Annotated in this window: 45 protein-coding genes and 2 pseudogenes (2 of these 47 cut by a window edge); 32 read left to right on the top strand and 15 right to left on the bottom strand. The window is 57.7% G+C overall.

What is annotated here, in order from left to right:
- A pseudogene (locus tag ACLI1L_RS00305) lies at window positions 1–102 on the top strand (IS6 family transposase) (it extends 580 nt beyond the left edge of the window).
- Between the two features lie 197 nt (window positions 103–299).
- Here the strand turns inward: ACLI1L_RS00305 and ACLI1L_RS00310 are convergent.
- The 4 genes from ACLI1L_RS00310 to ACLI1L_RS00325 all read right to left on the bottom strand — a co-directional run bounded on the left by ACLI1L_RS00310 (window position 300) and on the right by ACLI1L_RS00325 (window position 3,430).
- Window positions 300–878 (bottom strand): LURP-one-related/scramblase family protein, encoded by a 579-nt coding sequence (locus ACLI1L_RS00310; RefSeq protein WP_411707737.1) that lies wholly within the window; start codon window positions 876–878, stop codon window positions 300–302.
- A 28-nt stretch (window positions 879–906) separates the two neighbouring features.
- Window positions 907–2,103 carry an HNH endonuclease signature motif containing protein gene (locus ACLI1L_RS00315; protein WP_411707738.1) on the bottom strand — a complete coding sequence of 399 codons (1,197 nt, stop codon included), beginning with the start codon at window positions 2,101–2,103 and terminating at the stop codon, window positions 907–909.
- Between the two features lie 95 nt (window positions 2,104–2,198).
- A complete protein-coding gene (locus ACLI1L_RS00320; RefSeq protein ID WP_411707739.1) occupies window positions 2,199–2,999 on the bottom strand; it encodes a PrsW family intramembrane metalloprotease in 801 nt (266 codons plus the stop codon).
- Window positions 2,996–3,430, bottom strand: a complete 435-nt coding sequence (locus ACLI1L_RS00325) for a hypothetical protein (protein WP_411707740.1) — start codon at window positions 3,428–3,430, stop codon at window positions 2,996–2,998. Before ACLI1L_RS00325 ends, ACLI1L_RS00320 begins: the two co-directional genes overlap by 4 nt.
- 118 nt (window positions 3,431–3,548) lie before the next feature.
- On the opposite strand from ACLI1L_RS00325, the gene ACLI1L_RS00330 reads away from it, so the two are divergent.
- From ACLI1L_RS00330 to ACLI1L_RS00340, 3 genes are read left to right on the top strand one after another with little or no spacing between them, the layout of a single operon-like run.
- Window positions 3,549–3,914 (top strand): heme transporter, encoded by a 366-nt coding sequence (locus ACLI1L_RS00330; RefSeq protein WP_411707741.1) that lies wholly within the window; start codon window positions 3,549–3,551, stop codon window positions 3,912–3,914.
- On the top strand, window positions 3,914–4,753 hold the full coding sequence (locus ACLI1L_RS00335) for a hypothetical protein (RefSeq protein WP_411707742.1): 840 nt from the start codon (window positions 3,914–3,916) through the stop codon (window positions 4,751–4,753). Before ACLI1L_RS00330 ends, ACLI1L_RS00335 begins: the two co-directional genes overlap by 1 nt.
- A complete protein-coding gene (locus tag ACLI1L_RS00340; RefSeq protein WP_411707743.1) occupies window positions 4,731–5,036 on the top strand; it encodes a CHY zinc finger protein in 306 nt (101 codons plus the stop codon). Before ACLI1L_RS00335 ends, ACLI1L_RS00340 begins: the two co-directional genes overlap by 23 nt.
- A gap of 30 nt (window positions 5,037–5,066) precedes the next feature.
- Here the strand turns inward: ACLI1L_RS00340 and ACLI1L_RS00345 are convergent, their stop codons facing one another.
- Complete coding sequence (locus ACLI1L_RS00345) at window positions 5,067–5,639, bottom strand: hypothetical protein (RefSeq protein WP_411707744.1); 573 nt, start codon at window positions 5,637–5,639, stop codon at window positions 5,067–5,069.
- A 22-nt stretch (window positions 5,640–5,661) separates the two neighbouring features.
- Entirely contained in the window at window positions 5,662–6,972 is a 1,311-nt protein-coding gene (locus ACLI1L_RS00350; RefSeq protein WP_411707745.1) for a M20/M25/M40 family metallo-hydrolase, read from the bottom strand.
- A 77-nt stretch (window positions 6,973–7,049) separates the two neighbouring features.
- On the opposite strand from ACLI1L_RS00350, the gene bioB reads away from it, so the two are divergent.
- Genes bioB through ACLI1L_RS00365 form a run of 3 tightly spaced genes read left to right on the top strand, consistent with a single transcriptional unit; the run spans window position 7,050 to window position 9,236 of the window.
- Window positions 7,050–8,030, top strand: coding sequence for a biotin synthase BioB (bioB, locus tag ACLI1L_RS00355; RefSeq protein WP_034655643.1), 981 nt, complete (start codon window positions 7,050–7,052; stop codon window positions 8,028–8,030).
- The gene (locus ACLI1L_RS00360; RefSeq protein ID WP_049361336.1) at window positions 8,030–8,302 is read left to right on the top strand and encodes a hypothetical protein; all 273 of its coding nucleotides are present in this window, start codon (window positions 8,030–8,032) and stop codon (window positions 8,300–8,302) included. The genes bioB and ACLI1L_RS00360 overlap by 1 nt, the downstream gene beginning before the upstream one ends.
- A gap of 10 nt (window positions 8,303–8,312) precedes the next feature.
- Window positions 8,313–9,236 carry a Sir2 family NAD-dependent protein deacetylase gene (locus ACLI1L_RS00365; RefSeq protein ID WP_411707746.1) on the top strand — a complete coding sequence of 308 codons (924 nt, stop codon included), beginning with the start codon at window positions 8,313–8,315 and terminating at the stop codon, window positions 9,234–9,236.
- On the opposite strand, the gene ACLI1L_RS00370 is transcribed toward ACLI1L_RS00365, so the two are convergent.
- A complete protein-coding gene (locus tag ACLI1L_RS00370; RefSeq protein WP_411707747.1) occupies window positions 9,237–10,226 on the bottom strand; it encodes a lipase family alpha/beta hydrolase in 990 nt (329 codons plus the stop codon).
- Window positions 10,227–10,761: 535 nt separating this feature from the next.
- On the opposite strand from ACLI1L_RS00370, the gene kdpF reads away from it, so the two are divergent.
- From kdpF to ACLI1L_RS00440, 14 genes are all read left to right on the top strand, one after another.
- On the top strand, window positions 10,762–10,857 hold the full coding sequence (kdpF, locus tag ACLI1L_RS00375; protein WP_086589010.1) for a K(+)-transporting ATPase subunit F: 96 nt from the start codon (window positions 10,762–10,764) through the stop codon (window positions 10,855–10,857).
- Window positions 10,854–12,569 (top strand): potassium-transporting ATPase subunit KdpA, encoded by a 1,716-nt coding sequence (gene kdpA / locus ACLI1L_RS00380; RefSeq protein WP_394287008.1) that lies wholly within the window; start codon window positions 10,854–10,856, stop codon window positions 12,567–12,569. The genes kdpF and kdpA overlap by 4 nt, the downstream gene beginning before the upstream one ends.
- Window positions 12,566–14,629 carry a potassium-transporting ATPase subunit KdpB gene (gene kdpB / locus ACLI1L_RS00385; RefSeq protein WP_411707748.1) on the top strand — a complete coding sequence of 688 codons (2,064 nt, stop codon included), beginning with the start codon at window positions 12,566–12,568 and terminating at the stop codon, window positions 14,627–14,629. Before kdpA ends, kdpB begins: the two co-directional genes overlap by 4 nt.
- Before the next feature lie 17 nt (window positions 14,630–14,646).
- Window positions 14,647–15,198, top strand: a complete 552-nt coding sequence (locus tag ACLI1L_RS00390; RefSeq protein ID WP_411707749.1) for a potassium-transporting ATPase subunit C — start codon at window positions 14,647–14,649, stop codon at window positions 15,196–15,198.
- A 12-nt stretch (window positions 15,199–15,210) separates the two neighbouring features.
- On the top strand, window positions 15,211–17,805 hold the full coding sequence (locus tag ACLI1L_RS00395; RefSeq protein WP_411707750.1) for an ATP-binding protein: 2,595 nt from the start codon (window positions 15,211–15,213) through the stop codon (window positions 17,803–17,805).
- The gene (locus tag ACLI1L_RS00400) at window positions 17,798–18,511 is read left to right on the top strand and encodes a response regulator (RefSeq protein ID WP_005328258.1); all 714 of its coding nucleotides are present in this window, start codon (window positions 17,798–17,800) and stop codon (window positions 18,509–18,511) included. The genes ACLI1L_RS00395 and ACLI1L_RS00400 overlap by 8 nt, the downstream gene beginning before the upstream one ends.
- A 586-nt stretch (window positions 18,512–19,097) precedes the next feature.
- Window positions 19,098–19,403 (top strand): ArsR/SmtB family transcription factor, encoded by a 306-nt coding sequence (locus ACLI1L_RS00405; protein ID WP_005326349.1) that lies wholly within the window; start codon window positions 19,098–19,100, stop codon window positions 19,401–19,403.
- Complete coding sequence (locus ACLI1L_RS00410; RefSeq protein WP_250409662.1) at window positions 19,396–20,544, top strand: MFS transporter; 1,149 nt, start codon at window positions 19,396–19,398, stop codon at window positions 20,542–20,544. The genes ACLI1L_RS00405 and ACLI1L_RS00410 overlap by 8 nt, the downstream gene beginning before the upstream one ends.
- 233 nt (window positions 20,545–20,777) lie before the next feature.
- Entirely contained in the window at window positions 20,778–22,181 is a 1,404-nt protein-coding gene (gene amn, locus ACLI1L_RS00415) for an AMP nucleosidase (RefSeq protein ID WP_411707751.1), read from the top strand.
- Between the two features lie 73 nt (window positions 22,182–22,254).
- On the top strand, window positions 22,255–22,767 hold the full coding sequence (locus ACLI1L_RS00420; protein WP_005326355.1) for a phosphoribosyltransferase: 513 nt from the start codon (window positions 22,255–22,257) through the stop codon (window positions 22,765–22,767).
- A 21-nt stretch (window positions 22,768–22,788) separates the two neighbouring features.
- Window positions 22,789–24,270, top strand: a complete 1,482-nt coding sequence (locus ACLI1L_RS00425) for a SulP family inorganic anion transporter (RefSeq protein ID WP_394287013.1) — start codon at window positions 22,789–22,791, stop codon at window positions 24,268–24,270.
- 303 nt (window positions 24,271–24,573) lie between these two features.
- Window positions 24,574–25,074: a ferritin gene (locus ACLI1L_RS00430; RefSeq protein WP_394287014.1), complete on the top strand. Its 501-nt coding sequence runs from the start codon at window positions 24,574–24,576 to the stop codon at window positions 25,072–25,074.
- A gap of 82 nt (window positions 25,075–25,156) precedes the next feature.
- Window positions 25,157–25,510 carry a hypothetical protein gene (locus tag ACLI1L_RS00435; protein WP_200288422.1) on the top strand — a complete coding sequence of 118 codons (354 nt, stop codon included), beginning with the start codon at window positions 25,157–25,159 and terminating at the stop codon, window positions 25,508–25,510.
- Window positions 25,511–25,523: 13 nt separating this feature from the next.
- Window positions 25,524–26,120 (top strand): HAD-IA family hydrolase, encoded by a 597-nt coding sequence (locus ACLI1L_RS00440; RefSeq protein WP_023020292.1) that lies wholly within the window; start codon window positions 25,524–25,526, stop codon window positions 26,118–26,120.
- Here ACLI1L_RS00440 and ACLI1L_RS00445 read toward each other — a convergent pair.
- Window positions 26,103–27,236, bottom strand: a complete 1,134-nt coding sequence (locus tag ACLI1L_RS00445; protein ID WP_411707752.1) for an ROK family transcriptional regulator — start codon at window positions 27,234–27,236, stop codon at window positions 26,103–26,105. The genes ACLI1L_RS00440 and ACLI1L_RS00445 overlap by 18 nt on opposite strands.
- 108 nt (window positions 27,237–27,344) lie before the next feature.
- Between ACLI1L_RS00445 and ACLI1L_RS00450 the strand changes: the two genes are divergently transcribed.
- Entirely contained in the window at window positions 27,345–27,914 is a 570-nt protein-coding gene (locus ACLI1L_RS00450) for a TIGR00730 family Rossman fold protein (protein WP_411707753.1), read from the top strand.
- A 69-nt stretch (window positions 27,915–27,983) separates the two neighbouring features.
- On the top strand, window positions 27,984–29,654 hold the full coding sequence (locus ACLI1L_RS00455; protein WP_411707754.1) for a DUF885 domain-containing protein: 1,671 nt from the start codon (window positions 27,984–27,986) through the stop codon (window positions 29,652–29,654).
- Here ACLI1L_RS00455 and ACLI1L_RS00460 read toward each other — a convergent pair.
- On the bottom strand, window positions 29,651–30,742 hold the full coding sequence (locus tag ACLI1L_RS00460) for an AbrB family transcriptional regulator (protein WP_411707755.1): 1,092 nt from the start codon (window positions 30,740–30,742) through the stop codon (window positions 29,651–29,653). The two genes, ACLI1L_RS00455 and ACLI1L_RS00460, sit on opposite strands and share 4 nt — an antisense overlap.
- A gap of 109 nt (window positions 30,743–30,851) precedes the next feature.
- Between ACLI1L_RS00460 and ACLI1L_RS00465 the strand changes: the two genes are divergently transcribed.
- A complete protein-coding gene (locus tag ACLI1L_RS00465; RefSeq protein WP_411707756.1) occupies window positions 30,852–31,622 on the top strand; it encodes a TSUP family transporter in 771 nt (256 codons plus the stop codon).
- Here the strand turns inward: ACLI1L_RS00465 and ACLI1L_RS00470 are convergent, their stop codons facing one another.
- The 3 genes from ACLI1L_RS00470 to ACLI1L_RS00480 form a co-directional block, all read right to left on the bottom strand.
- On the bottom strand, window positions 31,623–33,890 hold the full coding sequence (locus tag ACLI1L_RS00470) for an ATP-dependent RNA helicase (protein WP_411707757.1): 2,268 nt from the start codon (window positions 33,888–33,890) through the stop codon (window positions 31,623–31,625).
- Window positions 33,891–34,556: a sugar O-acetyltransferase gene (locus ACLI1L_RS00475; RefSeq protein WP_411707758.1), complete on the bottom strand. Its 666-nt coding sequence runs from the start codon at window positions 34,554–34,556 to the stop codon at window positions 33,891–33,893.
- Between the two features lie 1,674 nt (window positions 34,557–36,230).
- A complete protein-coding gene (locus tag ACLI1L_RS00480) occupies window positions 36,231–36,545 on the bottom strand; it encodes a hypothetical protein (RefSeq protein WP_411707759.1) in 315 nt (104 codons plus the stop codon).
- Between the two features lie 619 nt (window positions 36,546–37,164).
- Here ACLI1L_RS00480 and ACLI1L_RS00485 point away from each other — a divergent pair.
- From ACLI1L_RS00485 to ACLI1L_RS00495, 3 genes and pseudogenes are all read left to right on the top strand, one after another.
- Window positions 37,165–45,372 carry a VaFE repeat-containing surface-anchored protein gene (locus ACLI1L_RS00485; protein ID WP_411707760.1) on the top strand — a complete coding sequence of 2,736 codons (8,208 nt, stop codon included), beginning with the start codon at window positions 37,165–37,167 and terminating at the stop codon, window positions 45,370–45,372.
- A 224-nt stretch (window positions 45,373–45,596) separates the two neighbouring features.
- A pseudogene (locus ACLI1L_RS00490) lies at window positions 45,597–46,288 on the top strand (alpha-ketoglutarate-dependent dioxygenase AlkB).
- A gap of 38 nt (window positions 46,289–46,326) precedes the next feature.
- Entirely contained in the window at window positions 46,327–46,872 is a 546-nt protein-coding gene (locus tag ACLI1L_RS00495) for an NADPH-dependent FMN reductase (RefSeq protein WP_411707761.1), read from the top strand.
- A 138-nt stretch (window positions 46,873–47,010) separates the two neighbouring features.
- Here the strand turns inward: ACLI1L_RS00495 and ACLI1L_RS00500 are convergent, their stop codons facing one another.
- A complete protein-coding gene (locus ACLI1L_RS00500; RefSeq protein WP_411707762.1) occupies window positions 47,011–48,588 on the bottom strand; it encodes an aldehyde dehydrogenase family protein in 1,578 nt (525 codons plus the stop codon).
- Window positions 48,589–48,633: 45 nt separating this feature from the next.
- Window positions 48,634–50,883: a choline BCCT transporter BetT gene (gene betT, locus ACLI1L_RS00505; protein ID WP_411707763.1), complete on the bottom strand. Its 2,250-nt coding sequence runs from the start codon at window positions 50,881–50,883 to the stop codon at window positions 48,634–48,636.
- A 333-nt stretch (window positions 50,884–51,216) separates the two neighbouring features.
- On the opposite strand from betT, the gene betA reads away from it, so the two are divergent.
- The 5 genes from betA (at window position 51,217) to ACLI1L_RS00530 (ending at window position 56,119) form a co-directional block, all read left to right on the top strand.
- Window positions 51,217–52,992: a choline dehydrogenase gene (betA, locus tag ACLI1L_RS00510; RefSeq protein WP_259824800.1), complete on the top strand. Its 1,776-nt coding sequence runs from the start codon at window positions 51,217–51,219 to the stop codon at window positions 52,990–52,992.
- 179 nt (window positions 52,993–53,171) lie between these two features.
- Complete coding sequence (locus ACLI1L_RS00515) at window positions 53,172–53,291, top strand: chemotaxis protein (protein WP_086588586.1); 120 nt, start codon at window positions 53,172–53,174, stop codon at window positions 53,289–53,291.
- 253 nt (window positions 53,292–53,544) lie between these two features.
- Window positions 53,545–53,817 carry a hypothetical protein gene (locus ACLI1L_RS00520; RefSeq protein ID WP_244169546.1) on the top strand — a complete coding sequence of 91 codons (273 nt, stop codon included), beginning with the start codon at window positions 53,545–53,547 and terminating at the stop codon, window positions 53,815–53,817.
- Window positions 53,818–53,870: 53 nt separating this feature from the next.
- Complete coding sequence (gene cmtR, locus ACLI1L_RS00525; protein WP_411707764.1) at window positions 53,871–54,230, top strand: Cd(II)/Pb(II)-sensing metalloregulatory transcriptional regulator CmtR; 360 nt, start codon at window positions 53,871–53,873, stop codon at window positions 54,228–54,230.
- The gene (locus tag ACLI1L_RS00530) at window positions 54,227–56,119 is read left to right on the top strand and encodes a heavy metal translocating P-type ATPase (RefSeq protein ID WP_411707765.1); all 1,893 of its coding nucleotides are present in this window, start codon (window positions 54,227–54,229) and stop codon (window positions 56,117–56,119) included. The genes cmtR and ACLI1L_RS00530 overlap by 4 nt, the downstream gene beginning before the upstream one ends.
- 915 nt (window positions 56,120–57,034) lie before the next feature.
- Here ACLI1L_RS00530 and ACLI1L_RS00535 read toward each other — a convergent pair.
- Window positions 57,035–57,671, bottom strand: partial view of a TIGR02391 family protein gene (locus tag ACLI1L_RS00535; RefSeq protein ID WP_086588590.1) — the 3' portion only. 89 nt of this gene lie beyond the right edge of the window; the window shows 637 of its 726 coding nt (coding positions 90–726); its start codon lies off the right edge, out of view — the gene reads right to left on this strand; the stop codon is at window positions 57,035–57,037.

Consider the following 57,671-nt stretch of genomic DNA (forward strand, 5'->3'; position numbering starts at 1 on the left):
ACATCTGCATATCGGACGTTGAAAGGGCAAGGCGCGATGTTTGCCTACGGGCAACCGAACCCGGACGCGGTGATCGTCAACCAGGTCTTCGAGACGGCCTAACAACGCCATACGCAGCGGCCGTCAGGGAATGAGAAACTGAGTCTTCGCTGCTCTCCGCCCAACTTAGCAACAACACCATTTCATATCCGCAGCTCGGGAGACACTTTCTGAAAAGCCATGCTGAGCTGCCATCGTGAACATCACACCATCGAAATCCGGAGTTGGAAACACTTTCCACTCCGGTTCTTTTTTATGTCCTAATCGCTATTCTTTTCCTTCGTCCGCAGCATATCCATGCTCATCACGGCGCCGATGATGGCAGCGTGCTGTTGCTCGTTGAGGCCTGGCGTGATGGCCAGGCAATAGGTGTTTTTACCCATGAAGTAGTTGCCTACGCCGGTCCACTCGTTGGTGACGTTGGCAAGCCGGCGGCCCTGGGAAGTGATGGAAAGGTTCCAATCCCAGAAGTCGCCGTGAATTTCGACGTCGGCAAAGCCCTCCATGGTCAAGTCCAACTTTGTCTTGAGCATGGAGAAACGCTTGGTAATGACGGCCATGGGCGCTTCGATTCCCGGCAAGTGCACCTCATAGGTATCCCGCAGAAAATTCGGCGGATCCGAAATCGTCATGACCGTCTGTAGAGGGTTTCCTTCAGCATCCGTGAGTGCGACCTCCAAGCTGCGAGAGGATTTAAACACCATATCTTTAAGACTGGTGGATTGCAGGATCGTGCCCACAGGGGTGCCGTCGATATCGGTGATCATGAACTGATCAGTGAGGAAGGACTTGGTCTGGGTAATTACGAGCTCATCCAGTGTGAATAAATTTTGCGTCATGCCAGCCACTGTAGGGCAGCTGGTGGATTTATTCCTCCTCCCTAGGGGTGGTTTTCTGCTGGCGCATGAGTTCTTGGGCCTCTTCATATGCTCGGGCGCGGTGGGCGGTCATGGTTTGAGCAAAGGTCTGCACCCAATTCTTGTTCTTAGGCGCTAGTGGTCCGGAGGGCTCCGTGGCGGTCCAGGTTCCATCCTCAAAAAGCCAGATGATGTCGCGTGTATGTGGGTCTATGACATAAAAAGCGCGACCATCGGTTTTCACATTGTGGTGGTGCTGGCATAAGCAGGCCAGGTTAGCCGGTGTGGTCGGACCGCCGTCCGCATGATTGATGCGGTGATCTTTCTGGCAGGCCGTGGCCGGGCGATTGCAGCCGGGGTAGCGGCAGGTACCGTCAAATCCTTCTAAGTACGCAGCCATGGCCGCCGGGGTGACGTAACCTTTGACCTTGTGGTTTGGGTCCATCTCCCGGATTTTGGTGTAGGGCAGCGCATTCGAGCGCGCTGGGTCGAGCCAGCCCACGGATTCAATAAACGCCGGAGAATTGGGCACGTCGGTTGCTTTATAGGCGTTGAGAATGATCTCGGGGGCTTGGGTGCGGCCGGTGAGGAGTGCAACGGCGGCGTCGGCAAGCGAGCAATCTAGCTCTAGCGCGGTCTGCCGGATGCACTTATCGACGCTCGCGATAACCGCCGGGTCCGCACTCAAAGTCACCGCCGAGGTGTTATCGCCCCAGTTTTCCATGGTGTAGCGCGGCTGGGTGGGGCCCTGGGTGACGGCCAATGTGTCATCGGCGAGGTTGATGAGCTCGTTGAGTTTGCGCTTGATCTGTGCCTGCGTACGCATGGTCTGGTTCGGCCGGGTAGGGGTGAGGTAGGCGGTGAGCTGCTCATCGATGCGCGCCACTACCTCCGGTGTGGGGTTGCCCAAGCGGTTGAGGGACTTATTGATGGCAATAATCCGGTCGAGGTCTAAGTGATAGAGGCGGTGCTGTAGCGCTTGGAGCTTGGGCAGCTCCTCCAAGCGGTGCAGTGCCATGAGGATATGGCCAATCCGGCCTTCATTGACGCCGGTGGTGCGGTAGAGGGAGTTGGTGACTAATTCGAAATCAGAATCGAGTTCTGGGACTTGGTTCACCCAGAACTCGTATTCCGCCTTTCGCATCTCAAAGGCTAAGCGTGTGGTGGGGTCGGTGGTGTTGGTCGTGGAAAAGTAGGGTTCTTCCATGGCGAATCGTACCTAAATTATCGTGTGAACTTGTGTACGATTCACACCTTATAACACCCCTCGGACACGAGCCCTTTCCTTCGTATTTACGCAGCTCAAGAACTATATTCTGGATCCTTGGTAGGCAGAGGAATTTCGCTTCTTTGTGCCGCATATTTCCTATCCTGTTTGCGTATGAAACGCAGGCCCCAGATAATCAGTGCCCACGTAATGATGGCGATAAGGAGAATGGTCACCGGCCAGTTACCTACAATGATCGCCGAGGCATTGAATAGGGTATGCAGGGCGATACCGGCCAGCCAGAATCCGGCCACCTGCCAGTATCCGTGGCGTGCCCCCGCATAGAGCTTGCCGACGCCCCACGCCGCAACCCCCGTATACAGCGCATGGCTAAAGGCGCCAGTGAAGAATCGTCCGATACCGGTAATGATGACGCCCCAGAGGTCGCCGTCCAAGTTATCGATGGCCGCGTTGAGGATGAACGGCACATTTTCCATGGCGTCAAAACCAAGGCCTACCGCCATGCCGATCGCGGCGGCTTGGTAGGGATGCTTCACGTTTCCAAAAGCCGCAATAATAATAACGACGCCGAGGAGCTTGATGGTTTCTTCCGGAAGCGGCGAGTAGAAGGCCGCGTCTAGGTGGGTGAGCCCCAGCTTGTTTGAGATCCCCACCATTTGGTCGTTGAGGTTAACCACCACCGGCTGGGCGAGCGCACCCCATAGGATGCCCTGCCACATCGGCCGCGGCCTAAACCACCAGAATCCCAGTCCAAGCGTCAAGCCAGCGCAGATGAGCGCACCGATGAGCCCAACCTCGGTAAACCGGCGATCAACAAAGAAAAAGCCGGAAACTACCAGGCCGAAAGCGATAGATAGCCAGTACAGGTTCTTCATGCCTTTTCTACCTCCTGGGCAAGTTCTGCAGCGCGCGGTCCGTGCAAGGAGAGGAACGTGGTGGGGCCATCGCCCTCAATGCTGATGGCTACGAGGCCGCCATCGCTAAGCGTGCGCTTATCCCCGTCGCGGTCGATGTCTCCTTCCGGCATGGCCGTACCTTCCCTCATTGCCCGGAGGTACCGGCGGGTGGCTTGGTCTTTGTCCTGTACGCCGACTTCTTTAGCGCGGATCTGGGTGCCGTCACAGTCCCAGCGTGGTTCACTGCTGGTGGAGCCATCTTCTTCCGTGCAGGATAATCCGGGGATGCGCGCCTGGCCGGCCTGCACCTCAGAGGTGGGGTTGTCGTATATATCTGGCAGGAGTGCATTGGTGCCGTAGATGGCACCAAATATCACGCCCGCCGCGAGGATGAGTGGTGTGCTTTTCATGTACTCAACGCTAGGTATGCCCTGCTCAGCGCGGTATCCTCCGCGGGGAGGATTAAGCCGGACATAGGGAGGATTTCTCCCCCATAAGTTCTGCCAAGCCCTGTGATAGGTTGGGTGCGTGTTTGAGGAGCTAGAAGAAGAAGCGGAAACGAAAGACGAGCCCAGCCGCGTCTGGTGGCAATGGTGGGCACCCATCGCCATCGCTGCTGTTTTCATCGTTATTCCGCCCGCTGTCTACCACCTTGTTTCCGGCCTTGCCCTGCTCATCCTCATGGCCGTGCTGACGGTGATCATTGCTCTTGTCGACGGCGCCACTTTCCGCGCCTCCTGGACCATCTTCAGTGTGGCAGGGCTGGCTTATTTTACCGCCATGTCCCTGTATTTCAATGAGGGAACGTGGATTTACCTCCCAGTGTTTGTTTTCCTGGCATGGGCCGCGAGCAAGCTGGGTGCCGTGGTGGGCTCCAAGGCAGGGAAGAGCTAATGGAGACCTGGCGCCTAGAGCACCCCGAGGTGGGCACTATCGAGGTGCAGCGCGGCTACGATGCCGAATTCGCTGGGCTAGGTGAGTGGCCGAAGAAGGCGAAGGACTATACCCCGGTTCCAGGCGATGCCTCCCTCCCCGAACGGCTCCGGTTGTGGCGGAAGAATCCCAGCCCGCGCCTGCAGATTGTGGTCAACGGTCAGGTACGCAGCCGCCACGATCGGCCTCGTGCGGGCCGGTATTCGCTTAAGAAGAAGATAGAAAAAGACCTCACCCTTTTTGAGAACTCCGCCTCGCGCAGCAAACCTTATCTGGATATCCAAGCCTCTCCCTTGGGCGAGCTTTTAGACGTCTACTACCGCAATGGTGAGGAGGCAGTTGCCCTCGATCCACCGGCCGGCTCACTAGGAGAAAAGCGCCGCACGGCCATGGAGGAAAGCTCCTTTAAGCGGGTGTTGTATCCGCTCCTGGGCGGCTTGGGAAAGTCCGGCTGGGCCATTGGCGTGATCGTGCTTGGTCCGATCATTAGCCGCATCTTGTCTCGGTTATTGCCGGATTGGGAGCTGCCGGATATCGACCTGCCGGATATCGCGCTCCCGGTGCCGGAGTTTCCGCAGATTGAGCTTCCCGTGCCGAATATCGACTTCAACATCGACATCGATCCGCCCGACTGGCTCGTATTCTTGATGGACTACAGCAAGGTGTGGGTGCCGATCATCATTGCCATTGTGGTGGGCATTCAGGCAGTGCGCAATGCCAAGAAGTCGGAAGAAAAGAAGCAACAGTGGCAACAGGGCGGCGCGTATGCTGACGGCCATGAAGATTCACGGCGCGATTGATGCGGAGGGCCGGTGCCAGCATTGGCATTCCCCGCTGGACGTGGTGGCCAATAAGTGCGCCACCTGCGGGAAGTATTTTGCTTGCGCGCTGTGCCACGCCGAGCTCACTGACCATGAGTTTGGGCCCATGCTTGCCGACGCCCCCTCAGTCCTCTGCGGCGCCTGCCGCACCGAAATGAACTACCACGTCTATTCCGCCGCGCCTGCCTGTCCCCACTGCGGGCATAAATTTAATCCCGGCTGCAGCGCGCATGCCGGGATCTATTTTCAGCTAGACCGCTAAGCGGTCCGGCCAAGTCAGTGTCTTAGTGTCTTAGAAAGAAGACAGCTGCTGTAGCTGCTGGATTTGCGGAATCTGCGGCAGCTGGAACTGGGATACAGCGTTCTGGGCAATCTTGGCCGCATCCGGGATGCGGAAGGTCTGGCCCAGGAATGGGACGTCGACAGTCGGCTGGCCCGGGATGGTGCCCAGCTCGATGACCTTGGCATTCTTGGCTGGCGCAGGTGCCGGTGCCGGTGCCGGGGCCGGAGCCGGCTTTGGCGCGGGAGCATTGCCGCGCTGGCCGCTAGTGTTGACCGGCTTGCCCTGGCCAGTGGTGCCGTTTAGGCCGCAGCGGGCAATAGCCTCGTCCATGCGGCCGATGGCGTCGCGAACCTCGTTGCCGCGTGGGTGAACGGTGGCAACGGCGAGGGCCTGGGACTTCTTCTGGTTGTAATCAGCGGAGTTGGTCCAGTACTGCTTGGCCTGGGAGCAGGAAATCTGGCCGGCAGGCATCTTGTCGAGGAGGTTATCAACGGCGTCGGCATGGGCAGCGGCAGGGGCGGCGAGGGTTACGGTCAGGGCGGTAGCTGCAGATAGCAGCGCGGACTTACGTGCAAAGCTCATGCCAGACATCTTGCCACACTTGTTATGCCTGTGACAGGCCAAGGAAGCGATTGACCAGGCTGCGGTAGGCGCGCACGGTGAGCTCGAGGTCCTCCAAGTAGAGGTGCTCGTCGTGGCTGTGCAGCTGCGAATTGGCGCTGGCCATATCGCGGCCCTCGGCGTGCATGGCAAAGCCATAGGCGTTGCCACCCTTGCGCCGAGCAAAGCGTAGATCCGAACCGCCGGTGGCGTGAACTGGGACGACGGCCTTATCGGGGAAGAATTCCTTGGAGGTGGCCTCAATGGCGCGCCACAGCTCGGTATCGGTGGAGGATTGCGTGGCATCTTCAGTAATGAGGTGTTCGATTTCTACCTCATCGGCCATGTCTCCAAGCGCGCTGCGCAGGAAGTCATCCAGATCCTCCTGGGTCTGGCCGGGGAAGGGGCGCACATCCATTTCCAGGTAGGCATGTGAAGGCAGCACGTTAATGGCGCCGCCGGCGCGCAGGACGGTCTCGGCGATGGTGGTGTGGCTAAAGGCATGCGCGTAGGCGTCGAGGTTGCCGAACTTGGAGTAGTCACCGGTGCCGTCGATAAGCTCCTGCTCCGTCTGGGGGTCAAACTTGAAGGTGCGCACAAATCCCTCCCAGATCTCATTGGAGGCTGTGGGCGGCTCAGCGGCGGCGATGCGGCGAGCCACCTCACCGATCTTTACGATGGCAAAGTCCTTGCCATAAGGGGTAGAGCCATGGCCGGCATCGCCGTGCACATGCAGGCGGCGCTGGCCGGCGCCCTTTTCGCCCACGTTGAAGCCCACCGCGCCGGGCAGGTGGCTGCCGCCGGTTTCAGATAAGCAGTTCTTCCAGGAAAAGGCATCGGGGTGGTTCTCGGACATAAAGCGCACGCCGAGACCGCCGCGGGCCTCCTCATCGGCCATGCCGACGAAGGCAAGGGTGCCGCCCGTATTGCCGGTGTGGGCGACCTCGCGCGTGACGGCGGCCATGGTGGCGGTAATAAATAGCATGTCTACGGAACCGCGGCCGTAGAGCTTGCCGTCCTCGATGAGCGCCTTGAAGGGAGGCTTAGTCCACTTAGGCTCGTCCACGGGGACGACGTCCGTATGACCCATGAGGGTCAGCGGTTCTTTGTCCGGATCGCCGGGGACGGTCACGACAATGGAAACTCGGCCCGGGTGGGACTCGAAGCGCTCAATCTGCACGTCTTCGCCCGCGAAGAATTTTTCTAAACTATCCGCATTGCGAACCTCGTGACCGGAGTCCGGCGTGAGGTCGTTTACGCAGGCATTGCGGATAAGTTCTTGGAGGAGGGAGAGGGTGTCATCATAAAGCGTCATGCTATCGAGCCTAACGCTGGGAAAAAGTTTATGTGATTTTAACCAAAGCTGAACGCTGTTCAAGTATGGTTCACACCATGAGCATTATTGATATCGCCCGTGAAAAAGCGCTGGAGCAAGGCAAAGGCCTCAACCAGGAAGAACTACTGCAAGTACTACAGGTCCCGGATTCCCAGTTGGAGGAAATCGCCGATATCGCCCACCAGACCCGCCTGAAGTGGTGTGGTCCAGACGTATCGGTGGAAGGCATTATCTCCATTAAAACTGGCGGCTGCCCAGAAGATTGCCACTTCTGTTCTCAGTCCGGCCTCTTCGAGTCCCCAGTGCGCGCCGTGCGCCTCAACATCCCGGAGTTGGTGGAGGCAGCGCAGAAGACCGCCAAGACCGGTGCTACTGAGTTCTGCATCGTCGCCGCGGTGAAGTCCCCGGATGATCGCTTGCTGGACCAGGTAGGCGAGGCCATTGCCGCGATTAATGATGCCGTCGATATTGAGATTTCCTGCTCCCTGGGCACCCTGACCCGCGAACAGGCGCAGCGCCTGAAGGACATGGGCGCGCAGCGTTATAACCACAACCTGGAGACGTCCCGTTCCTTCTTCCCCAATGTGGTCACCACCCACACTTGGGAGGAGCGCAAGCAGACCCTCGACTATGTGCGCGAGGTAGGTATGGAGGTCTGCTGTGGCGGCATCATCGGCATGGGCGAGTCCTTGGAGCAGCGCGCCGAGTTCGCCGCGCAGCTGGCAGAGATTGATCCCTGCGAGGTGCCGATGAACTTCCTGGATCCGCGCCCGGGCACCCCCTTTGCGGATCGCCCGCTGGTTCCGCTGGGTGAAGGCCTGCGCGCCGTGGCGGCATTCCGCTTGGCTATGCCGTCTACCACCTTGCGCTTTGCTGGTGGCCGCGAGCTTTCGCTTGGCGACGACGGCACGGAGCGCGGCCTGCTCGGCGGCATCAACGCCATCATTGCCGGCAACTACCTGACCACCCTGGGCCAGCAGATTGAAAAGGATGTGGACATGTTGAACCGCATCGATCTGCCGATTAAGGCCCTGTAGTGTCTGGTTTATCCGAGCCGACTTCCGAATTGGCCGCTGCCGTCCTAGCTGGGGACGAGCCGATTTTCCATCCGAATACCGGCAAGCCGATTGAGGAGGTCTTTACGCTGCACCCCGCTGCTGCCGCTGGCCTCGATGTGCCGCGCTACTGCCAAATTTGTGGCCGGCGCATGGTGGCCCAGGTACGCCCCGATGGCTGGCATACCAAGTGCTCGCGCCACGGGGAGCTGGATTCGGAGTGGCTATACGTAGAGCACTTGCCCGAAAGCTAGCATCGGGAGCATGGATGCAGCCGTCTCCCTTGCTCACCAGTCCGCGCTGCGCTCGATCGCCCGAGTGGTAGAGGAATCGGCGCCGCATACGGAGCCAGGGCGGGCTTTGGGGGACGTCGTCAAGCAGCTGCGCGAGGGTCCGGTAATGGTGCTAACGGGGGCCGGAGTGTCGACGGAGTCGGGCGTGCCCGATTACCGGGGACCGCGTGGCTCGCTGAGCAGGCACCGGCCGATGACCTACCAGGAATTTCGCCACGACCCGGCCGCGAGCCATAGGTATTGGGCCCGCAGCTTTGTGGGGTGGCGGGTCATGGATTCTGCGGCGCCGAATCGCACGCACTACGCGCTCGTGGAACTGGAGCGCGCCGGGCTGATTAATGGCGTGGTTACCCAAAACGTTGATGGACTGCATAAACAGGCAGGGACCGCGAACTTGGTGGCGCTGCATGGCGATATGGAAACCGTTGTGTGCTTGATGTGTGGGTATCGGGAGGCGCGGCCGCATTTCGATGCGCGCTTGGCCGCTGCGAACCCGGGGTACTTGGAGCGCCTTGTGGTGGAGGCAGACCAAGTGAATCCGGATGGTGACGTGACCCTGGATGAATCCGACGTGGCGGCGTTTCGCATGGCCGGATGCGAGCGGTGTGGATCGGAATTATTGAAACCAGACGTCGTCTACTTTGGCGAGCCCGTGCCGGCTGAGCGCCGCGATGCCGCCTTTGCCATGCTGGGACAGGCGCGCTCGCTGCTGGTTGCTGGATCCTCTCTTGCGGTGATGAGTGGGTATCGCTTTGTGCTGGAGGCAAAGAAGCAGGGCAAGCGCGTGGCCGTCATCAATGGCGGGCCCGGCCGGGGTGATCAGAAGGTGGATACGCTGTGGCGTACACAGGTGGGCCCAGCCTTTGACGCGGTTCTTGATGAGCTGGAGCTCTAACTAGCGGGGGATAGTCTCTACTAATTCCAAGATGGTGCGCACGATGGCGTGGACGCGCTTATCTATGGGCATATCCTCGTGCATGACCACTGCTCGGCGGTCGAAGTCTTGGACATAAATATTTCGCACGGTGCCCTCTGCGACGCCGCGGGGGTCGAGGAAGCAGGTTTCGGGTGGGACCACGACGGCATCAGACCGCGTGGCAATGCAGGTATAGCTCACCCCTGCTTCCAAGTCGCCATCGCGATTGGCCTCGCGTAACGCTTCGCTGCCGACAATTTGGTCCATTCCCGCCGGCCCAAACCAACCATCGATGACGGAGCGCATAACCGCCTCTTGGCGCGGGGTGCGAATGAGGCGGCTGACGATGCCTCCGTAAGTAGTTCCGTGGTTTGGCGCGCTGATGCACATCAGATGGAGGACATGCTCGGCGCCGCCAATCATGCGCATCCAATAGCGGGCGAGGAGCCCGCCCTGCGAGTGGCCGATGAGGATGACCTTGTCCGCGCCGGTGACCATGCGCACGGTGCGGATATAAGCATCGAGTTGCTCGGCGGATTCTGCAAGGGGCTGGGTGGCGCGACGGCCGTAGTCAGGGGCGAAGACCGCCCAGCCGTCTTGGCGCAGCTCATTGCCGAGGATTTGCCATACGCCCTTGGTATCGCAGGTGCCGTGAATGAGGATGACCGGCCAGGGGCGCTGTGCGGTAGGACGTGCGCCCCAGTCATCTTCGAAGATCCCACGTGGCTTCATGCGTGCGCCTAGCGGGAGGGTAGCGGCGGCATCGGCGTCGAGGGCGGTATCGCCGGGGCTGGTCTTTACCTTCTGCGCTTTGATGAGGTCCGCAATCTCGGCCGCGACCTCCTCGCGCAGTGCCGTGGCTTCGGCAGGGGAGGCGATGCCGCGACGCGGGGAATCGGTCAATTCCTTCTCGCTGGCACGCCAGAATTTGCGGAGTTGTTCGGAAATAGTGGATTTCAACTCAGCCATGGTTCCGGATTGTACTCGTTATTGCAGGTTAACTGTGTTTTTGGCAGGAGTTAAGAAATTTATGGGCAAACCCTTGACCATCCTACGAAAGGTTTATAAACTTAGGCTTGCCTAATCACGGGCGGTGCTTGCAGGAGGGTGCGCTCCACTCCCTCCTTGGGTACCGAGAGATTAGTCATGGGGAGAAGGCCCGCCGATGTGCTGTCGGCGGGCCTTCGTTGTGGATAAAGGGCGGTTCTTGGCCTGAAGAAAAGGTGGCGCAAAAGGGGTGTAAAGAAGATATAAAAATTGCGAGCGAGAGGCGTAAAGATAGCGCAAAGATTGCCTAGGGCAGCGGGGGTGTGGTCCTAACGTTTGTGCGTAGCAGGTGCTGCCTTGGTACCGGCACCTGGCAGGCATACCTGTCAGGCACAGGAAAGTTTCACTCGCACAAGGGGGTTTCCCACATGTTAGACATCGTGGCAATCCTGATAGCCATCCTGACGGTTGGCTGTCCCTCCGTCCTCAACGAGCTTCTGGACGGTGACGCATAACCATGAACACCATTACAGCGGTCATTGGCCTCATCATTGTTGTGGCGTTGGTGACCTACCTCATCATTTCCTTAGTTGATCCGGAGCGTTTCGCATGATCGCCGGCATTGGGGCGGTGTTACCGCAGTTCCTCGCCCTCGTCGTCTTGCTCGCGGCGGCATATGTTCCTTTGGGCAACTGGATCGCACGCAGCTACACCTCTGACAAGGACTGGGCGATAGAGCGTGCGGTGTATAAGGTCCTGCGCGTTGACCCAAACCGCGGGCATAACAGCAAGAATTACAGCCGTGCATTGCTTGGTTTCAGCTTGGCATCCGTACTCGTGCTTTACGCGGTGCAGCGCCTACAAACCGTTTTGCCTAGCTTTGGCAATTCCCGCTCCGAAGCGGTGGAACCGTGGATGGCGTTCAATACGGCGGCGTCATTCGTGTCCAATACCAACTGGCAGTCCTATTCGGGCGAAGAAACCCTGAGCAATGGTGCGCAGATGCTTGGCCTGACCGTCCAGAACTTTGCCTCCGCGGCTGTCGGCATGTGTGTGGCGGTTGCGCTCATTCGCGGTATCGGTCACTTGGGATATAGCCGTGACAAGCTGGGCTCTGAGAGCGGACAGCACCTCATCGGAAATTTCTGGGTTGACCTCACCCGCGGTTTGGTGCGCATTCTTTTGCCGCTTTCTCTATTGATTTCCTTCGTCCTCATCTTGGGCGGAACCATGCAAACCTTCGGGTCCAACCTGGTGAGCTCCGCGGGCGTGGATATTCCGCGCGCTCCGGTAGCTAGCCAGGAGGCAATTAAACTGCTGGGAACCAATGGTGGTGGCATCTTCGGCGCCAACTCGGCGCACCCTTTTGAGAACCCCACTGGTTTTACCAACCTCGTGGAAATATTTTCTTTGCTGGTTATCTCTTTCTGCTTTATCCGTGCCTACGGAGTAATGCTGAAATCGCAAAAACATGCCTGGACCCTGCTTGGCGTCATCGGCGGCATTTGGACCGTTATGGTTGCCTTGGTGGTATGGGCACAGCACACTACCACCGGTGCGGCAGCACAGGCAGCTGGCGGCAACTTGGAGGGCATCGAACAGCGCCTAGGTATTGACGCTTCGGCACTCTTTGCGGTGTCTACCACGGGCACTTCTACCGGTGCGGTCGATTCGATGCACGATAGCTACTCACCATTGGGTGGCGGCTTGTTGATCCTCAATATGCTCCTGGGCGAAATTGCACCAGGCGGCGTGGGCACGGGTCTCTACGGTCTGCTGATGGTGGCAATCCTCGCCGTATTTATCGGCGGCCTGCTCGTTGGGCGCACACCGGAGTTCATGGGCAATAAGGTCGGCCGCAAGGAAATCTCCGCGGTGAGCCTGTACATCCTCACCATGCCGGTCCTCGTCCTGGTAGGCGTGGGCGCATCGGTGGCTCAGCGCAAGCTGGTGGAGCTTTCGGCGACCAACTACGGCGCTCCTGGAACCCCGGATAACGCGCACGGTCTCTCCGAGGTGCTTTATGCCTTTACCTCGGCGTCGAATAATAACGGCTCGGCCTTCGCGGGCCTGACGGTAACCGAGCCCTGGTGGCAAGTCACCCTCGGTATCGCCATGCTGCTGGGCCGCTTCCTCCCCATCGTTTTCACCCTGTACTTGGCGGGCAGCCTAGCCGGTCAACGCCGGCAGGCCACTACCGCCGGCAGCTTGCCGACGTCCGGTGTGACCTTCGCGCTGCTTACCATCGGCGTCATTGTGTTGGTCGCCGCCCTTACCTTCTTCCCCGTTCTTACCTTGGGTCCCATTTCGGAGGCACTCTCATGACAACACCAACTATGACCACTGAGCAACGCACTCCCCAGCGCTCTGCCACCAAAAACAGTGGGTTGGCTGCGGCAGCGTTGAAATCGTTGCCGCACAAGATGTCCCCGCTCGCCCAAGCCCGCAACCCCGTCATGTTCGTGGTGTGGGTAGGCGCCGCGCTGACTACCCTGTGGTCCATCTTTAGCCCCAGCGTTTATGGCTGGGTGGTGACCGTATGGTTATGGTTTACCATTGCGTTCGCCGCGTTCGCTGAGGCATATGCCGAAGGCCGCGGTAAAGCCCAAGCGGATAGCTTGCGCGCCGTGCGCGATGACGCCACCGCGAACCTAGTCACCGATGGCGGCATCGAGGTTATTGCCGCTTCTGAGCTCACCAAGGGCGCTATCGTGCGCGTGGAGGCCGGAGAGACTATCCCGGGCGACGGCGACGTCATTGAAGGCGCGGCAACCGTCGATGAATCTGCCATTACCGGCGAGTCTGCTCCCGTGGTTCGCGAGGCCGGTGGAGATCGCTGTGCTGTGACCGGCGGTACCGTGGTCTTGTCTGATTCCATCCTGGTACAGATCACCTCGGAGCCGGGATCGACCTTCGTCGATACGATGATTGCCTTGGTGGAGGGAGCGGAGCGCCGCAAGACCCCGAATGAGATCGCGCTGAGCATCCTCCTGTCTACCCTGACTATTCTCTTCCTCATTGCGGTTACCGCACTGGCCCCAATGGGGCTGTTTACCGGCGCGGAGCTCTCCCCGCTCTCGCTGGTGGCCCTGTTGGTCTGCCTCATCCCAACCACCATCGCTGCCCTGCTATCCGCGGTGGGAATCGCGGGAATGAACCGCCTCGTGCACCACAATGTTCTGGCTACGTCCGGACGAGCGGTGGAGGCGGCGGGCGACGTAGCGACCCTACTCATGGATAAAACCGGCACCATCACCTATGGCAACCGGCAGGCCACCGGGCTTATCGTTGCGCGCGGTGTCGATGAGCAGGAAGCTGCGGAGATAGCCCGCGTTGCTTCGGTTGCCGATGAGACCCCGGAAGGCCGCTCCATCGTGTCGTGGTTGACCGAAAATTACCACCTTTCTGCCGCAGCAGGAGAGGAAGAAAAGACCGCCGAGGTCATTCCATTTAGCGCTTCTACCCGCATGTCCGGGCTTGACCTCAGAGGCCGAAAGCTGCGCAAAGGTGCCGGTGATGCTGTGCGCCGGTGGGTAACCGAGGCGGGTGGCGACTGGCCGCAAGAAATTGAAGACTCCGTGACCCAGATTGCAGAAGGTGGTGGAACCCCGCTGCCCGTTGCTGTGGAAGAATCCGATGGCACCCGCAGGGTTATTGCGGTGGTGCAGCTCAGTGACGTCGTCAAGCCGGGCATGGCGGAGCGCTTCGCCGAATTGCGCCAGATGGGCATCAAAACCATCATGGTGACCGGCGATAACCCGTTGACGGCAGCGGCCATTGCGAAAGAGGCAGGCGTCGATGATTACATCGCGGAGGCCACCCCGGAAGATAAGCTGGCCAGGATCCGCGAGGAACAGGCGCACGGCCGCATGGTTGCTATGACCGGTGACGGTACTAACGATGCGCCGGCGCTGGCGCAGGCGGACGTGGGTGTGGCCATGAACACGGGCACCTCTGCAGCGAAGGAAGCCGCCAATATGGTGGACTTGGATTCTGATCCGACCAAGCTTATCGATGTCGTGCGCATTGGCAAGCAGTTGCTCATCACCCGTGGGGCGCTTACCACCTTCTCTTTGGCCAATGACTTAGCGAAGTACTTCGCCATCTTGCCGGCCCTGTTTTCTACCCAGCTTCCGCACCTCGAGCGCCTCAACGTGATGCACCTGCACTCGCCGCAATCCGCCATTGTGTCTGCAGTGGTATTCAATGCGCTCATCATCGTTGCTCTTATTCCATTGGCGCTCAAGGGCGTGGCTTATAAGCCGGCCTCTGCTTCGTCCCTGCTCCGCCGTAACCTGGGCATCTGGGGCCTGGGCGGCGTGATCACCCCATTCCTAGGCATCTGGCTCATTGACCAGGTAGTCAACCTGCTTCCAGGTATGTAGAAAAAGAAGGACCAAAAATGCGTGTCTATTTTCGTAACCTCGCCGCTGGATTCGTAGCCGTACTATTGTGCGTTATCGCACTAGGAATGATCTATCCTGCTGCCGTGTGGGGAATCTCCCGCATCAAGCCGGACTCCGCCGAGGGCAACCTCCTTTACCAAGGTGAGTGCCTAGCTGGCTCGACCCAGCTTCAAGATGGCCAGACCGAAGGCCCGTACTTCTTCCCCCGTTCCGAAGGCATGAGCAATTACGGCGCTAGTAGCTCCGAGCTAGAAAAAGCCGTGCAGCAACGGCGCGGGGACATCGCCAAGCGCGAAGGCGCCGCTCCAGAAGATGTTCCCACCGATGCGGTAACCGGTTCCGGCTCTGGTGTCGACTCTGGCATTAGCCCTGCGTACGCTGAACTACAGGCTCCGCGTGTCGCACGAGAGCAGGGGATGAGCACCGAAGAAGTGCGAAGCCTCATCGAGGACAACACGGAGCATGCCAGCCTCGGGTTCCTGGGCGAAGACGCAGTCAACGTCACTACTCTCAACCGAGCGCTGCCCAATCCACCGTCCTGCTCATAAGATGAGTGCTATATGAACGACAAGAAAGTTCCGGCGCGCACCAAGCGTGGCGCTTTGAAGATCTACCTCGGCGCGGCGCCTGGGTCTGGTAAGACCTGTGCAATGCTCAACGAGGCGCACGGCCTTGTGCTGGCCGGCCGCGATGTGGTCATTGGCATCGTGGAAGATCATGGGCGCGAATTCACTCGGGCGCTGTGTGATGGCCTTGAGACCATCCCGCGGCGCTACGCCGCCGGACTATCCACCGGAGAACTCGATACTGCAGCCATCATCTCGCGCCAGCCGGAAACCGTTCTGGTCGATGAATTTGCCCATTCCAATCCGCGCGGTGAGGAACACGCTAAGCGCTGGGAGGACGTAGAGGAACTCCTAGCCGCAGGAATCGACGTGATTTCTACCCTGAACATCCAGCACCTTGAAAGCCTCAATGACGTAATAAACCAGATCACCGGTATTTCCCCGCAGGAGACGGTGCCAGACGAGGTGGTGCGTGCGGCGAACGAGATCGAGTTGGTGGATGTATCCCCGCAGCTCTTGCGCACCCGCTTGAGTGATGGCCAAATCTATAAAGAAGCGCGCATTGCCCCAGCGTTGAATAATTATTTTCGGGTGGGCAATCTGACTGCACTGCGGGAGCTTGCCCTGTTGTGGTTGGCGGACCAGGTTGATGAGGCTCTCGCGTCCTACCGTTCTGAGCAGGACATTACCGATACCTGGGAGGCGCGGGAGCGGGTGGTCGTGGCCATTCAGAACGTCGCGCACGCAGAACTGCTCATTCGCCGCGGGCGCCGCATCGCATCCAAATCCTCAGCCGAGCTACATGTAGTCCACGTAATTTTTGGGGACTCCTTTTCTTCCGGTGAATCTTCCGTTGCAGGTTCCGCTCAACAACTGGCCAAATTACAATCCTTGGCTCAGGACGTGGGTGCCCGTTTGCATCAGGTCACCGGTGACTCGGTGCCAGAAGCGCTGCTTAATTTTGCCCGCAGCGTCAACGCCACCCAGCTGGTCCTGGGGGTTTCACCACGGCGTCGCTTAGGCCTGCACTGGCGCGGCACCGTTGCTGAGGCCGTGTTGCGGGATTCAGGCAAGATTGATTGTCACATTGTTAATCTTCCGTCCGATAAACCCTCGCCTCTTTCACCACTGCTGCGACCATTGCATTCCCTCCCGCGCCGGGCGGTGTCTTGGGTAGGCGCAGCTGTCGCTTTCATCGCCTTGACCGCACTGTTGCAAGACATCGACGGCTCGGCATTGGGAACAGGCACGTGTTCTGCTTTTTACTTTGCGCTGATCCTCCTCGTGAGCATGCTCGCTGGCCTGTGGCCGGCGGTAATTATTGCGTTTGCCTCGGGCTTGGCGGTCAATTGGTTTTTTACCGAGCCCCTGTACACGTTCGATATTGCTGAGCCAGCTAACGCTGTCATCCTCGTGGTCATGGTAGCTATTGCCCTGGCCGTGGGTTTACAAGTGCGGCGCACCAAAATAGAGCACCATAATGCGGCTATTGCCACGCGCGATGCTGAGCTCTTGACGGTCTTTTCCCGCGCAGCCCTCAACCGCCGTGCGGACGTATCTCCCATCGACGCAGTGCTTCGCAAGGTAGGAGAGACTTTCGGCTGCCATAAGGCCGTGCTTCTTGACGCCTCCGGGGACATACTCTCTACCTGGCACGCTTCGGCGGCCTCGCCCCGGCAGAGTAAACACCTGCATATCCCCGCTAAGACTCATAAACGCGAGGTAGAAACGTTGGTTTCCAGCGAGGACACTACGGTCCAGATTGTGATGGAGGGTCCAGCGTTATCCGCCCGCGACCGTGCTTTGGTGGCGGTTGTGGCAGGTTACTTAGCCGGCATCGTGCGCCGCGACAAGCTTTCGGCTGAAGCCGCACGTGCCGATGCCATTGCTGCCGCTGATGAATTGCGTCGTGCGCTGCTATCGAGCGTGAGCCACGATCTGCGCACGCCCCTAGCAACGGCCAAGCTGGCTGTGTCCTCTTTGCGGAATTCCGAAATCGAATTCAGTCCAGAGGATCAAGAAATACTGCTGGCGGAAACCGCAGCTAGCATCGATCAACTCACGCTGCTCGTGACCAACCTATTGGATCACTCGCGCTTGAGTGCAGGAGCGGTAACTGCACGCCGGGATACTGTGGAGTTATACGAGGTAGCCAATCGGGCTATTGCTTCCTGTGCCTTTGGACATAGCAAGGACCAACTTGGTCGCATTCATATTGGTTCTGGACTCCGTGGCCGCACCTGTTGCGCGGATAGCGTTTTGCTGGAACGCGTGCTGGCGAACCTATTCGATAACGCTTTGCGCTATGCGCCGAGCGGACCAGTCAACGTTGATGCGCAGGTTACAGATGAGCGCGTGGAGCTGAGTGTGAGCGATGACGGGCCGGGAATTTCACCAGAAAAGCAGCAGGAGCTTTTCCAAGCTTTTCAGCGCTTGGGCGATACCAGCAATGACAACGGGGTGGGTTTAGGCCTCTCCGTTGTACGCGGATTTGTGGAGGCCATGGACGGTACTATCACCGTAGAGGCCACTCCAGGAGCGACCTTTATCCTGAGTTTCCCGCTGCGGGAGGAGAAAAGCCATGACTGATAAAAAGGCCACGATAGTCATTGTGGATGATGATCCGCGTTTGCTCACCACCTTGAGCATTAATTTTAAAGCGCGTGGGTATGAGGTGTATTCAGCCAGCACCGGGGCGGAGGGTCTGCAGGTGGTCTCCCAGCATCAGCCCGATGTGGTGATTTTGGATATGGGTCTGCCGGATATGGATGGGCGGGAGGTCCTCGATGGGATTCGAGGGTGGTCAGCAATTCCCGTTCTGATTCTTACGGCCCGGTCCGATCCCCTATTTAGTGCCTCGGCCCTAGATCGCGGTGCTGATGATTATGTGACCAAACCCTTTTCTATGGAAGAACTCTTGGCCCGTGTGCGCGTGGCTTTGCGGCATGGCAGCCCCCAGCATCCATCTGCCCAGCGGGAAGCCACGATGGTGCGGGCGGGCGATGTGCTGATCGACGTCCCTCGACACTCCATCACCAAGGCAGGAAAGCCCCTTCACCTGACCCCTACTGAGTGGGGCGTGCTTACGACGCTGCTGCGTGCCCACGGCGGTTTGGTGCGCAAAGAAGACCTCCTCGCAGAGATTTGGGGCCCGGGATTCGAAGGGCAAAGCCACTACCTGCGCATCTATACCTCGCAGCTGCGCCGCAAACTGGAAACCGATCCCTCTGATCCCCAATATCTGCTTACTGAACCCGGGTTGGGATACCGCTTCATTACCTCCCCTGGGGTCTAGGAGTAGCTGACGCCATTTTCTGCAGGGAACTACTCTTGCAGTGGCAATTCTGTGCAGTGGAGGGGTGCGAGTTGGTATCCATAACGCTTATGCGTCGAGGGCTTCGGTGTGCCCTGCGCATTTAACCAACTGCAAGCGCGTGAGAACTAAACATTTCAACTGGTCACCAGCGATTGTTCGTTCTCTAAATCATTTCTGGTGCTGCAGATTAGTTGCTTTTCCCTGAAGGGGTGACGGTGTCTGTCATGCTTTCCTGACCAAAGAACCTTCGAGCATATTTTTGGGTAGAAGGGTCTATTAAATCAAGCTACGTTGTACGCACCGTTAGAAAAAGGAAAAAGGCTCTCTACTTTCATAAGCTTGGCTCGATTCATTGTTCCAACGTTGAAAGTTATGAATTAGAGACGTCTGGGGCTGAAAGCTTGGTATCTAAAAATAGAACTCCTCAAGACTCCGGTGTTCATTTATCGCTGTCTGGGTGGGGCTTTATCTGCGCACCTGCATTCGTGCAAGAAATCTTGCACGAAGCTCTCGGGTAGCTTACTGTGGTCAATCGTTCAGGAATTCTTGCACGATTGGAGTTGTGATGAGCCCACGAAAGTATGAGCATCCGGCCACCGAGGACCTTGAATTTGTCCGTGTTCTGGCTGCGGTAAGTGATCCCATCCGGTTAGAGATGGTTAGGCGCCTGGCAGACGGTCAGGAGCACGATAGTTTGACGCTCGCTGATGACCTGCCACGATCTACCCTGACCTACCACACTCGGCAGCTGCGTGAAGCCGGTGTGACGTGGACAAGAAGCCAGGGACGAACTTGTGTTATCTCTTTGCGCAGAGGCGATCTAGACGAACGGTTCCCTGGTTTGCTCGATATGGTGATTTCGAATGCTTAAACAGCTGTGGCCGTTAGTTTTGGGCAGTGTAGCGCTCGGATTGGACGCATATGTTATCGCTGGGCTGCTATCACAGATTGCAAACGACTTGGGTACAAGTGGCAGTGTGATCGGCTTGGGCGTTACCGCCTTTACCGGCGCGTACGCAATATCTGGTCCGCTGTTCTCGGGTAGGGCAGGCAAAGATCCGCGGAGTGGTCTGCTTGGAGCTGTTGCTGTGTTTTCTTTGGCGAATGTCGTGACTGCAGTTTCGCCTACAGTGAGCGTTTTTCTAGTGTCGCGCTTAATCGCAGGTGCAGCAGCGGGAATTTATTCGCCGTTGTCCTCAGCCGTAGCGGGGATGTCTGTCCCAGCAAAGTATCGCGGGCGCGCACTGTCAATGGTGCTGGCTGGCTTAGCGGTGGGAACTGTCGTGGGCGTACCGGTGGGATTGGGGGTAGCTAAACAGCTAGGCTGGAGGGCTACCATCGCTTTGGTCTCGGCCATTGGAATAGTGGCGTTAGCGGGTCTAGCGTTGCGCAAAGCGAGTGTGGTACCGGCTGTGCCCTCCTCCTCGTTGGGGCAGCGACTCCGAGTCATCGGCCGAGTGGATAATTTCCTGACGATCTTAGTTACCTTCTTTGTTGGAGTGGGTTCGCTGGGGTTGTACACCTATATTCCTGTAGTGCTTGATCGTGTGCAGGTAGACACCATTGCTGGCATGTGGGTCTGGGGTATCGGCGGGGCAGTGGGTGCTTTTGGGATTGGTAGGGTGCTCGACAAGGTTAATAGTTCACGCAAACTAACGGTCATTATCATTGCATTACTCGTGACTGATTTCGCTCTACTGCTTCTCTTCCCTTCGAGCCACGTGGTGGCAGTGGTGTGTCTTTTTGCTTGGGGGCTTTTGGGGTGGTCGTCTATGGCACCGCAGCAGCATTCGATGCTTAGTGCAAACCCTGATGAAGGGGCGACTGCTGTTGCTGCTAATGCATCTGCGAACTACCTTGGCTCGGCAGTCGGCTCCGCAGTGGGTGGATTACTGTTGCCCTCCTCCACGGGAATCCTGTTAGGAGCATTAGGTGCAGTCCTAGTAGGAATCGTCTGCAGTATTGGGGCTAGTGCCTCTTCTCGCTCTCATACTGGGGACAATGTGAATTAGGAATACTTCGGATTGATGGGACGATGCCCGAATCGACATAGTCGAGCTCTTCGTCGCATTCCCTTTGAGACCTTTGCTTTGATACTCTTAGCAGCTAAAAGGACTGATCCTAGGTCTTTGATTTTCTCGCAGTAAATCATGTCAGTAGTGGTATCACTGAAGTTACCGCGGAAAAGAATAATGAAATGTGCGGACCGCTGCCGCGCTGCGAAGTCCCCGCTACACTCGCGCTTATGACCGATCTGCAGCATGTCCACTCCGTTGATGAGGCGGTAAACCGTCTGATCGAGATTTACGAGAATTCCTGCGAGCTTGCGCGCAAGACTTTGGAATCAGGAAACCTTGATGACTATCGCTATGTGGTTTATCCCAAGGTCACGGTGGATATCCGCAAATGGCAGCCGATCGATCGTTCTGAGCCCTTCGGCTACGTTAACGAGGCCGGCAAGTACTCGGCGGTAATCTCCAAGCCGCACATCATTCGGGACTACCTGCACGAGCAGCTGACTCGCCTGGCGGGGAATTATCCGTGCGATATCTTTGTTGGCCAATCCGACCAGCGCATTCCACCGGAGTACATCAAGGACACAAGGAAAGCCCCGCAGGAACGCGGGCCTATTCCGCTTCCGACGCTGGATGAGGTCAATGATGCAATCATTGATGGCGAATGGGATGCCTTCCACGGTGCGGAAAAGCCGCTTTTTCATTTTGGCGCCCAGCGCTTTGATATCGCGTGTGAACGCATTGAGCACTACACCGGCATCGAGGTCGATACGGTGCAAAAATACATTTTGTTTACTAACTACGCGATGCACACCACCGAGTTTGTGAAATTCGGTTTGCGCGAGTTGACCAGGGAAGACTCGCGTTATACCGCCTTGGTGCTACCCAATGGAGAGACCATCCACCCCAACGATGCGGTGGACCTCGATGTGGATGGTCTTACCTTGACCTCTCGCTTCCAAATGCCACGCTTTGATCTGATTACTGCCGGTGGTGATGGCATCACGATGATCAATATCGGCGTAGGCCCCTCGAATGCCAAAACCATTACGGATTGCTTGGCGGTGCTGCGGCCGGAGGCCTGGATCATGATCGGCCACTGCGCTGGCATGGATGGGCGCATGCGCATCGGGGATTTGATTTTGGGCAATGCCTACCAGCGCAATGACCACATCTTGGACCAAAAGGTCGCGGCGACCTCTCCCATCCCGGCGATTCCGGAGGTACAGCGCATGCTTGAGTCTGCGGTGAAGGCGGTATATGGCGACGATAATTCGCTCATGCGAACCGGTACGGTGCTCTCCACCGATGATCGCAATTGGGAGTGGCGCACTAACCGGGATCTGTGGGAGTGGCTGCGTACCTCCACCGCGGTGGCTGTCGATATGGAATCGTGCACGCTCGCGGCCAATGGCTATCGCTACCGCGTTCCTTATGGAACTCTGCTTTCGGTCTCTGACCTGCCGCTGCACGCGGTGCCGAAGCTGCCGGCCCAGGCGCAAGCCTTCTATTCCAACTCGAAGGAAGCTCACGTGATGTGCGCGGTGCGTGCGATGGAGCATCTAGCCGAAAATCCGGAGCGCCTGCGCACGCGCAAGCTGCGCCGGACTTTGGGCGAGGTTCCATTCCGGTAGGTGCCTTTTCTTTGGCAGGCAATGCTCGTTAAACTACAAAGAAATCCCATGACGCAAAAGGAGCCACACAATCGTGACTGAAAATTGGATCCACCCGGACCGGGAAAACCTCACCTGGGAGGTCTTCGGCGAGGCGAGCCGTAACCTGTCGGAACAGATTGTGGAATCTGGTTGGTTCCCTGACCTCATCGTGGGCGTCGCCCGCGGCGGCCTGATCCCAGCCGGTGCTATCGGTTATGCCATCGGTGTCAAGGCCATGGGCGCTATCAATGTGGAGTTCTATACCGATATCGGGCAAACCCTGGAGGAGCCCATCATCCTCTCCCCGCAGCTGGACACGGATTCGCTAAAGGGCAAGAAGGTACTGGTAGTAGATGACGTCGCGGACTCCGGCAAGACCCTGGATCTGGTGGTTAATCTGCTTAAGGAAACCGCAGACGAGGTGCGCTCGGCCGTCATTTATACCAAACCGAAGACCATCTTTGAACCGGACTTTTCGTGGAAGAAGACCGATCAGTGGATCAACTTCGCCTGGTCCGTGCTTCCCGTAATCACTGCAGATGGCTCCTTTAAGGAAGGCTCCTAAAGTCCACTAGGATGTGCAGGCGTGATTAAAGAACAGCCTGCCCCTACCGGCGTCATCGCCAGTTTCCGTTATGCATTTTCCTCGCCCGCTCGTCTGCGCAAGGAAGTCTTTGGCGGACTCGCGGTGGCGCTTGCTTTGATCCCGGAGGTCTTAAGCTTTTCCATCCTTGCGGGCTTGGACCCGCGGGTGGGATTGTTTTCCTCCGTCGTGATGGCAATGTCCATCGCCTTTACCGGCGGCCGGCCGGCGATGATTTCCGCAGCGGCCGGCGCGGTGGCACTCGTTGTCTCTCCGCTCGCGCATGAACATGGTCATGACTACGTGGTCGCCGCGGTGCTCTTGGCGGGAATCATGCAGGTAGTTTTGGCTGCGGTGGGCGTCGCCAAGCTCATGCGCTTTATCCCGCGCTCGGTGATGACGGGGTTTGTGAATGCGCTGGGAATCATGATGTTTACTACGCAGCTGCCGCACCTTAGTGATGTGCCGTGGATGGTCTATGTGCTGGTGGCCATTGGCTTGGCAATTATGTTGGGGCTACCGCGGCTGACCACGGTGATTCCCGCCCCGCTCGTTACCATTGTGGTGGTCAGCATCATTGCGGTCGTGGCCGGGTGGCAGGTCCCCGATGTGGCGGACCAAGGCGAGCTTCCTACCTCGCTGCCGGGACTTTTCGTGCCGGATATTCCGTGGAACCTGGATACCTTGCGGCTTATTGCGCCCTATGCCTTTGGTATGGCGTTGGTGGGGCTGATGGAATCGCTGCTGACGGCGAAGCTGGTGGATGACATTACGGATACCCACTCCGATAAAACGCGCGAGTCCTTTGGCCAGGGCGTGGGCAATATCCTCGCCGCGGCCATTGGCGGTATGGGCGTGTGCGCCATGATTGGCCAGACCATGATCGGCGTGAAGGCATCCCAGGCGCGCACGCGCTTGTCGACGTTCCTCGCGGGCGCCTTCCTCCTTATCCTGTGCCTTCTTCTTGGCGAGACCGTCGGCCGCATTCCGATGGCCGCCCTGGTGGCGGTGATGATCATCGTGGCCGCAACTACGGTGGATTGGCACTCGGTTCACCCGCGCACGCTTAAGCTCATGCCGCTATCAGAAACGCTGGTGATGCTGGTAACGGTGGTAGGCACGCTGGCCACGCATAACTTGGCGGTCGGTGTGGTGCTCGGTGTGGTGACAGCATCCATTGGCTTTGCCCGCCGCGTGGCTCACCTGGTGGAGGTAGAGCAAGTAGGCGATGCCGAGTATGCGGTGCGTGGCCAGCTGTTCTTCGCCTCCTCCAATGACTTGGTCTATGCCTTTGACTACACGCTGGACACCCAGCGTGTGGTGGTAGATATGACGGAGGCCGAGGTATGGGATGCCTCTACGGTGGCGACGCTGGATGCGGTGCAGAAGAAGTACGCCGATCGGGGCATCGAAGTAGAGTTTCGCGGACTAGAGGGAGCTAGTGCGCAGCGCCTTAATCGCCTTAGCGGCCGCCTAGGTGACTAACATCACATTTATGGACTGGGGTGCGGAGGCTTAAGTAGTAGGCGCCGAACTGACCTTGAGCTCGCGTTGGCGTAAATGCAAAGGATCTGCGATGACCTCGCGTTCTTAGGGGAACTTTGCCTGCGCGCGGTGGCTAGCTTTGTCTTGGCTAACTTAGGTTATCCAATCTAAAAAAGCATAATGACGTGCAAGTTTACTTAAGTAGGCCTTGCTGGATCACGGGAGAATCTTCGGTAGTGTGGTGTTTAGCACTTATTGATTTCCCTGCACAGAAAGGTTTCCCTGCACAGAAAGGTTTTTACAATGGACGAGAAACTGCAAACCCTCCTGAATAACCAGGTCATTAGCGAGTACGGCGCTTCCATGGTCTATACCCAGCTGGCCTTCGAGATGGACAACCTCTCCTTCCCGGGTATGCGCGATTGGTTTATGGGCCAAGCCGCTGAAGAGCGCGTGCATGCCGAGAAGATTGCGGACCACTTGCTCTCCCGCGGTTATCGCGTAGAGCTCACTGACATCCCGGTTGGTTCGGTAAAGGCCGCTAACCCGCAGGATGCGTTCCAGGCTTCCCTGGAGCACGAGCAGAAGGTCTCCGAGGAAATCCGCACCATCGCTCGCGCGGCGCTGGACGCACAGGACCTGGAATCCCGCCAGCTTGTTGACTGGTTCCTGAGCGAGCAGGTGGAAGAAGAAGCTACCGTTTCTGAGATTCTGGACCAGATCAAGCTGGTAGGAAATGACGGCTCTGGCCTGCTACGCATCGATGAGCGCTTGGCTGGTCGCACCGAAGGCGGCGCTGCCTAAGCGCGCCTGGGTGAATAACAAACCCATCAAGATTTAGAGCAATCCTCCCACGGCACTGCACTGCCGTGGGAGGATTGTTTTTATGTCAACACAACGCAAGGCTTTCTGTGCCATGACGCTTTTGATTCTGGCGCTTTTTCTCATCGTGGGAGCGGCGATTATGTCCACCCACGTGGCCTTGGGGGTATTCCTGACCACTGCGGCGCTCATGCTCGGTCCATTCGCCGGGCTCGCGCTGCTGGTGTACGGTGCCGCGGGAAAGCGCGGCTTGGTTACTCGCTCGCTGTATAGCCTTGGTGGCATGCTGCTCATCGGTGCGATCGGCGGCATTTTCGCCTTGTCTATGGAACAGGTCTCCGCGATGCTGCCCGTTTTTGTGGCCGGCGCCGGTGTGGGAATCGTAGCCGTGCTGACCCAGGCGCCGAAACGCGCATAAACTGGCTCTCGTTATGCCCAAACTCCTTTTTGATATGTATGGCGTGCTCATGCGCCCGGCTACCCCAGAAAGTCATGCAGCCTTGGAGCGCCTCCTCGCGCCATCCGATGCCGAGGCGATGTGGGAGGCCTACGGGTTTTATCGCCCGGACTATGATGCCGGCATCTTTAGTGATAGCCACTTTTGGAATGAGGTAGCGGCCCGCGCAGGGTTGGGGGAGATACCCGTCGCGGAGGCGGTAGCGTGTGAAAACCGCGGTTTGCTGGAGGCCGACCAGGAGATGGTCGCTTTGGTCAAGGGGCTTATCGGGGAAGGCTATAGCGTGGGCATCTTGTCTAATATTCCCACCACGCTGGCGGGCCAGGTGCGCGAGAAGCATACCTGGCTAGAGGACTGCGCGGCGGTGACCTTCAGCTGCGATATTGGGCTGGCAAAGCCGCACCCGGAGGCTTATCGCGTAGCCGTGGATGCGCTATCCGCGCAGCCGAAAGATACGCACTTTTTTGATGACCGCATCGACTACGTGGAGGGCGCTAGCTACTGCGGGCTCAATGCCCATCTTTTTCGCGGCATCGACTCGGTACGTGAGGTGTTAAGCACACTGGAGTGAGCGGCCTAGCTCCAGCGGTTGGCGCAGGAGCTGGTCGGTGGCCACGGTGCGGGCTACCGCGCGGACAATCTCCTTATGGCTGGGGATCATGCGCAGCTGCAACTCATCGCCTGCGGAGGCGCGGACGGTGGCGGCGAATTGCTTGGGGGCCTTCGGGTCGTCGGTAAACGCGCCGCCGGCGATGACCACGGTGGCCGGGGAGTGAGCTTTGACCAGTTCCGCGGTGATGGTGCTCAATTGGCGGGCACGCTCGTCCAAAATGGCGCGGACGGTGGGGTTGGATTCGGCGATGTGGGCGGCCTCGGTGAGCGAGGCAGCCTTCACTCCCTCCTGCCGTATTGCCTCGAGGATGTGCCGGGTGGCCAGTAGGTGCTCGGAGGCGCCGTGGCCAAGGAGCTCAGAGTGCGTTTGCGGCACGGGAATAATGGGGCTGACCTCGTCCTCGACGGAGAGTGCCGAGCCGATGGAATCGTCCGCAAAGAGCACCAGAACGCGCTCGCTGGTGCCAATCTCGGCCGCCTGGGTTTCGGAGCCGAGGATGGCCGGGATGGCGGAGGAGACTACTACGGGTACGCCGAACTGGAAGCGCAGGCGTTCGGCGATGTCCACGCCGTGCCAATTGAGGTTTTCCGCGGTGACCAAGCCGTTGTCATCCACGGTGCCGGAGGTGGTCACGCCGAGGGAGACCAAGCGGTGGTTCAGGTTGGTCATCATGCGATTGATGCCGGCCATGATGTGCTCGAGGAAGTCATCCTCGCTGAGGTTTGCTACCGGCGTAGCCAACTCTTCTTCGCTTAAGGTGCGGCCCTTGATGTCATAGAGGCCGATGTAGGTCTGCTTGGTGCCCACGGAAATGCCACCGAGCGCCCAGTCATTATCGGCTGCCTCAAGCGGCACGGTTGGCCGGCCGCGCCCACGGGATTGGGTGAGGTCGGTGCGTTCCTGGATGAGGCCCGCGTTGAGTAGGGAAGTGGTAGCGCGCGTGATGGTGGGCTGGGAAAGCCCGGTGGCTTCCACCAACTCGCTCCGGGTGATGATCGGGTTCAGGCGCACCAAATGGAGGCACTTTGCGGCCGGCGTGCGGGGCCGCGTGAACACTGGGCCAGATTTGATCATAAAAAGGAGTATAAGCATCCCAGACTGCTTTGTCTAACCTGATAAACGTTTCATGTACCGAATAGTCTAAAGGTGGTGGTGGGGGCTCAGATATCTATGCTGGAGAGCATGCAGTCAGTAGCGGTTTATTGTGGTTCAGCAACAGGAAACTCCCCGGCCTATACTCAGGCGGCACAGGAATTGGGCACCGAACTGGCCCGACGCGGCCTGAACCTGGTGTATGGCGGCGGCAATATCGGCTTGATGCGCGAGGTGGCGCAGGCTTGCCTGGCTGCTGGCGGCACCGTCACTGGTGTGATGCCGCAGTCACTGGTGGATCTAGAGATTTCCCACCCCGGCCTGACCACTCTAGAGGTCGTGGGCTCCATGGCCGAGCGTAAGACGCGCATGGAGCAGCTTGCCGACGCCTATATTTGCCTCCCCGGTGGCGTCGGCACCCTTGAAGAACTTACTGAGGTACTCACCCTGCAGCAGCTGGGCCACATCCGCGGCCCGGTAGGCCTAGTTAATGCCGCGGACTTTTGGCGCCCCTTCTACGCCATGTACGCCGCCATGGCCGAATCCGGCTTTATCTTGCCGCGCTTTGTAGACGCGCTGGTGATGAAAGAGAAACCGCAGGATATCCTGGATGAATTCAACCACTGGAGCTATCCCGGCACAAAGTGGGACAACGATTAGCTAACAAGTTCGCAACTTCATCCTCCCCGGGTGGCCTATAGCCAATACTTAGGGATAGACTTCCTCGTTATGAGTTCTGAGCAGACCGCTAAGCGCCAGCCCTCTCTACTGGACGCTTCGTGCGATAACTTCGTTCACGACCTAGCCGAGCTTTCCCCCACCGATGCCACCGCGTGGGGCATTGACGGCTACGAGGGCGAATTGCAGGATTTCTCCCCCGAATACTTCACCGCCATCGCGGATCGCACCCGTGAGATGGTCGCGGACCTGGATGCCTTGGATGACACCACCGATGAATCCGATGATGAGGATGACTTTGATGAGGTGGACTACGTCACCGCGGCCGTTTTGCGTGATCGCCTGTGCCTCGATCTAGATCTGCACCACCACAGCGAGGATGTGCGCTGCCTGAATAATATCGCCTCACCGGTGCAGACCATTCGCGATACCCTGCTGTTAATGCCACAGGATACGGAGGAGGACCGCGATGCCATTCGCTCCCGCCTATCCCAGGTGAAGAACTCTTTGGCCGGCTATCGCAGCTCCCTGGAAGAGGCGGCCTCCCACGGCATGGTGGCACCACACCGCCAGATCTCTGAGGTCATTGTGCAGTGCGAGCGGCTTGCCGACGCCGACTCGATGCTCGAGTCCCTCGGCCTCGACGCCGACTCCGCCGAGGTACAGCAGGCCAAGGAGGCCTTTGGCGAGTTTTCCGATTGGCTCTCCAATGACCTGCAGCCCCAGGCGCCTAATAAGGACGCCGTGGGCCGCGAGCGCTACGAGCGTTTTTCCAAGCTCTTTGTGGGCGATGCCGTTAACCTCGATGAGGCCTATGAGTGGGGGCTTGATCAGGTGCGCAGCCTGCGCGCGGAGCAGGAAAAGATCGCCCACGAGCTCTATGGCTCCGATTGTTCGGTGCGCTCGGCGATGCGCAAGCTTAACCACGAGGAGCGCTATACCCTGCGCGGCACCGATGCGCTGGTGGAGTGGATGCAATCCACCGCCGATGGCGTCATCGCTGAGCTTAATGGCAAGGAATTCGATATTCCGGAAGAAGTAGAAGAGATCGAGTGCTGCATCGATCCAGCCGGCACCGGCGGCATCTTCTATACCCCGCCGAGCGATGACTTCTCCCGCCCGGGCCGCATGTGGTGGTCCGTGCCGGAGGGCCAGGACACCTTCCACACCTGGCAAGAGCTGACCACCGTCCACCACGAGGGCGTGCCGGGCCACCACCTGCAGCTCGGCTCCGCGCTGGTGCAAGAAGATCTCAACCTGTGGCGCCGCGCCGTGACGTGGAACTCCGGCCACGGCGAGGGCTGGGCGCTCTACGCCGAACAGCTCATGGCCGAGCTGGGCTACATGGACGATCCAGGCTTCCGCATGGGCATGTTGGATGCCCAGCGCCTGCGCGCCGCCCGCGTGGTCGTGGACATCGGATTGCACCTGGGCAAGCAGCTGCCGGATTGCTCGACGTCCGGAGTGTGGGACAAGGCGCACGTGAAGACCTTCATGCGCGAAAACACCGCCATGGATGATGCAAACCTCAACTTTGAGGTCAACCGCTACCTGGGCTGGCCCGGCCAGGCGCCGTCCTATGCCCTGGGCCAGCGCCTGTGGCAGGAAACCCGCGCCGAGGCCGAAAAGCAGGGCATGAGCGCGCGCGAGTTCCATTCCGAGGCCCTCGCCCTAGGCTCTGTGCCGATGTCCGTCCTGCGCGAGGCCGTCTTGGACAACTAGCGGCGCAGCAGCCGCTGGGCCAGCCGCAGCAGCTGTGGCAAGTAGCCCGCTACGACCAGCACCGCGATGAGTCGGGTGAGCTGGACTGCGATGACCGCGGGCCCGGCCCCGCCCTCCGCCGAGAGCGCGAGTACCGTCTCGAGCGCGCCGGGGCTCGTGGCCAGGTAGGCCTCGAAGTAGGAAATGTGTAGCCACATGGTCAGCGGCCAGGCGGTGGCCGCGCAGATGCCGATAATGACCACGATGAAAAGAACCGTGGCGGGCAATTGCTTGGCAAAGGCCTTGAGCGCGGGCAGCGAAAGCCCGCCGCCGCAGACCCACCCGATGGACAAAAACGCCATCACTTTAAAGGCATAGAGCGGCTCGAGCGTGTGGCCCTCCGGCAGTACGAAGGAGGCTAGGACCGTCAGCAGCAAGGGGCCGAGCACCGCGGCGGCGGGGAGATGGAGGAACCTGCCTACCTTTTCTCCTATGAACGCAATGACAACCACTAGGGCAACTATCCACCAGGTGGTTTCGCCGTCAACCGAAAGATCCGCCCCCTCGCCGGCGGGCGTGTCCAATAAGGCGACCACGGCGGGTAGCGATACCGAGACTACTAAGAGGCGCAGGTATTGGGTGAGGGCGACGTAGCGGAAGTCGGCACCGAGTTCGTCGGCAAGCGCGGGCATCAGCGACGCACCGCCCGGCAGCATGGATAAAATGCCGGTTTCGGAGGAGACATCGTGCGGCTGCGCTCGGTGTAAGAGTTGGCCGCCGATAACGCCTACCATCAGTGTGACAAAGGACATCGTCAGGGCGGCAGGCAGGAAGCCGAGCAATTGGCCCACCGGTACCACGGTCAGCGGAATGGCAGCCATCATGCCGATAAAACCACGCGACATGCTATAAAAACTGCGGTTCACGCGCAGATCTTCCTCAGTAAAAAGCGCCATGGCGCCGGAGGAGAGGATTGCTGCCAAGATCCAAGCAGCAGGTACGTGCCACATACTAAACAGCCAGCCCAGCACGACGGAAGCAAGAACGACAAGGGCCCACCGAGCCACAGTACGGGCACTGAGCCCGGCGCCTTCCTGCTGTGCCGCCATGCGAGCCTCCTAGTTCTGCTGTGCCAGTGTAGTCCCCCTTTTCTCTCCACTACGGGGAGGGCGGCAGGCGGGTTATCACCTTACATCATTTAGGTTTTATGATCGGGGCATGGAAATCGACGTAGCGCAGTGGGTGATTCTTTTCTTCGGTACCGCGGCCGCAGGGTGGGTCGATGCGGTCATCGGCGGTGGCGGATTGATCCTGATCCCGATGCTGCTGGCGGTCCTGCCGGGCCTTGCTCCGGCCGCCGCTTTGGGCACTAGTAAGCTCGCCGCGGTGACTGGCACCGGATCCGCTGCCGTGACTCTCGCGCGTAAGGTGAAGTTGGACAAGGCGGAGATGGCACGGTTCCTCCTCATCGCGCTGGTCTGCTCCGGGCTGGGCGCTAGCGTGGCCTCGAGCCTCGATAAGGACGTCATGCGCCCCATCATCATCGTGCTCATGGTGGCCGTGGGCATCTTCGTAGCCTTCAAGCCAGACTTTGGCAGTAGCGACTCGGCCGGTACCCGTGGTGGTTGGCGGACCGTCGTGGTCTTGGTGCTCTCCGGCATCATTTCCTTTTATGATGGCATCTTCGGACCAGGTACCGGCATGTTTTTGATCATGGCCTTTACCTCTATTTTTGCGCAGAACTTCCTGACTTCTGCGGCCATGGCCAAGGTGGTCAATACCGCTACCAACTTCGGGGCGCTTATCGTGTTCATTGTCGGCGGACACGTGTGGTGGACGCTCGGTATCGTGCTCGGCGTAGCCAATATCGCCGGCGCACTCCTCGGTGCACGTACCGTACTAGGTGGCGGTGCCAAATTCATCCGCTACGCGCTACTTACCTTGGTCGTGGTCATGAGCTGCTACCTGGGTTGGCAGCAGTGGGGCTAACTACATTCGGTTTTTGGTGCGCGCGGTAGCAACCGCATTCCACGGGTCCTCCGGCCATGGGTGCTTGGGGTAGCGCCCGCGCATATCGGCGCGCACGCCGGCATAAGGGCCGGACCAGAAGCTGGCGAGATCATCGGTCACCGCGAGCGGGCGGCCCGCGGGGGAGAGCAGATGGAATTGCACGCGGTGGCCGCAGTATTCGGGGGATTCGGCCAGGCCGAAGCATTCCTGCAGCTTGATGTGGACCACGGGGCGGTCGCCAGACCAGTCGATTCGTGCGTCTCGGCCGGAGGGAACCGGTAGGCGCTCGGGAGCGAGCTCGTCGAGGTGGGTGGCTTCCGGCCAGGGGAGTAGGCGTTGTAGCGCGGGGTACATGTCTAGCTTGGCAGCGGGAGTGCCCTCGGCGATGCGGTGTAATTCGGGCCCGAGCCACTCGGCGGGATCCGCGGAATCGACGTCGGGCCACGGCTCGCCAAAGTGGGAGTGCAGGTGGCGCAGGCGGTCTTTTAATCTTTGGGCCTTCTCGCTGAAGGTAAAGAGTCCTAGGCCTTCTTCACGGATGCCGGCGGCAAGCGCCTCCTCGGCTGCGGGGCCGGTGACCTTGACCGGGGTTTCAGAAAGGGTGATGGCGCCCGCGGCCTTGACCTTGACGCCGCGCACGCGGCCATCGCGCAGGAAGGCGCGGGTTTCCTCGGTGACGCCGATGGTCTCCAGCGCTGCGCTTTCCTCGATGCGCGCGGCCGAGCGAATGATGGCATTGCCCGCATTGGACAGGGAGGCCTCCGCGATGGCGAGCCACGGGGCACCGGCTAAGCCCGAGTTATCGAGCAGGCGGGCGCGGGTGCCGCTGGCCAGCAGGTAATCCTCGCCCATGCGCTTGGCCACCTGCTCGGGAAAGGCGGTGGCGACAACCTCTCCGGGATCGGCCGGGCCGAGATCGTCTACGAGGCGGGCGAGCCGTTTGACTTCTCTTTGAGGTGGGTGGTGACGGGTGAGATCGGGGGTGAAGGGGGCGTCGGCAAGCGAGGCGATCATGGGCGCGGCCTGGCTGCCGTGGCGGAGCAGGGCGGCGCCGAGGCGCGGATCGGTGGGCAGGAGGGCGAGTTCCTGCGTGGCGCCAATGCGCTTGAGGGTCGCCTGCGCGGATGCCAGGGCCTGGGCCGGCGGCGGATCGAGCAGCGGGAAGTCCGGGCCCGCGCCCCAGCAGTCCATAAACAGCGCGGCCTGGGTCAGGTCCGCGGACAGGATCTCCGGGGTGGTGTGTGGGGAAAAGTGCTGGTAATCATCCTGCGAGTAGCAGCGGATTACGGTGCCGGGTGCCTCACGGCCGGCACGACCAGCGCGCTGATCGGCACTCGACTTTGAGGTAGAAACCGTCACTAGCCCGGACATGCCGCGTTGGGCGTCGCGCCGGGGAACACGGGAAAGCCCGGCATCGACCACCACGCGCACACCCGGCACGGTAAGCGAGGACTCCGCGATAGAGGTAGCCACGACGATGCGCCGCTCATCGGTATACAGCGCGGCATCTTGCTCCGCGGTGGTCTGCTTGCCATGCAGGGGGAAAACATTATGGCCTGCTAAGGCATCGCACACGAGATTAACCTCGCGCACACCGGGCACAAAGACCAGCGTTGATTCCTGCTGGCGGGCTGCTTGCTTGGCGACGTCCCCGTAAAACTCCCTCGTTCCCGCCGCCCTGCCCGGCAGAGGGGCGTAGTGGATATCGAGCGGATGGGTGACCGCCTCGGTGACGTGGACGGGCGCGTCCATAAGCTGGGAAAAACGTTGCGCATCCACGGTCGCGGACATGGCGATGACGCGGAAGTCCTCGCGCAGCTCGGCTAGTTCCAGGCACATGCCCAGCACCAGATCCGTATCGAGCTGGCGCTCGTGGACCTCATCGATGGCAACGGCAGCCACGCCCTCGAGTTCCGGATCCTTCAGCAGGCGGCGCAGCAGCACGCCCGGCGTGACGAACTCGACCTCGCTGCCTTTGCGGGACTCGCCCCGGATGGCAAAGCCGACCTTGTCCGGGGTGCCGCCAAGCGTGCTTAAGCGCTGTGCGGCCGCACGCACGGCCACACGGCGTGGGGCGGTGACGATGACTTTTCCGCGCCCTGCCGCGTGATTGGCCAACGCCGGTGGCACGAGCGTGGTTTTACCCGTACCGGGCGGGGCCTGGATGACGACGTTTCCGGTTTCAGGCAGCGAATCGATGGTCTCGGCTACGGGCAGTCCCGCGCCGATGCGAGCGAGATCAAACATTTACTTGGCGGCTCCAAAACCCTCGACGGGGCCGTTGAGATCCTGGCGCTCCCAGGCTTCCTCATTGTCTTCTAGCTTGCGCACCACGCGCCCGGGTGATCCTAGGACCAGCGAATTATCCGGGATATCGGTGGTGATAAGCGTGCCTGCGCCTAAGACGCAGTTCTTTCCAATCGTGATGCCCGGCAGCACGGTGACATTGGCACCGAGCCAGGTGTTATCACCGATGGTGATGGGCTTGGCTATCTCCCACCCACCGGCACGCATCTCATGATCGTTTACCGGATGCCCCACCGTAATCAGCGAGCAATTGGGGCCCACCATGACGCCATCACCCAGCGTCACCTTGGCCTGGGCCAAGATGGTGGCGCCAAAATTAAGGAAGACGCGCTCGCCGCACACCAGGTTGCAGCCATATTCCAAATTCAACGGCACGTGCAGGCCCGGCACCGCAGATTCTTCCGGCAGGATTTCGCGCAGGATGTCCTTCGCGCGCTCCGGATCCGTATTCTGCAACTCATTGAGCTGTTTAACCAAGCGGAAAGTGCGCTGGTGCTCTTCCTTCGCCTCCGGCATGCTCGGCAGGAACCACTGCCCACCGGTCATCCGCTCCCATGAGCCGTAGCGTTCCAAGTCCTGCCGCCCCTGTGCATCCATGGGTGTCATTGTAGAGGGTGAGGCGCCCCTAGTTTTCTCTAAGTGGTTGGGCCATTGGGAGTATGCCCAACAAAGTTGATCAGGATGCAACGAACCGTATCCGCTTGGTGGCGGATCGCGGTGAGGTAGACAAGCATTCAATGGAGCTCACATGCCACGGCGCAGCACCGAAACCGGGAAAACTCTTAGACCGCACTCTGGCACTGGCCACAGAAAGTCGGCCGCAAAGGAGAAATTGCTTGACACTTTCCGTGGGCATAGCTTCCGCGCTTTGTACGGGAACCCCTGTGGAACAGAGTCGCCTGGTCAACCACGCAGATTGCGGTGTTTACGGTGAGCGGCCGATACGGTATCCCCTTAGACAGTGAAAAGTACTGCTATCGGCTCATGCACACACTGCTCTGCCGGTGCGTGTAGCCAGTGTCTGTCCGCCGCGCGCAAAGGTGGTCCACCTGGCACCACACATAAAGCAACGAGGGATCAGAAACATGACACGGCCTTGCCAATGATGGATTCCCAGCACCAAGAGCAGGCAACCTGTGGGAAGTGGTCAGTACATATGACAGATCGGGAAAGGATTCGCATATACCGCTTGTTATTCCTGCAAGCTTGCCGGCTAAGCACTATTGGTAGCGCGACGTGCACCTAACCTGTGGTCACCACAGTCACTCAAGCAAGCAATTATGTAGACAAAGAAAAACGCAGGTCTTCTTCATCATTCGGATCGCGGGAAGCAGTACCTCAGCATTGTCTACAGCGAAACGCTTGCTGAGCACAGCAACGCCGGTTTGTCGAGGGGCACTCGGTGCCTGAAAAGCCACTACTGTGGCCAATGGTCCGTTGATACCCCGATGGACAGCGTCGTAAGCGAGGAAAATTCGCGACGTTTGAATAGATGAAATGGCTAAAAATTCCAGGCCTCGAAGCTTCTAAGCTACTGAACCCATCTGAAGCTCATTCAGAGTTCTAAAGCTAGAAACCAAAACCTTCCAGAACTCAAAGTAAATACCGATACCTAGGAACACTGCGCAGCGCACGTCATTAGCCTGGGAACAAAAATCGGGGTGCTGCACATGAGAAACAACAGGAAAGACAACTAAACCTTTACCTCTGACGAGGAACGTTGTGGCACTTGAAACGATGGTGATGCTTCCACGGGTAACGTTTCTGGTAGTTCAGCCTGATTCCAGCTCTAGTGCAGGCACAGCATGTATAGCCTCGACCAAGTTGCTAAACATGACAGAAGCATCGGTGGGCCCCTGGCAGGCCCTCCATATATCAACGACAACTGCGACACCTATAGCGCGAAGCTCCAGGAGAGGGACCTCCTGAGCACTGCATGTTTGGGCTAAGTGACGCCCCCAGTGTTGAAGCTATAAGTCAAGAACAAGGTGGGGCTGGAATAGCTTTGTCGTCCACGACCTGCGAGACCCTGCCACCGGCACTGCCGGGCACGCTCCGGATGTGCAAACTGTATTAGGCATTTGTGCAGCTCTAACGAGAGACAAATCCTGCGGAATCGAAACGGTACGGGATTGCGCCCGCTAGGGCATGGCCGATGTACAAATGGAATCTGTTTCAAAAGGATCAGCGACTGATTTTTAGGGATTTCTCAGACGATTGAAGGTTACTTATAAGAGACCGACAAAATGCCCTGTAGCTGTATTTATGCTGAAAAATGCATTACGCGCAGCTACCTAAATGGTGGTAATGTTCAAACTGCACTAAAAGACTGATCGATGGCTTGGCTTTGGGGCCGTAATCAGGTGCGGTGTGCTCAGCATAGAAAACTAGCTGTGAGCAGCGATATTCCCTGCTGATCAGGAAAATATATTTTGCCAACCTAAGAGGAAAAATGGATATTTCAAGAAGCTTGCCTCGAAAGAGGTGGACGCTCTTAACTGCAATTCTCGCTACACTTGCGGTAATCGCGGCCTTGCTGACTGTGCCATTAAACAATGCCAGCGCAGCGGAGCCGAAGGATTTTAAGCCCAACACGACGCTGGGTAGCGATTATAAAAAGGAATTAAAAAGCCGAGAAGAGACAGGCGAAGATGAAAGTTACATCGCCGCGGATTATAACTGGGGCGTGCTAGTCTGGGCGGGAGCGCCAGTAGGGGAAGGTACCGGCACGGGCCCAAATGAAAATAACGACGTGGGCTGGGCGTGGTGTGTTGCTCCTCTTGCTCATACCCCGCTTGAGACGAAAAAAGCATATCAGAAGGCGACCGCCACAAGACTCAAGTTTGATAATCAGTATCATGACGCTGTGATTAACCTCGCACGGAAGATGGAAAGTGCAGCTGCTCGGGGGGACGAAGAATCGGCTGCCAAGGCTGCCAACTATTACGTCTACCTATTGGCGTTCCTCAACATGGGGTCCAAAAATCAAACGGATGTCGTCACAAAGAAAGCGGTCATTGGTACGATCAGGAACAACGAAGATCAGTATCAAGTCAGTAACAGAACCGGCAAACGGGTCAAGGTTTTTCCGAAGTTTAGCGGATCACTCGACGAGTTTACGGAACTTACGGGGTACCGGATTGAAGGTGAAGCTGATGGAGGTACGAGTGGTCCTTGGAGTGGTAAGCCCCTCACGTTCGTAAAAGATCCGTCGGTGAAGGTCGAGAAGCAGCCTGCAGATGCGTTCATTACTGTTGTGCATCCCAACGGCAGTGAAGATAAATCACTTCAAACTGTTATGCCGGTGGACCAGCCAGGTTTGCCTGATGAAGACGGCGGAAGTGGCTCTAATCCGTCCACTATGACGCCTAAGATTAGTACGAAGGTTGATCAGCTTGATGAGCATGAGGCTCTTAAGAAGGACACGGTTGTTACTGACCATGTTCACTATGAGGGTCTGGTTCCGGGTAAGGAATACGTTCTGAATGCGGAGCTGCGTAATAAGGCTGATGAGTCTGTTATTGGTAAGTCCAATCCTGACGAGCCGGTGAAGTTCACTCCGGAGTCTGCTTCGGGTGATGTTGATGTCAAGATCATTGTTAATGATGATGTTAAGGCTGGTTCTGTTAAGCAGGGCGTTGCCTATGAGTACTTGACGTCTACTGCGGTGGATGCGTCTGGTAAGGATTCCGAGTCTGGCAAGGACAATGAGATTGCTAAGCACACGGATATCAATGACAAGGCTCAGACTGTTGATTCTCATGATGAGTTGACGCCTTCGATTAGTACGAAGGTTGATCAGCTTGATGAGCATGAGGCTCTTAAGAAGGACACGGTTGTTACTGACCATGTTCACTATGAGGGTCTGGTTCCGGGTAAGGAATACGTTCTGAATGCGGAGCTGCGTAATAAGGCTGATGAGTCTGTTATTGGTAAGTCCAATCCTGACGAGCCGGTGAAGTTCACTCCGGAGTCTGCTTCGGGTGATGTTGATGTCAAGATCATTGTTAATGATGATGTTAAGGCTGGTTCTGTTAAGCAGGGCGTTGCCTATGAGTACTTGACGTCTACTGCGGTGGATGCGTCTGGTAAGGATTCCGAGTCTGGCAAGGACAATGAGATTGCTAAGCACACGGATATCAATGACAAGGCTCAGACTGTTGATTCTCATGATGAGTTGACGCCTTCGATTAGTACGAAGGTTGATCAGCTTGATGAGCATGAGGCTCTTAAGAAGGACACGGTTGTTACTGACCATGTTCACTATGAGGGTCTGGTTCCGGGTAAGGAATACGTTCTGAATGCGGAGCTGCGTAATAAGGCTGATGAGTCTGTTATTGGTAAGTCCAATCCTGACGAGCCGGTGAAGTTCACTCCGGAGTCTGCTTCGGGTGATGTTGATGTCAAGATCATTGTTAATGATGATGTTAAGGCTGGTTCTGTTAAGCAGGGCGTTGCCTATGAGTACTTGACGTCTACTGCGGTGGATGCGTCTGGTAAGGATTCCGAGTCTGGCAAGGACAATGAGATTGCTAAGCACACGGATATCAATGACAAGGCTCAGACTGTTGATTCTCATGATGAGTTGACGCCTTCGATTAGTACGAAGGTTGATCAGCTTGATGAGCATGAGGCTCTTAAGAAGGACACGGTTGTTACTGACCATGTTCACTATGAGGGTCTGGTTCCGGGTAAGGAATACGTTCTGAATGCGGAGCTGCGTAATAAGGCTGATGAGTCTGTTATTGGTAAGTCCAATCCTGACGAGCCGGTGAAGTTCACTCCGGAGTCTGCTTCGGGTGATGTTGATGTCAAGATCATTGTTAATGATGATGTTAAGGCTGGTTCTGTTAAGCAGGGCGTTGCCTATGAGTACTTGACGTCTACTGCGGTGGATGCGTCTGGTAAGGATTCCGAGTCTGGCAAGGACAATGAGATTGCTAAGCACACGGATATCAATGACAAGGCTCAGACTGTTGATTCTCATGATGAGTTGACGCCTTCGATTAGTACGAAGGTTGATCAGCTTGATGAGCATGAGGCTCTTAAGAAGGACACGGTTGTTACTGACCATGTTCACTATGAGGGTCTGGTTCCGGGTAAGGAATACGTTCTGAATGCGGAGCTGCGTAATAAGGCTGATGAGTCTGTTATTGGTAAGTCCAATCCTGACGAGCCGGTGAAGTTCACTCCGGAGTCTGCTTCGGGTGATGTTGATGTCAAGATCATTGTTAATGATGATGTTAAGGCTGGTTCTGTTAAGCAGGGCGTTGCCTATGAGTACTTGACGTCTACTGCGGTGGATGCGTCTGGTAAGGATTCCGAGTCTGGCAAGGACAATGAGATTGCTAAGCACACGGATATCAATGACAAGGCTCAGACTGTTGATTCTCATGATGAGTTGACGCCTTCGATTAGTACGAAGGTTGATCAGCTTGATGAGCATGAGGCTCTTAAGAAGGACACGGTTGTTACTGACCATGTTCACTATGAGGGTCTGGTTCCGGGTAAGGAATACGTTCTGAATGCGGAGCTGCGTAATAAGGCTGATGAGTCTGTTATTGGTAAGTCCAATCCTGACGAGCCGGTGAAGTTCACTCCGGAGTCTGCTTCGGGTGATGTTGATGTCAAGATCATTGTTAATGATGATGTTAAGGCTGGTTCTGTTAAGCAGGGCGTTGCCTATGAGTACTTGACGTCTACTGCGGTGGATGCGTCTGGTAAGGATTCCGAGTCTGGCAAGGACAATGAGATTGCTAAGCACACGGATATCAATGACAAGGCTCAGACTGTTGATTCTCATGATGAGTTGACGCCTTCGATTAGTACGAAGGTTGATCAGCTTGATGAGCATGAGGCTCTTAAGAAGGACACGGTTGTTACTGACCATGTTCACTATGAGGGTCTGGTTCCGGGTAAGGAATACGTTCTGAATGCGGAGCTGCGTAATAAGGCTGATGAGTCTGTTATTGGTAAGTCCAATCCTGACGAGCCGGTGAAGTTCACTCCGGAGTCTGCTTCGGGTGATGTTGATGTCAAGATCATTGTTAATGATGATGTTAAGGCTGGTTCTGTTAAGCAGGGCGTTGCCTATGAGTACTTGACGTCTACTGCGGTGGATGCGTCTGGTAAGGATTCCGAGTCTGGCAAGGACAATGAGATTGCTAAGCACACGGATATCAATGACAAGGCTCAGACTGTTGATTCTCATGATGAGTTGACGCCTTCGATTAGTACGAAGGTTGATCAGCTTGATGAGCATGAGGCTCTTAAGAAGGACACGGTTGTTACTGACCATGTTCACTATGAGGGTCTGGTTCCGGGTAAGGAATACGTTCTGAATGCGGAGCTGCGTAATAAGGCTGATGAGTCTGTTATTGGTAAGTCCAATCCTGACGAGCCGGTGAAGTTCACTCCGGAGTCTGCTTCGGGTGATGTTGATGTCAAGATCATTGTTAATGATGATGTTAAGGCTGGTTCTGTTAAGCAGGGCGTTGCCTATGAGTACTTGACGTCTACTGCGGTGGATGCGTCTGGTAAGGATTCCGAGTCTGGCAAGGACAATGAGATTGCTAAGCACACGGATATCAATGACAAGGCTCAGACTGTTGATTCTCATGATGAGTTGACGCCTTCGATTAGTACGAAGGTTGATCAGCTTGATGAGCATGAGGCTCTTAAGAAGGACACGGTTGTTACTGACCATGTTCACTATGAGGGTCTGGTTCCGGGTAAGGAATACGTTCTGAATGCGGAGCTGCGTAATAAGGCTGATGAGTCTGTTATTGGTAAGTCCAATCCTGACGAGCCGGTGAAGTTCACTCCGGAGTCTGCTTCGGGTGATGTTGATGTCAAGATCATTGTTAATGATGATGTTAAGGCTGGTTCTGTTAAGCAGGGCGTTGCCTATGAGTACTTGACGTCTACTGCGGTGGATGCGTCTGGTAAGGATTCCGAGTCTGGCAAGGACAATGAGATTGCTAAGCACACGGATATCAATGACAAGGCTCAGACTGTTGATTCTCATGATGAGTTGACGCCTTCGATTAGTACGAAGGTTGATCAGCTTGATGAGCATGAGGCTCTTAAGAAGGACACGGTTGTTACTGACCATGTTCACTATGAGGGTCTGGTTCCGGGTAAGGAATACGTTCTGAATGCGGAGCTGCGTAATAAGGCTGATGAGTCTGTTATTGGTAAGTCCAATCCTGACGAGCCGGTGAAGTTCACTCCGGAGTCTGCTTCGGGTGATGTTGATGTCAAGATCATTGTTAATGATGATGTTAAGGCTGGTTCTGTTAAGCAGGGCGTTGCCTATGAGTACTTGACGTCTACTGCGGTGGATGCGTCTGGTAAGGATTCCGAGTCTGGCAAGGACAATGAGATTGCTAAGCACACGGATATCAATGACAAGGCTCAGACTGTTGATTCTCATGATGAGTTGACGCCTTCGATTAGTACGAAGGTTGATCAGCTTGATGAGCATGAGGCTCTTAAGAAGGACACGGTTGTTACTGACCATGTTCACTATGAGGGTCTGGTTCCGGGTAAGGAATACGTTCTGAATGCGGAGCTGCGTAATAAGGCTGATGAGTCTGTTATTGGTAAGTCCAATCCTGACGAGCCGGTGAAGTTCACTCCGGAGTCTGCTTCGGGTGATGTTGATGTCAAGATCATTGTTAATGATGATGTTAAGGCTGGTTCTGTTAAGCAGGGCGTTGCCTATGAGTACTTGACGTCTACTGCGGTGGATGCGTCTGGTAAGGATTCCGAGTCTGGCAAGGACAATGAGATTGCTAAGCACACGGATATCAATGACAAGGCTCAGACTGTTGATTCTCATGATGAGTTGACGCCTTCGATTAGTACGAAGGTTGATCAGCTTGATGAGCATGAGGCTCTTAAGAAGGACACGGTTGTTACTGACCATGTTCACTATGAGGGTCTGGTTCCGGGTAAGGAATACGTTCTGAATGCGGAGCTGCGTAATAAGGCTGATGAGTCTGTTATTGGTAAGTCCAATCCTGACGAGCCGGTGAAGTTCACTCCGGAGTCTGCTTCGGGTGATGTTGATGTCAAGATCATTGTTAATGATGATGTTAAGGCTGGTTCTGTTAAGCAGGGCGTTGCCTATGAGTACTTGACGTCTACTGCGGTGGATGCGTCTGGTAAGGATTCCGAGTCTGGCAAGGACAATGAGATTGCTAAGCACACGGATATCAATGACAAGGCTCAGACTGTTGATTCTCATGATGAGTTGACGCCTTCGATTAGTACGAAGGTTGATCAGCTTGATGAGCATGAGGCTCTTAAGAAGGACACGGTTGTTACTGACCATGTTCACTATGAGGGTCTGGTTCCGGGTAAGGAATACGTTCTGAATGCGGAGCTGCGTAATAAGGCTGATGAGTCTGTTATTGGTAAGTCCAATCCTGACGAGCCGGTGAAGTTCACTCCGGAGTCTGCTTCGGGTGATGTTGATGTCAAGATCATTGTTAATGATGATGTTAAGGCTGGTTCTGTTAAGCAGGGCGTTGCCTATGAGTACTTGACGTCTACTGCGGTGGATGCGTCTGGTAAGGATTCCGAGTCTGGCAAGGACAATGAGATTGCTAAGCACACGGATATCAATGACAAGGCTCAGACTGTTGATTCTCATGATGAGTTGACGCCTTCGATTAGTACGAAGGTTGATCAGCTTGATGAGCATGAGGCTCTTAAGAAGGACACGGTTGTTACTGACCATGTTCACTATGAGGGTCTGGTTCCGGGTAAGGAATACGTTCTGAATGCGGAGCTGCGTAATAAGGCTGATGAGTCTGTTATTGGTAAGTCCAATCCTGACGAGCCGGTGAAGTTCACTCCGGAGTCTGCTTCGGGTGATGTTGATGTCAAGATCATTGTTAATGATGATGTTAAGGCTGGTTCTGTTAAGCAGGGCGTTGCCTATGAGTACTTGACGTCTACTGCGGTGGATGCGTCTGGTAAGGATTCCGAGTCTGGCAAGGACAATGAGATTGCTAAGCACACGGATATCAATGACAAGGCTCAGACTGTTGATTCTCATGATGAGTTGACGCCTTCGATTAGTACGAAGGTTGATCAGCTTGATGAGCATGAGGCTCTTAAGAAGGACACGGTTGTTACTGACCATGTTCACTATGAGGGTCTGGTTCCGGGTAAGGAATACGTTCTGAATGCGGAGCTGCGTAATAAGGCTGATGAGTCTGTTATTGGTAAGTCCAATCCTGACGAGCCGGTGAAGTTCACTCCGGAGTCTGCTTCGGGTGATGTTGATGTCAAGATCATTGTTAATGATGATGTTAAGGCTGGTTCTGTTAAGCAGGGCGTTGCCTATGAGTACTTGACGTCTACTGCGGTGGATGCGTCTGGTAAGGATTCCGAGTCTGGCAAGGACAATGAGATTGCTAAGCACACGGATATCAATGACAAGGCTCAGACTGTTGATTCTCATGATGAGTTGACGCCTTCGATTAGTACGAAGGTTGATCAGCTTGATGAGCATGAGGCTCTTAAGAAGGACACGGTTGTTACTGACCATGTTCACTATGAGGGTCTGGTTCCGGGTAAGGAATACGTTCTGAATGCGGAGCTGCGTAATAAGGCTGATGAGTCTGTTATTGGTAAGTCCAATCCTGACGAGCCGGTGAAGTTCACTCCGGAGTCTGCTTCGGGTGATGTTGATGTCAAGATCATTGTTAATGATGATGTTAAGGCTGGTTCTGTTAAGCAGGGCGTTGCCTATGAGTACTTGACGTCTACTGCGGTGGATGCGTCTGGTAAGGATTCCGAGTCTGGCAAGGACAATGAGATTGCTAAGCACACGGATATCAATGACAAGGCTCAGACTGTTGATTCTCATGATGAGTTGACGCCTTCGATTAGTACGAAGGTTGATCAGCTTGATGAGCATGAGGCTCTTAAGAAGGACACGGTTGTTACTGACCATGTTCACTATGAGGGTCTGGTTCCGGGTAAGGAATACGTTCTGAATGCGGAGCTGCGTAATAAGGCTGATGAGTCTGTTATTGGTAAGTCCAATCCTGACGAGCCGGTGAAGTTCACTCCGGAGTCTGCTTCGGGTGATGTTGATGTCAAGATCATTGTTAATGATGATGTTAAGGCTGGTTCTGTTAAGCAGGGCGTTGCCTATGAGTACTTGACGTCTACTGCGGTGGATGCGTCTGGTAAGGATTCCGAGTCTGGCAAGGACAATGAGATTGCTAAGCACACGGATATCAATGACAAGGCTCAGACTGTTGATTCTCATGATGAGTTGACGCCTTCGATTAGTACGAAGGTTGATCAGCTTGATGAGCATGAGGCTCTTAAGAAGGACACGGTTGTTACTGACCATGTTCACTATGAGGGTCTGGTTCCGGGTAAGGAATACGTTCTGAATGCGGAGCTGCGTAATAAGGCTGATGAGTCTGTTATTGGTAAGTCCAATCCTGACGAGCCGGTGAAGTTCACTCCGGAGTCTGCTTCGGGTGATGTTGATGTCAAGATCATTGTTAATGATGATGTTAAGGCTGGTTCTGTTAAGCAGGGCGTTGCCTATGAGTACTTGACGTCTACTGCGGTGGATGCGTCTGGTAAGGATTCCGAGTCTGGCAAGGACAATGAGATTGCTAAGCACACGGATATCAATGACAAGGCTCAGACTGTTGATTCTCATGATGAGTTGACGCCTTCGATTAGTACGAAGGTTGATCAGCTTGATGAGCATGAGGCTCTTAAGAAGGACACGGTTGTTACTGACCATGTTCACTATGAGGGTCTGGTTCCGGGTAAGGAATACACCCTGAAGGCTGAGCTCATTTCCAAGAAGGACGGCAAGACTGTTCTGGGCAAGGGTGAAGCTACCTTCACTCCGAAGAAGTCCAAGGGCATGGAGCCTGTCACCATCACCGTGAACGATGATGTGACGGAGCCAGTCGAGGCTGCGGTTGCCTTTGAGGAGCTCACCTCCACTGAGGTCAACGACAAGGGTGAGGACACCCCGGATACCACTCCGGATTACCCGAACCACATCGCTGAGCACAAGGACATCAACGATAAGGATCAGACCGTTACCTCTCATAAGAAGGGCGGCAAGACCCCATGGTGGCTCATCCTGATTCCGGGCATTGGCCTGGGCAAGATCATCAAGGATCACTTCGACCACAAGGATCATGGCAACCACAACGGTGGCCACGGTGACAACAACCACCAGCCAGGCAACCAGGATGCTCCAGAGGGCGGTAACTCTGGCCATGGCAACGGCAACGGCGATGCTCCGGGTCAAGAACCTGAAGAGGTCGGCAATGCACTGCCATCCGACGCCCAGCGTGTCGATATTAAGTCCGTACCATCCGGCGCAACTGAGCTTGAGCCGGGCATGCAGAGCTACGTTAAGTAGCCCGTATCGCTAACGCGACTTAATCACTGCGAATCCCCTCCAGCGTGTAACTGCACACGCTGGAGGGGATTTCTATATAACTAGGGCCCGCCGGATACATGAGAGATGCAGCTGCCTCACCCCGAGGAGGTTTCGCTCAGTGTCCACGACTTGAGGGTAACCTCACCGTTTTGAAGGAAAAGTTCTGAATCGATTTATTGGGGTGCTGGGGTTAGGGTGAGGTCATGCTTTTTGATTCGCTGCCACGTCCTAGCGTGCGTGTGGCCCCGGGGGTGGGGCATGTGCCGGGATGGGTCGGCGTCGATAAGCAGAAGGCCTTGGTGGAGGAAATGCGCGGCATTGCGCGCGAGTGTATGCGGCTACGCCGATGGCGATGGTGCGCCCGCGGCTGAAGTCCGGCGGGCAGATGAGTGTATTTCAGCTGCATCTGGGCAGGTATTGGCACTATCCCAGCTATCGCTATGTGGACAATATGGACGGCACGCGGGTTCCGCCGGTGCCGGAGAGTCTGCGGCAGATTGCGCCGGGGGCACTGCGTGCCGCAGCCGAGGTAGCGCCTGAGCTTGCGCCATGGGTGGAGACCTTTGTGCCGGAGATGGCACTCGTGAATTACTACCCGCCAGGATCGGCGATGGGCATGCATGTAGATGATTCTGAGGAATCGCCTGCGCCGGTGATTTCGCTTTCCATTGGGGATGAGGCACTTTTCCGTATGGGGCATACCGAGGCGCGCACGCCGCCGTGGGACGAAATCACGCTGTGTAGTGGTGATTTGGTGGTCTTTGGTGGGCCGAAGCGCTTTGCCTACCACGGGGTGGTGCGCGTTAATGATGGCACGTTGCCAGAGGGGTGTGGGCTTAGTGAGGGACGTATCAACATCACTATCAGACAAGTGTCGGCACGGGCTGTAGGCTAGAGATGTTACATAAAGCTTGAAGGAAAGAAGGTTTTCTCATGTCTCGTATCGGCATCATCATCGGCAGCACCCGCGATAAGGCCGCCGGCAAAGTAGTGGGCGAGTGGCTCAATGACGTGGCCCAGGGTCGTCAGGACGGCGTGGAGTACACCCTGCTGGATCTCAAGGAATTCGATATTCCGGTCCTGACCACCGAGGTTGTACCGGCTGCCGCTAATAAGCAGTACGAGGACGAGCAGGTTCAGGCATGGTCCGATGCAGTGGACGCTTGCGATGGCTTCATCTTCATCACCCCGGAGTACAACCGCTCCGTGCCGGGCCCGTTCAAGAATGCCTTCGACTGCCTGGCCGCAGAGTGGGCGGGCAAGCCCGTTGCCTTCGTCGGCTACGGCCCATCCGGTGCGGTCCGCGCCATCGAAGCATGGCGCCCTATCGTGGTGAACTTCTCAATGCCGCAGCTGCGCAACCAGGTCGAGTTCTACCTCGCCACCGACTGGGCAGAGGGCGAATTCCACCCGGTTGATTTCAAGGTGGAGCGCACCACTTCCTTGCTGGCTGAGCTGGAAGATGCCGTTTCCGCATAATCAGTTCGCACAGCGGCCACGTTCTGGCCCCGCAATAGACGAACGAGACCGATAACGTGGCCGCGCGTTGGCCAGATACACTTCAGCCCCCGCGCTCTTTCCGAGCAGCGGGGGCTGAATGCTAGGTGGTCGGCTTAATTACTGCAGGCCGAACTGATCCCATGCGGCAGGGGAGAGGTTCTGGTACACGTGCTTGTGCTCCTGGTACTCGGCCAGGCCGGTGGGGCCAAGCTCGCGGCCATTGCCGGACTGCTTGTAGCCGCCCCACTCTGCCTGCGGCAGGTACGGGTGGAAGTCGTTGATCCAGATGGTGCCGTGGCGCAGGGCGCGGGCTACGCGCTCGGCGCGGCCGGCGTCGGAAGTGTAGACGGCGCCCGCCAAGCCGTACTCGGTGTCATTCGCGATGGCGATGGCCTCCTCCTCAGTGGTGAAGGTCTCGATGGTCACGGTCGGGCCGAAGGCCTCGTCGTAGACGCAATCCATCTCGCGGGTAGCGCCATCGATGATGGTCGGCAGGTAGTACACACCAGCGCCGAGATCGGTGGTGCCGGTGCCGTGTTGGCCGTTGGTGTCCTCGCTGGTGGCGGCGCGGCCACCGGTGAGGATCTTGGCGCCCTGCTCGCGCGCCTTGTCCACGTAGGCGGCGACCTTCTCGCGGTGCTCGGCGGAGATGAGCGGGCCGGTTTCGGCCTTGTCATCGGTCGGGCCGCCGATCTTGATCTTATTGGCGCGCTCTACCAGAGCGTCGACGAATTTATCGTGCAGGGACTCTTCCACGACGATGCGGGAGCCGGCGGAGCAGACCTGGCCGGAGTGGAAGAAGGCGCCATTGAGTGCGTTGTCCACGGCGACGTCGAAATCGGCATCGGCGAAGATGACGTTCGGGTTCTTGCCGCCGAGCTCGAGCGCGGTGCGCTTGACGGTCTCAGCCGCATTCTTGGCGATGATCTTGCCGGTGACCAGGCCACCGGTGAAGGAGACCATGTCTACATCCGGGTGCTGGGAGAGCGGGTTGCCGCAGTTAGCGCCAGCACCGGTGATGAGGTTGCCTACGCCGTCGGGCAGGCCGCATTCCTTGAGGGCGGCCATGAGCAGCATTGCGGTGTGTGGGGTGAGCTCTGCCTGCTTGAGGACGAAGGTATTGCCAGCGGCCAGGGCCGGGCCAACCTTCCAAGAGACCTGCAGCAGCGGGTAGTTCCACGGAGTAATCAGGCCGCAGACACCAACAGGCTCGGCGTCGATGCGCGAGCGCAGGTTGGGATCCTGCGGGTCCACCACGCGGCCGGCCTGGTGCTGGGCCAGGGTGCCGAAGAACTCGAAGGCATTGGCGATGTCATCCATATCGCCCAGGGATTCTTCGTAGCGCTTGCCGGTATCGGCGGATTCGGCCTGTGCGAAAAGTTCCTTGTGCTCGCGGATGAAATCGGCCACGCGGATGACGAGCTTGCCGCGCTCGGCAGCCGGGGTATTAGCCCACTCGCCGTTGTCAAAGGTTTCACGTGCAACCTTGATGGCGCGCTCGGTGTCCTCGTCGGAGGCTTCGGAGACTAAACCGACGGTGGAACCATCGGCCGGGCAGATAATGGTGCGGGTTTCGCCGCTCTGGGCGGCTTCCCACTTACCGTTGATGAACAGGGACTTCGGGGCGCCATCGGCATGCACGCCCTTCAGCAGCTCGGTCTGGGTGGGGTCGAACAAAGTGTTCTGGGTGCTCAAGTGAAAAGCAACCTTTCTCTCATAGAGGTAGTTGTAGTGGCCAGCTTAGCTATCTTCGCGCCAGGTGCGCTCGGGCTCGGCGCCATCGGAGACATCGGAGTCGCCCGGCTGGGTCTGCTGCATGTAGAGGAAGGCCAAGTGGCGCTCATAAAGATCCAGCACGTTATTGATGATCTGGTTCTCGGAATAGCCGTAGACGTCATAGCCCAGCGAACCGGTCATGTCATAGACCTCGAGGCGGTAGTACTCGTCGCCTTCGCCCGTGCTGAAGTCGGGGCGCTCGGCCGCGACCGGGAAGAGCTGGTAGCGGAACATGCGCTCGTTGTGCAGCTTTACTTCGAGGTCGAGCTGCGGAAGTTCGACGTCGGGAAGCTCGCTGGTGAGCAAGAGGGCATCGTAGCCGCGGGTGCGCATGTGCGTTGCTACCTGCTCGAGGGCGTAAGTGGCGGTTTCGCGCAGGTAGGTATCCATCTCCTGCTTGGAGGGGAAGGTATTGGCGCGGTCGAGGCGGTTCTTCCACAGGTTGGAATCCGAAGGCTCGCGCTCGGTACGGGAGGAAATCACACCATGTATAGCGGTAGTGCGGGCCTCGCGCTGCACGTTTTCAAGGCGCAGTGACTTCCACAGGGAGAACATAATGAGGTAGACCACGAAGGCGAAGGGCAGGCCCATCACGACGGTCGCGGACTGCACGGTAGCGATGCCATCGATCTGCAGCAGTGCCAGGGTCAGCGCACCCACGGTCACGGACCAGAAGATGCGCAGCCAGCGTGCGCCATCCTGGCGGTTATCGGTGATGCGAGAGGTGAAGTTGGACATCACCAGTGCGCCGGAGTCGGCCGAAGTGATGTAGAGCAGTAGGCCAATAAAGGTGGTCAAGAAGATGACGATGCCAGAGCCTGGGAACTCGTGCAGCATGTCGTAGAAGCCTTGTTCTGGCACGTTAATAGCGTTCTCGGCGAATTCGGGGTAGTCACCGGAGCGAACCATGTCCAAGGCAGTGTTACCAAAGAAGGACATCCACATCAGGATGAATAGGAACGGGAAGGTCAGGGTGCCGAAGATGAACTGGCGCAGGGTGCGGCCGCGGGAGATGCGGGCCAGGAAGAGGCCGACGAAGGTCGCCCAGGCGATCCACCATGCCCAGAAGAAGAGGGTCCAGGACTGCATCCAGGTATCTACGTTGGCTTGGTCTTCGGCGAAGGCGAAGGTCTCCATGGTCCAAGATGGGAATTTTGCGACGTAGTCACCGATATTGGTCACGATGGCATCGAAGAGGTAGGCGGTCTTGCCAAAGACCACGACGTAGACCATCAGCGCGATGGCCAAATAGACGTTGAGCTCGGAGAGGAAGCGAATACCCTTATCGACGCCGGATACAGCCGACAGCGTGGCAATGGCCACCGCAATAATGATGAGCGCGGACTGCAGGCCAAGGCCCTGCTCGATGCCGAAGATGAGGTGGAAGCCATAGGACAGCTGCACCACGCCGATGCCCAGGGAGGCGGTCACACCGAAGACGGTGCCCAACATAGCGGCGATGTCCACCGCGGAGCCGATGGGGCCGTGTACGCGCTTGCCGATGAGCGGATAGAGCGCGGAACGGATAGCCAGCGGCATGTTCAGGCGGTAGGCAAAGTAGCCAAAGGCCATGCCCATAAGGGCATAAAGCGCCCAGCCGGTGAGGCCATAGTGGAACATGGCATAGACCACGGCTTCCTTGGCGGCCTCCATGGTCTCGCCGTCCCCGACCGGTGGCTGCATATACATGGTGACCGGCTCGGCCACGGCGAAGAACATGAGGTCCACGCCGATGCCGGCGGCAAAGAGCATGGACGCCCAGGAGAAGGTATTGAATTTCGGCCGCGAGTGGTCCGGTCCGAGGCGGATATTGCCGGCATTGGAAAAGGCAATATAGAGCACGAAGACCACGGCGATGGTGGCGGTGAGAACGTAGAACCAGCCAAGGTTGTGGCCGATCCAGCCGGTCACACTGGCGAGGGTTTCTGCCGCGGAATCGCGGCCGAGCCCGGCATAGAGCGCCATGGCAATAATGAGGACGCCAGAGATGATAAATACCGGCCAGTTTGTCTTGGGAGCAGGGACCTGATCCGCGCCTACGGCATCGCCGGTTTCGGCCTTGTAGCTGCCGACGAGGGCGCGGACTTGGTAGCGCGGGCTGCGCTTCTTGGGCTCTCTAGAGGGGGTTGCGAGAGAGGTGTTTTTACCCCCTTCTTGGGGGTCTTTATGTGAAGTGTGAGACTCCTCAGGATCGTGAGGGTCAAAGTTAGCCATCTACTTCTCCTATTGCTGGTTGTTTTGGGCCGAATCTTTCGCACGAGTGCCCCAAAATGCTCACAAGATCGCAGGGAGAGATAGGTGAGTGAAATGAATCATATTCGGGCGAACTATGCGCAAAGACTGCGGATTTCATCTCCAGAGAAATCCATCCGGACAAGGTAAATATACATTAAGATGGGCAAACTTCTAGCAGGATGTGTACTCTGGAGGCGGTGCCCGCACATAAGGCGATGTGAATAATTGCAGACTTTTGTATAAATTACAATATTTTCACTTCCGGTGGGGCAATCTTGACGTGTGAAATATTTCACAGAAAGAAGGGGATTTATGGGTTTTATGGACAAGCTGACCAAGAAGCGTTCCGCTAAAAAGGTCACCGATGAAGTAAGCGACGTAGTCGTCGTTGGCGGTGGCTCCGCAGGCTCCGTCATCGCCGCACGCCTGACCGAAGACAAGAACACCCGCGTGCTGGTCCTTGAGGCTGGCCGCCCAGATTCCCTGTGGGATCTGTTCATTCACATGCCATCCGGCTTCTCTTTCCCAATCGGCGCAAAGAACTATGACTGGATGTATGAGTCCGATCCAGAGCCAGAGATGAACGGCCGCCGTGTCTACCATGCTCGCGGCAAGGTCCTTGGCGGATCTTCCTCCATCAACGGCATGATCTACCAGCGCGGTAACCCGATGGACTACGAGAAGTGGGGCCAGAACCCGGGCATGGAGAACTGGGACTTCGCCCACTGCCTGCCGTACTTCAACCGCATGGAAACCGCCGCTGCGGCTGAGCCGAATGACCCGCGTCGTGGCCACGATGGCCCGCTGTACCTCTCCCGCGGTCCGGCTACCTCCGAGCTCTTCCAGGCCCTGTTCAAGTCTGTGCAGGAAGCCGGCTACAACCTGACCAATGACGTCAATGGTTACCGCCAGGAAGGCTTCGCTCCGTTCGATCGCAATATTAAGAACGGCAAGCGTTGGTCCGCTGCCCGCGCCTACCTGTACCCCAATATGGATCGCGAGAACCTCGAGATCCGCACCCGCGCTTTCACCACCAAGATCCTCTTCGAGGGCCAGAAGGCCGTCGGCGTCGAGTACGAGTGGCAGGGCGGCGTTCACCGCGTCTACGCCGAGAAGATCGTGCTGTCCGCCGGTGCCATTAACACCCCGCAGCTGCTGGAAATCTCCGGCATTGGTGACCGTGAGATTCTGGAGAAGCACGGCATCGACGTCGTCAAGCACCTGCCGGGTGTGGGCGAGAACCTGCAGGACCACCTCGAGGTCTACATCCAGTATGAGACCACCAAGTCCACCGCTTCTTCCCAGCCTTACCTGGATAAGTGGCGCTGGCCGTTCATGGGTCTGCAGTGGCTGCTGACCCACAAGGGCCCGGTTGCTACCTCCCACTTTGAAGGCGGCGGCTTTGTGCGCTCCAATGAGAACGAGGACTACCCGAACCTCATGTTCCACTTCCTGCCGATGGCTGTGCGTTATGACGGCCAGAAGGCGGACGTCAAGCACGGCTTCCAGTGGCACGTTGGCCCGATGTTCTCCGATACCAAGGGCCACGTTCACATCAAGAGCGCCGATATCCACGACAAGCCGTCCATCCTCTTCAACTACCTGAAGACCGACCAGGACCGCCGCGAGTGGGTTGAGGCCGTACGCGTTGCCCGCTCCCTGCTGGATACCAAGGCCATGGAAGAGGTAGGCGCCCGCGAGTTCAGCCCGGGCCCGGATGTCCAGACCGATGAGGAAATCCTGGAGTGGGTCCGCAACGATGGCGAGACCGCGCTGCACCCATCCTGCACCGCCAAGATGGGCGCGGAGTCCGATCCTATGGCCGTGGTTAACCCGGACACCATGGGCGTGTGGGGCGTCGAAGGCCTCTACATTGCGGATGCCTCCGTCTTCCCATCCGTGACCAACGGCAATATCTACTCCCCAACCATGATGGTGGGCGAGAAGGCCGCCGACCTCATCGCCGGCCGCACCCCGCTCGAGCCAAACTACGCCGAGTGGTACAAGGCTAAGCACGATATGCCGCTCTACGCTGAGGGCGAAGCAGTCCGCGATCACAAGCACTCCATCCAGGGCGCTGACCACTAAGCAGCCTCCCGCCGGATTGCTCTAGCGCCGCGTTTCCCATTCTTGGGGCGCGGCGCTTTTGCTTGCCGACGTCCCCTTGTTCCCACCGTCTCCCTAACGTCTAGGTAAGAGCCATGGTTTAATACCCTGGCAAGCGATTGCCCCAGTGAATCGAAGCGTCAGAGAAAAGGAGCCTGTGGATGCTAATTCTTATCGCGATGGTCATTGCTGCCTTGGCCGTTATTAAAAAACTCGACGACATAGATAAGCACCTAAAGGAGCTGCTCGCTTCGAGAGAAGATGGCGAAACACCGCGTTAATCGTGCGGGTGGCTAAGGAGATGGTGGACGAATTTCGAATTAACCAACTGCAAAAGGCCCATACCGACCGTGAAATGGAATTTTCCTGCGATGTAGCTTGAAGGCTATGGCTTCATGGAGCAAAGTGGTTTCCAAGCAGCAGTTCCAGTACTTCGTACGCGGGGTAGCCAACACTGCCGACTTCAAGGAAGTATCATTCCTGGATACCAGCGAAAAGAGTTAGTCATTTGGCTATTAGAAGGCTTCGCTACGTGTGGTTCGACTCGTACGCAATGTCCGTGAGTGTCTAGCCCTTGATGGAGAACCTGGTGTCAGTGTCGCTGGCCGCACCTACGCCGCCGTCATGTCCGCCGACACCCTGTTCATCACCATCCCCACAGGGGTGGGTGTGGACATCCACGTGAAGATTCTGGAGAACTTCGCCGCCCGCGTCGCCCCCGGCGTTGGGTTGGCAGCCGAACCGCGAAAGACCAGTCATCGGCTATCCCATCGACTAATTCTTGCAGGTGGCAGGACTTTCGCGTGACTGTTAGTTCAGCCCCTTTTAAATAGTTCATCGCATACTGTATAATTCAGCGCATGCTGACTATTGCTTCGCGCCTCGACGTCATGAACCGGCTCGGCCGGGCCATGGCTGATCCGACGCGCTCCCGAATCCTGCTAACCCTACTAGACGGTCCGAGCTACCCGGCTGTGCTCTCGCAAAGCTTGGATCTGACCCGCTCGAACGTTTCGAACCACCTGTCCTGCCTGCGCGATTGTGGCATTGTCGTCGCTGAGCCGGAGGGCCGCAAGACCCGCTACGAAATCGCCGATCCCCACCTCGCGGCAGCGCTCGAAGCGCTGGTCCACGCGACGCTGGCCGTCGACGAGAATGCCCCCTGCATCGACACTGAGTGCTCGGTGCCCGACTGCGGCGAGAAAGGAGCGGACGCATGAGTTCAGCATGTGGATGCGAACACGAACCCGTCACGGAGATTGACGAGCTCGATCGGCCATGGTGGAAGGACCCTGAGCTACTGCTGCCGATCTTCTCCGGGGTAGCCCTCATAACAGGACTGGCGCTGGACTGGTCCGACTTGGAGACGCCCGCGACGGTACTGTATTGGGTTGGCCTGCTGTTGGGCGCTTACACGTTCGCGCCTGGAGCGATCCGGAACCTTGTCACGAAGCGCAAGCTCGGCATTGGCTTGCTAATGACGATCAGCGCGGTCGGCGCGGTGATCCTCGGATTCGTCGGAGAGGCCGCGGCGCTAGCGTTCCTGTACTCGATCGCCGAGGCACTGGAAGACAAGGCGATGGATCGGGCCCAAGGCGGACTGCGGGCACTGTTGAAGCTGGTACCGCAGACCGCGACGGTGCTGCGCGACGGCACAGCGGCCGAGGTCGTAGCGAAGGACCTCGAGGTTGGCGAGCTAATGCTCGTGCGCCCCGGGGAGCGGATCGCCACGGACGGCATCATTCGATCCGGGCGCTCCAGCCTTGACACCTCAGCGATCACCGGAGAATCCATTCCGGAGGAGGTTGCGCCCGGCGACGAAGTGCCTGCGGGAGCGATCAACTCCGCCGGGGTGCTGGAGGTCGAGACGACCGCTGCTGGAACGGACAACTCGCTGACCACACTCGTGGACCTAGTCGAGCAAGCGCAGGCGGAAAAGGGCGACCGCGCCCGGATCGCCGACCGGATTGCCCAACCCCTAGTGCCCGGGGTGATGATCCTGGCGGTGCTGGTCGGCGTTATCGGCTCGCTGCTGGGCGAACCTGAGACGTGGATCACCCGTGCGCTGGTAGTCCTGGTCGCAGCGTCGCCGTGCGCGCTGGCAATCTCCGTGCCGCTGACGGTCGTGGCCGCGATCGGCGCGGCCAGCCAGTTCGGAGTGGTCATCAAGTCCGGCGCGGCGTTCGAGCGACTCGGCGGTATCCGTCACCTGGCAGTGGACAAAACCGGAACCCTTACCCGCAACCAGCCTGAGGTTACGGGAGTGGTCCCGGCAGACGGATTCGATCGGACGCAGGTGCTTTCCTTCGCGGCGGCAGTTGAGCAGCAATCGACACACCCCCTCGCTGCGGCGATCGCGGCAGCGGGGCCCGAAGCGCCCACCGCCTCGGACATCAGCGAGGAAGCTGGGCATGGCATCGGCGGCACCGTCGAAGGCCGACGGGTGCTGGTGGGCAGCCCCCGATGGATCGACGCTGGGCCACTGAAAGCAGACGTTGAGCGCATGGAGTCCGAGGGCCAGACCTGCGTCCTGGTCACCGTCGATGACGCTCTCGCCGGGGCGATCGGGGTCCGTGACGAGTTGCGGCCCGAGGTGCCCGAAGCCGTGCAGGCCCTGCACGCCAACGACGTGGAAGTAAGCATGCTCACCGGCGACAACACTCGCACCGCCCGGGCGCTGGCTGGAATCGCCGGAATCAACGACGTGCGCGCCGAGCTGCGCCCTGAGGACAAGGCAAGCATCGTCGCTGAATTCTCCTCCAAGACGCCGACGGCGATGATCGGCGACGGCATCAACGACGCGCCGGCACTGGCGGGTGCGACGGTGGGCATAGCGATGGGAGCGACCGGCTCTGACGCCGCGATCGAGTCCGCTGACGTCGCTTTCACCGGCCACGACCTTCGGCTAATCCCGAAGGCGCTGCAGCACGCCCGCCGAGGAAGCAGGATCATCAACCAGAACATCGTGCTGTCTCTGGCCATCATCATCGTGTTGATGCCACTGGCGATCAGCGGCGTGCTGGGCCTGGCTGCCGTCGTGTTGGTTCACGAGGTCGCCGAAGTGATCGTGATCTTGAACGGCCTGCGGGCTGCGCAAGCGAAGCGCTGAGGCTGTGACCGGCAAGTCTCATAAGGGTTAAACCACACGCCGAGCGGACACACCTTGGGCCAGGCACGTCATTCGAGTTCACGGTCCGTCTCCGTGGAATCGGGACCGTACTCGGTGACCTGTCCCTTCTCGGTGCGGGTGGGCATGGGGGCTGTGGGCGAGCCACCACCCGGCACGTGCCCAGCCGGTCAAGGGCCCCCGAGCGCTCGGCGTCTCCAGCGCAGATCGTGGAAGGATCGAACTTGCTCAGGGACCAAGCGTCACTGCGAGACTCTTTTCGTCCCGCAACTTGAATAGTTCAGCGGCCTTGATACCGCGGACATCCATTCGGAGTGCTGCCGAGTCTCATCGACACAGCCCGTGACTACTTGGGCAGTGTGTTTGACAAAGGACCCCACCCTCATCAGCGTTGCCGAGCCCTCGCCGTTCCAGTTGCCGTAACCGACTAGATGCAGATTCTTCACCGCGATTTCGCGGCCGCGCATGAGGTGGCGGAATAGACCGAGAGCCGAACGAAAACCAGCGCACCAGATCAGATGGTCGTGGTCGTGCTCACTAAAGCTATCGAAGATGGGGGGATGTCCCCGAGGTTCGGGCCGGAATCGCCGCCGAGAATCCGGCGGCGGCTGCGTCGGTGAACGAACGGACCGCGCTTCAACCTACCCCCAATAACGCGAAGCGTCATCAACGCCCAGCGTTACACGTTTAATTTGAACTCTACAGAGTGTCGGCGCAGTTTAACGTGTGCGAGATTCATTCTTGGACCCAGCCCAGTCGCTGGCGTTAACCTTGCACAAAACTACGGCGATGGTCCTGGACGGCCTTGCTGACTGAGCACCCGGCACCTCCATCACAGGCGTTCGTGCTCCCCACATCCTTCGCTCAAGCGGACTGCTATCCCGTAAACCGATGTTGTCACCCTTCCAGGACGGTAGCCTTATCAACCCAGCGAGCCAATAGACTGAAAGCCGCGAGCTGCTCCAACGCGACTTGCTCCTCACCACCGTCGTGTGGAACATGCATCCCGGGATTGCGGATAGCCGCGTACAAGCCCTCTGCAAAGGCGCGGGCGCCCCGATGCAGGTTCTCAAACGTCTTACTGCCATCATTTTCCATAAGCCGAAGGCGCGGCACATTACGCTTCGGATCATGGAGTGAAAACGCCTCGTTGAAAAGTGCTGTTTCAGATACGTCTAGGCGGTTCAGTTTCGCTTGGGTCTCTGCATTGACGCGGATGGCAGCCTGCATCACGGCTTGATGGTAGTGCCCGTGATTCCAGTAACCCTTGCCATTTTCCCACGCCCACGGATGCAGATTGGCTGCATCTAAGTCTGGCGTGTTCTCTCCGAGCTTTTCAGCGAGTTCAGACCGACGTTCAAGCGCTGTCTTGGCCCGGGCCGCTTGACCCCTCAGCCAGCTATACTCCTTGTCCTGGACCGGGCGTCCTTGTCTCCACCCGGGAAGCACTCGGTCAAGGATCATTTCAACGACATGGGCGAGTGCCGCAGCCTCAGTCGGCGATCCACTCATAACGGTTCCAAGGTAGGCGATG

The organism is Corynebacterium sp. LaCa117 (genome assembly GCF_046717765.1).
In the GTDB taxonomy this organism is placed as follows: domain Bacteria; phylum Actinomycetota; class Actinomycetes; order Mycobacteriales; family Mycobacteriaceae; genus Corynebacterium; species Corynebacterium kefirresidentii.

What these genes read in the sequence shown, in the direction of transcription:
- ACLI1L_RS00445 (WP_411707752.1), bottom strand. Translation starts at nt 27,236, where the DNA reads ATGATCAAATCTGGCCCAGTGTTCACGCGGCCCCGCACGCCGGCCGCA.
- kdpA (WP_394287008.1), top strand. Translation starts at nt 10,854, where the DNA reads ATGATCGCCGGCATTGGGGCGGTGTTACCGCAGTTCCTCGCCCTCGTC.
- betA (WP_259824800.1), top strand. Translation starts at nt 51,217, where the DNA reads ATGGGTTTTATGGACAAGCTGACCAAGAAGCGTTCCGCTAAAAAGGTC.
- ACLI1L_RS00340 (WP_411707743.1), top strand. Translation starts at nt 4,731, where the DNA reads ATGAAGATTCACGGCGCGATTGATGCGGAGGGCCGGTGCCAGCATTGG.
- ACLI1L_RS00400 (WP_005328258.1), top strand. Translation starts at nt 17,798, where the DNA reads ATGACTGATAAAAAGGCCACGATAGTCATTGTGGATGATGATCCGCGT.
- ACLI1L_RS00515 (WP_086588586.1), top strand. Translation starts at nt 53,172, where the DNA reads ATGCTAATTCTTATCGCGATGGTCATTGCTGCCTTGGCCGTTATTAAA.
- ACLI1L_RS00410 (WP_250409662.1), top strand. Translation starts at nt 19,396, where the DNA reads ATGCTTAAACAGCTGTGGCCGTTAGTTTTGGGCAGTGTAGCGCTCGGA.
- kdpB (WP_411707748.1), top strand. Translation starts at nt 12,566, where the DNA reads ATGACAACACCAACTATGACCACTGAGCAACGCACTCCCCAGCGCTCT.
- ACLI1L_RS00390 (WP_411707749.1), top strand. Translation starts at nt 14,647, where the DNA reads ATGCGTGTCTATTTTCGTAACCTCGCCGCTGGATTCGTAGCCGTACTA.
- ACLI1L_RS00440 (WP_023020292.1), top strand. Translation starts at nt 25,524, where the DNA reads ATGCCCAAACTCCTTTTTGATATGTATGGCGTGCTCATGCGCCCGGCT.
- ACLI1L_RS00345 (WP_411707744.1), bottom strand. Translation starts at nt 5,639, where the DNA reads ATGAGCTTTGCACGTAAGTCCGCGCTGCTATCTGCAGCTACCGCCCTG.
- ACLI1L_RS00475 (WP_411707758.1), bottom strand. Translation starts at nt 34,556, where the DNA reads ATGACACCCATGGATGCACAGGGGCGGCAGGACTTGGAACGCTACGGC.
- ACLI1L_RS00430 (WP_394287014.1), top strand. Translation starts at nt 24,574, where the DNA reads ATGGACGAGAAACTGCAAACCCTCCTGAATAACCAGGTCATTAGCGAG.
- betT (WP_411707763.1), bottom strand. Translation starts at nt 50,883, where the DNA reads ATGGCTAACTTTGACCCTCACGATCCTGAGGAGTCTCACACTTCACAT.
- ACLI1L_RS00315 (WP_411707738.1), bottom strand. Translation starts at nt 2,103, where the DNA reads ATGGAAGAACCCTACTTTTCCACGACCAACACCACCGACCCCACCACA.
- ACLI1L_RS00465 (WP_411707756.1), top strand. Translation starts at nt 30,852, where the DNA reads ATGGAAATCGACGTAGCGCAGTGGGTGATTCTTTTCTTCGGTACCGCG.
- ACLI1L_RS00495 (WP_411707761.1), top strand. Translation starts at nt 46,327, where the DNA reads ATGTCTCGTATCGGCATCATCATCGGCAGCACCCGCGATAAGGCCGCC.
- kdpF (WP_086589010.1), top strand. Translation starts at nt 10,762, where the DNA reads ATGAACACCATTACAGCGGTCATTGGCCTCATCATTGTTGTGGCGTTG.
- bioB (WP_034655643.1), top strand. Translation starts at nt 7,050, where the DNA reads ATGAGCATTATTGATATCGCCCGTGAAAAAGCGCTGGAGCAAGGCAAA.
- cmtR (WP_411707764.1), top strand. Translation starts at nt 53,871, where the DNA reads ATGCTGACTATTGCTTCGCGCCTCGACGTCATGAACCGGCTCGGCCGG.
- ACLI1L_RS00365 (WP_411707746.1), top strand. Translation starts at nt 8,313, where the DNA reads ATGGATGCAGCCGTCTCCCTTGCTCACCAGTCCGCGCTGCGCTCGATC.
- ACLI1L_RS00395 (WP_411707750.1), top strand. Translation starts at nt 15,211, where the DNA reads ATGAACGACAAGAAAGTTCCGGCGCGCACCAAGCGTGGCGCTTTGAAG.
- ACLI1L_RS00435 (WP_200288422.1), top strand. Translation starts at nt 25,157, where the DNA reads ATGTCAACACAACGCAAGGCTTTCTGTGCCATGACGCTTTTGATTCTG.
- ACLI1L_RS00310 (WP_411707737.1), bottom strand. Translation starts at nt 878, where the DNA reads ATGACGCAAAATTTATTCACACTGGATGAGCTCGTAATTACCCAGACC.
- ACLI1L_RS00405 (WP_005326349.1), top strand. Translation starts at nt 19,098, where the DNA reads ATGAGCCCACGAAAGTATGAGCATCCGGCCACCGAGGACCTTGAATTT.
- ACLI1L_RS00460 (WP_411707755.1), bottom strand. Translation starts at nt 30,742, where the DNA reads ATGGCGGCACAGCAGGAAGGCGCCGGGCTCAGTGCCCGTACTGTGGCT.
- ACLI1L_RS00320 (WP_411707739.1), bottom strand. Translation starts at nt 2,999, where the DNA reads ATGAAGAACCTGTACTGGCTATCTATCGCTTTCGGCCTGGTAGTTTCC.
- ACLI1L_RS00470 (WP_411707757.1), bottom strand. Translation starts at nt 33,890, where the DNA reads ATGTTTGATCTCGCTCGCATCGGCGCGGGACTGCCCGTAGCCGAGACC.
- ACLI1L_RS00350 (WP_411707745.1), bottom strand. Translation starts at nt 6,972, where the DNA reads ATGACGCTTTATGATGACACCCTCTCCCTCCTCCAAGAACTTATCCGC.
- ACLI1L_RS00325 (WP_411707740.1), bottom strand. Translation starts at nt 3,430, where the DNA reads ATGAAAAGCACACCACTCATCCTCGCGGCGGGCGTGATATTTGGTGCC.
- ACLI1L_RS00370 (WP_411707747.1), bottom strand. Translation starts at nt 10,226, where the DNA reads ATGGCTGAGTTGAAATCCACTATTTCCGAACAACTCCGCAAATTCTGG.
- amn (WP_411707751.1), top strand. Translation starts at nt 20,778, where the DNA reads ATGACCGATCTGCAGCATGTCCACTCCGTTGATGAGGCGGTAAACCGT.
- ACLI1L_RS00335 (WP_411707742.1), top strand. Translation starts at nt 3,914, where the DNA reads ATGGAGACCTGGCGCCTAGAGCACCCCGAGGTGGGCACTATCGAGGTG.
- ACLI1L_RS00450 (WP_411707753.1), top strand. Translation starts at nt 27,345, where the DNA reads ATGCAGTCAGTAGCGGTTTATTGTGGTTCAGCAACAGGAAACTCCCCG.
- ACLI1L_RS00530 (WP_411707765.1), top strand. Translation starts at nt 54,227, where the DNA reads ATGAGTTCAGCATGTGGATGCGAACACGAACCCGTCACGGAGATTGAC.
- ACLI1L_RS00455 (WP_411707754.1), top strand. Translation starts at nt 27,984, where the DNA reads ATGAGTTCTGAGCAGACCGCTAAGCGCCAGCCCTCTCTACTGGACGCT.